Source organism: Caldisericia bacterium (assembly GCA_026414995.1).
GTDB lineage: Bacteria > Caldisericota > Caldisericia > B22-G15 > B22-G15 > JAAYUH01.
Map to the genome: position 1 here is coordinate 1 of JAOAHY010000006.1, position 57,671 is coordinate 57,671.

Consider the following 57,671-nt stretch of genomic DNA (forward strand, 5'->3'; position numbering starts at 1 on the left):
GTTTCAAAACTTATTGAGTAGGTGAAAGAATGAGAATAATTATATCTCTTGAATGCACTGAATGTAAAAGAAGAAATTATACAACAACAAAAAATAAAAATAATGATCCTAATAGATTAGAATTAAAAAAGTATTGTCCATGGTGTAAAAAACATACTCTTCATAGGGAGGTGAAATAGGCCCGTAGCTCAACTGGCAGAGCACCGGTCTCCAAAACCGGTTGTTGGGGGTTCAAGTCCCTCCGGGCCTGCCATTTTTATCATGAGTGAGAAAAAAAGTATTATTCAAAGAATTAAAAATTTTTTAAAAGAAGTAAGGGTTGAATTTATAACAAGAACTACTTGGCCTTCTAGAGATAGGTTGTTAAATTCTTTTGTAACTATTTTGATTTTTATAATATTCTGGGCTATATTAATTGGAATTTTTGATATAGTATTTGCGGAATTTCTAAGTTTTATTACTTCAATATAGTTTAATATGAAAAAAGAAGATATCGTAGAAGAAAAAGAAAAAAAACAAAAAAGATGGTATATTGTTCATACTTATTCAGGTATGGAAGAAAAGGTTAAAAAAAACCTTGAACAAAGTATTGATGCTCACAATATGCATGATAGAATATTTAGAGTTGAAGTACCTGTAGATTGGAAAGTTAAGTTAAAAGATGGCAAGAGACAAATTGTTCCTGAAAAGGTTTATCCAGGTTATGTTCTTGTCGAAATGATAATGGATGATGATACATGGTATGTTGTAAGAAATACTCCAGGAGTACTTGGTTTTGTTGGAGGTGGGGGAAAACCAACCCCACTTACAGAAGATGAAGTTAGAGTTATAATGAATAGAATTGGAATTGAAGAAGCAAAAGCTCAACTGACCTTTTCAATTGGTGATACAGTTAGAGTTATAGGAGGACCTTTTGACCAAATGATTGGAAAAGTTGAAGAAATTTATGAAGAAAAAGAAAAAGCAAAAGTTAGACTCTCAATATTTGGTAGAGATATACCAGTTGAGATTGATTTTATACACTTAGAAAAAATATAAGGAGGTTTATATATGGCAAAAGAGGTTGAGGCAATAATAAAACTTCAAATACCTGCTGGCAAAGCAACTCCAGCACCACCAATAGGTCCAGCTCTAGGTCAAAAAGGAATTAATATTATGCAATTTTGTAATGAATTCAATCAGAAAACTAAAGATCAAGATGGAATTATTTTACCTGTTATAATAACAGTTTATAAAGATAAAAGTTTTACATTTGAAATTAAAACTCCTCCTGTTTCAGAACTTATAAAAAGAACATTAAAAATTGAAAAAGGTTCAGGAGAACCAAATAAAAATAAAGTTGGAAGATTAACTAAAAAACAGATTAGAGAAATTGCAGAAAAAAAATTAAAAGATCTGAATACAGATGATATTGAAGCAGCAATGAGAATTGTTGAAGGCACAGCAAGAAGTATGGGAGTTGAAGTAGAAAGGTAGGTGATATAGAATGAGTAAGAGATATGAGGCGCTTCTTTCAAAAATTGAAAAAGGTAAAACTTATGATCCAAACGAAGCATTTAAACTTATTAAAGAATTAGGAACTGCAAAATTTGATGAAAGTGTAGAGGTTCATATTAAATTAAATATTGATCCAAAACAAACAGATCAAACTGTTAGAGGTTCTGTTCTTTTACCACATGGTATAGGAAAAACAAAAAGAGTTCTTGCATTTGTTAGAGGTGATAAGATTAAAGAAGCAGAAGAAGCAGGAGCAGATTATATAGGTGACCAAGAAATAATAGAAAAAGTTTTAAATGGATGGTTCGAGTTTGATGCAGTTGTGGCAACTCCTGACATGATGCCTGCAATTTCAAAACTTGGAAAAGTTTTAGGACCAAGAGGTTTAATGCCAAATGCAAAAGCAGGAACTGTAACACAAGATATTGGAAGAGTTATAAAAGAGATTAAAATGGGAAAAATTGAATTTAAAACTGATAAACTTGGAAATATTCATTCTGTAATTGGTAAAGTAAGTTTTGAGGAAGATAAACTTAAAGAAAATTTTATTGCTTTAATTGATGCTATATTAAAAGCAAGACCTCCATCTGTGAAGGGCCAATATATTAAATCTATTTATATAACTACTACAATGGGCCCTTCTATTAAATTAGATACTCTTAAAGTTTTAAATTTAATTGGAAAGTAAGCCTAAGATAGTGGGTGCCTTTTGGCTTAATGTTTATCGCCCACCGAGGCAGGGAAAACTAAAAAGATTTTCTTGTCCTTCGGTGGAAGGACTTTTTAATTTTTAGGAGGATAAGAGATGATAACAAAAGAAAAGAAACTTGAACTCTTAAATGAAATAGAGAAAAAAATTGATGAGACAAAAATTATAGTTTTTACTACTTTTAATGAACTACCTGTTTCTGAAATTTTACCTTTAAGAAGAGATATAAGATCTAAAAAAGGTGAATTAAAAGTATATAAAAACACTTTACTGAAAAAAGTTTTAGAGAAAAAAGATATAAAACTTAATGATTCTATTTTTACAGGAACTACAGCAGTTGTATTTGCATATGAAGATCCATTTCAGATATTAAAAAGTGTAAATGAATATTTAAGAACCCATAGAAAAAATTTCGATATTAAGGGAGGAATTTTTGGGAGAACAATATTATCAAAAGATGACATTAACTCTCTTTCAACTATTTCATCAATTAATGAAGTATATGGAAAATTAGTTTATTCACTAAAATCTCCATTGATGAGAATTTCATTAACTCTTAAATCTCCAATAATAAGGCTTATAAATGCCTTAAATGAGATAAAAAGTAAAAAAGAATAAAGGAGGAATTAACAATGACAAAAGAGGAACTTTTAGAAGCAATTGAAAAAATGAGTGTAGTTGAACTTGTTGAATTTGTTAAAGCACTCGAAGAAAAATTTGGTGTCTCTGGAATGCCTATGGCAGTTCCTATGGCAGGAATGCCTCAAGCGCAGCAACAAGCAGCAGCACAAGAAGTTGAAAAAACAACATTTGATGTAGTTTTAACTAGTGTAGGTCAAGCAAAAATACAAGTTATTAAAGTTCTAAGAGAAGCATTAAATGTTTCACTAAAAGAAGCAAATGACCTAGTTTCAACTACACCTCAAGTTATAAAGAAAGGGTTAAGTAAAGAAGAGGCAGAGGATCTTAAAAACAAACTCTCCGCTGTTGGCGCAACAGTGGAAATTAAATAATTTGAACCCCGAAATTTTTCGGGGTTCTTTTATATTAAATTGGAGAAATTATGGAGATAAAAGAAGTTATTAACTTCAATAAATTTATTTTTTCTAATTTTGAAATACCTGATTTATTACAATTTCAAAAAGATTCATTTTATAATTTTATTAATAAAAAAATACCAAAATTACTTGATGAAATATCACCAGTTGATACACCAAAAGCTATGGTTGAATTTTTTGATCCAAAAGTATTTCCTCCTGAACTTTCAGTTGATGAATGTAAAGAAAGAAAATTAACATATGCAGGAACTTTAAAAGCAAAAGTTAGAATAACAAACAAAAGAACAGGAGAAATAAAAGAACAAGATGTTTTTTTGGGAGAGATTCCTTATATAACTCCTCACGGATCTTTTGTTTTTAATGGTGCTGAAAGAACAGTTGTATCACAATTGATTAGAGCACCAGGTGTTTATTTCACAAAACCATCATCTGCTCATTCAGGAAGAGTTATTTTTGAAGCAAGATTAATACCAGAAAGAGGTACATGGTTTATATTTGAAGTTGAATCTACAAATACTTTAGTTATTAGATTAAATAAAGGCTCAAGAAAGCTTTACTTTCCAACTATATTAAGAGTTTTTAAAGAATTGAGCGATGAAGAGATAATGGATCTATTTAGAGAAAAAAGAAAAATAAAAGTAAATATTTCTGAGCTTGAAAAAAATCTCCCATGTACATTAGCAGAAAATATTTATGACCCAGCTACTGGAGAGATAGTTTATTATGATGGAGAAGAAGTAACAAAAGAAAAAATTTCTACACTATACGATTTAGGCATAAATAATTTAGAGATTTATAAAGATGTTGTTGATATAATTATTAAAAAAACACTTGAAAAAGATAATAATAAAACACAAGAAGATGCCATATTAGATATTTATAGAAAATTAAGACCTGGAGAAAGAGTTCTTTTAGAGTCAGCTAAAAATTTAATTTATGTAACATTTTTTGATACAAAAAGAAATTATCTTTCTGATGTTGGAAGGCATAAAATAAATCAAAAATTTGGATTAAACCTTAAAGACAATATTGTTACATTTGATGATATAGTCGCAATTATAAAGCATGCAATTAAAATTAAAAATGGATTTGAAAAATTAGATGATATAGACCATCTTGGTAATAGATATGTAAGAGGAGTAGGTGAATTAATGGAAGTCAACATGAGATATGGACTTTTAAGAATGGTAAAAGTTATGAAAGGTAGAATAAGCACCTACTCTGAAGATATGTTTACAGCACAACATCTTGTTAATTCAAAGCCGATTACAGCATCACTACAAAGTTTCTTTGGAACTGGACAACTCTCACAATTTATGGAGCAAACGAATCCTCTTTCATCTTTAACACATAAAAGAAGACTCTCTTCTATGGGGCCAGGGGGATTAACTCGTGAAACTGCTGGACTTGAAGTAAGAGACATACATTCATCTCATTATGGAAGGATTTGCCCGATAGAAACACCAGAAGGTCAAAATATCGGTCTAATCAATTCATTAACAGTTTATGCAAGAATAAACGAGTATGGATTTATAACAACTCCATATAGAAAAGTAATAAATGGTAAATTAACAGATGAGATTGTATATCTTGAAGCACTTGAGGAAGAAAATTATTATATTGCACAGGCAAATACTCCAGTTAATAAAAAAGGAGAGCTATTAAAGGATAATAAGGGAAATATTTTAAATGATGGTTATGCAACAGGAAGATATAAAGGTGAAGTTATTGAAAAAATTCCATTAGAAAAAATTCAATTCATGGAAATTTCACCGCTTCAAGTTTTTTCTGTATCAGCATCATTAATTCCATTTTTAGAACATGATGATGCAAACAGAGCTCTTATGGGTTGCAATATGCAAAGACAGGCAGTTCCTCTTCTTTTTCCTGAACCACCAATTGTTGGTACTGGAATGGAAAAAATTGTTTCAAGGCATGATCCAAGTATTGTTATTTCAGAAATTGATGGAAATGTAAAAGAAGTATCTGGAGATAAAATAGTAATAAAAAATAAAAAAGAAGAAAGGATTTATGAATTAAAGAAATTCGCTAGATCCAATCAAGATACATGTATAAATTCAAGACCAATTGTAAAAAAAGGTGATTATGTTAAAAAGGGTGATGTAATAGCCGATGGTCAAGCAATAAAAGATGGCATTTTATCTTTAGGAAGAAATCTTCTTATAGCTTATCTTCCATGGAGAGGTTATAATTATCAAGATGCTATATTGATTAGTGAAAGATTAGTAAAGGATGATGTTTATACATCAATCCATATAAAAGAATATATTACTACAGTAAGAGAAACAAAAGCAGGACCAGAAATTTTAACAAAAGATATACCTAATGTTGATGAATCTGAACTAAGAAATCTCACTGAGGAAGGTATTGTAAGAATAGGAGCAGAAGTTAAACCTGGTGATATTCTTGTAGGTAAACTTGCTCCAAAAGCTGAAGTAGATACATCTCCAGAATCTAAAATTTGGAGAGCAATGTTTGGTGAAAAAGGAAAAGATGTTGTTGATAATTCTTTAAGACTTCCACCTGGTGAATTTGGAACCGTAATTTTAACTAAAGTTTATTCAAAGGAAAAAGGAGATGAACTGCCAGTAGGAATTGAAAAACTTGTTAAAGTCTTAGTTGCTCAAAAGAGAAAGATAATGGTTGGAGATAAAATGGCTGGAAGACATGGAAACAAAGGAGTTGTAGCTGCAATACTTCCTGAAGAAGATATGCCTTTTAGAGAAGATGGAACACCAATTGATTTAGTTTTATCACCACTATCTGTTCCATCAAGGATGAATATTGGACAGACACTCGAAACTATGTTAGGATATGCTGCATATAAATTAGGATTAAGAGTTGAGATTCCAATTTTTTCATCTCCAACAGAAGAAGAAGTTCAAGAATGGTTAAAGAAAGTTGGTTTAGATATTTATAGTAAAGAAACATTATATGATGGATATACTGGTGAACCATTTAAAACAAAAGCCCTTGTTGGATATGCATATATAATGAAACTCAACCATCTTGTTCTTGATAAAGTTCACGCAAGATCAACAGGAACTTATTCGCTTGTAACTCAACAACCTCTTGGTGGTAAATCTCAATTTGGTGGTCAGAGATTAGGAGAGATGGAAGTTTGGGCTCTTGAGGCATATGGTGCAGCGAATTTGCTTCAAGAGATGTTAACTGTAAAATCTGATGATATTGAAGGAAGAAGAAAAGCATATGAAAGCATAGTTAAAGGTAAAGATATTGAAGAAGTTGGAATACCTGAATCATTTAAAGTTTTAGTAAGAGAACTAAGAGGCTTAGGTATTAATATAAAGACAATACCTGATTTTGAAAAGAAAGAAGAAAAAAAAGAAGTTAAATTTTTCCTACCAACCAGGAAAAGAAAAAATAAAAAGAAAGAGGTGAGTCAATGATGGTTGAAAGATCTAAAATAAGAAATGTTTCATTAGTTGCCCATAGTGGCGCAGGAAAAACTTCTTTAGTTGAATCAATGCTTTATCTTTCAAAATTTATACAAAAAAAAGGAAGTGTTGACAAAGGGAATACTGTTTCAGATTTTGAACCTGAAGAGATAAAAAGACATATAAGTTTATCAACATCAGTTATTCCTATTAATTGGAAAGGTTATAAAATAAACATACTAGATACACCTGGTTATGTTGAATTTTTATCAGAAGTTAAAGGTGCGCTACTTGTTTCTGAGGCAAGTCTGATTCTTGTTGATGCTACTTCCCATGTAGAAGTTGGAACTGAAAGAGTATGGGAATTTGTAAAAGAGGAAAATTTACCAACTGCTTTTGTTGTAAGTAGAATGGATAGAGAAAATGCTAATTTTAAAGAGGCAGTTGTTAGTATCAAAAAATTTTTTGGTAATGATGCAGTTCCAATTATGATTCCAATAGGTGAAGGTTTAAATTTTAAAGGATACATTAATATAATTACTCAAAAAGGTAAAATTTTTGATAATGGAACATACAAAGAAATTGAAATACCTCAAGAATTAAAAAATGATTTTGAAACATATAAGAATGAATTAATTGAAAAAATTGCTGAAGTTGATGAAGAATTTTTAAATAAATATTTAAGCGAAGGAACTTTACAGGAAAAGGATTTGGTGAGAGGTCTTCTCTTAGGGGTAAAAAGTAGAACCCTATTTCCAATACTTTTATCATCAAGTATTAATGATATTGGTACTGAAGAAATACTTGACTTTATAATTAATGAATTCCCAGAGCCATATCTAAATGAAAAGAGGTTTGGTTTTGATGTTAAAACAAATGAGGCTGTTGTTAGAAATTTTGATGAGAATCTTCCATTTTCAGGTCTTGTTTTTAAAACAATAATTGACCCATTTGTTGGAAGAATAAATTATATAAAAGTAATAACTGGTAAAATTATTCCTGATTCTAAAGTATATAATGTGAATAAAGATCAAGAAGAAAGAGTATCTTCAATAGGATTTATTATAGGTAAAAATCAAGAAAAAGCTCAAGAAATTAGAGCAGGTGATATTGGAATTATAACTAAATTAAATGTTACTTCAACAGGAGATACATTAACTCAACCAGGTTTTAATGTAAAATATAATTATTTTGAAATACCATACCCTATTATTTCATATGCTGTTGAACCAAAGAGAAAAGAAGATGAAGATAGATTAACATCTGCACTTTTTAAAATGGCAGAGGAAGATCCAACCTTTATTGTAGAGAGAAATGATATAACTAAACAGTTAATAATTAGAGGTACTGGAGCAACCCATATTCAGGTTATACTTGAAAGAATTTCAAGAAAATTTGGAGTTGAAGTTAATTTAAAGAAACCTGAAATCGCTTATAAAGAAACAATAAAAGGAACTGCAAAAGCTGAAGGCAAATACAAAAAACAGACTGGTGGACACGGTCAATATGGGCATTGTTTTATAGAAATTAATCCTCTTGAAAGAGGAAAAGAGTTTGAATTTGTAGACAAAATATTCGGTGGAGCTATTCCAAAACAATACATACCTGCAGTTGAAAAAGGTATAAGAGAAACAATGAAAGAGGGAATAATAGCAGGCTATCCAGTAGTTGATGTTCAAGTGATACTATATGATGGTTCATATCACCCAGTAGACTCCTCTGAACTCGCTTTTAAAATTGCTGCTTCAATGGCTTTCAAAAAAGCTTTTGTTGATGCTAACCCTATTCTTTTAGAACCTATATTAGAAGTTGAAATTAAAGTTCCTGAAAACTTTTTAGGAGATGTAATATCTGATTTAAACACAAGAAGAGGAAAAATACTGGGCATGGATTCTGATAAAGGAATTTCAATTGTAAAAGCATTGGTTCCTGAATCAGAAATGTTAACTTATGGATTAGATCTTGCTTCAATAACTCAAGGCAGAGGATATTTTACTGCAAAATTTTATAAATATGATGAAGTTCCTCAAAAGTTAGCAGAAGAAATTATAAAGAAAAGGAAAGAAGAGTTAGAAAAACAATAGGAGGTGAATATATTTGATTCAAAAGAAATTTGATGCAATTGAAATATCATTAGCATCACCTGAAGATATATTATCCTGGTCTCATGGTGAAGTAAAAAAAGCAGAAACTATTAATTACAGAAATTTTAGACCAGAAATGGAAGGACTTTTTTGTGAAAGGATTTTTGGTCCAGTAAAAGATTATGAATGCCATTGTGGAAAACTTAAAGGTGTTAGATATAGAGGCCTTGTCTGTGAAAGATGTGGAGTTGAGGTTACTACGTCAAAAGTTAGAAGAGAAAGATTTGGACATATCACACTTGCTTCTCCAGTAGTTCATATTTGGTATTTCAGATCAACAAATATAATTCCAGTATTACTTGATATGTCAAAGAATGATGTAGAAAAAATAGTTTATTATGCTTCTTATGTTGTTTTAGATCCAGGAAATTCTCCTTTAAAATATAAACAAGTAATTAATGAAGAAGAGTATAGAGAATATAAAGAGAGGGGATATAACTTTATAGCAAAAAGAGGTTCAGATGCAATTTTAGAGTTATTAAAATCCATTGACCTTGAAAGTTTAAGAGAAGAGTTAATGGAAGAGATAAAGAGATCTTCAACTAAGCAGAAAAAGACTTCAGCAATGAAAAGACTTGATTATGTAGAAGCATTTTTGAAATCTGGAAATAAGCCCGAATATATGGTTTTAACAGTTCTTCCCGTTATACCTCCTGATTTACGACCTCTTTTGCCTCTTGATGGTGGAAGATTTGCATCTGTTGACTTAAATGATTTATATAGAAGAGTCATTAATAGAAACAATAGGTTAAAAAAGTTAATCGATGTTAATGCTCCAGAAATAATGTTACAGAACGAAAAGAGAATGCTTCAGGAAGCAGTAGATGCATTACTTGATAATACTCATAAAATACATCCAATTATTGGTTCACATAATAGACCTCTTCATTCATTATCTGATATTTTAAGAGGTAAACAAGGAAGATTTAGACAGAATCTTTTAGGAAAAAGGGTTGATTATTCTGGTAGAAGTGTAATAGTTGTAGGACCAAAATTAAAACTTGATGAATGTGGTTTACCAAGAAATATGGCACTTGAACTCTTTAAACCATTCTTAATGCACAACCTTGAAGAGACAGGTATAGCACTAAACTTAAGAAGCGCAAAATGGATGATTGAACAAGCTGTTAAAGATCAAAATAGTCCTGTATGGAAAGTACTTGCTGATACAGTAAAAGATTATGTCGTACTTTTAAATAGAGCACCAACGCTTCATAGAATGAGCATTCAATCATTTAAACCTGTCCTTGTAGATGGTGAAGCAATTCATATTTCTCCTTTGGTTTGTCCCCCATATAATGCAGATTTTGATGGTGATCAAATGGCAGTTCATCTTCCTCTATCTATTGCTGCACAAACTGAAGCAAAATATTTACTTTTATCGAAATATAACATTATCTCTCCTGCACATGGTAAACCAATAACTCTACCTGTACAAGATGTAGTTGCTGGTTGTTATTATTTAACGAAAGAGAAAAAAGGTGAAAAAGGAGAAGGTTTAAAGTTTTATACAATAGAAGATCTCAACGCAGCATTAGATGAAGGAAAAGTAACATACCATACTATCATTGATTTTTATTGGAATAAAAGATGGATAAATAATACAACTGTTGGTAGAGTCATATTCAATAATCTGGTTAAAGAAACACTTGAAGATGAAAACTTTGAATTTTTTGATAGGGTAATAGATCAAAAAACAGTAAACGATCTTTTCTTCCAAGTATTTAAAAAATATGGATTTGAAAAAACAGCAAAACTTTTAGATGAAGTTCAAAAACTTGGTTTTGAAATTGTTACTCTTTCAGGATTAACAATTGGAATGGATGATATGGTTATACCCAAAAGAAGAGACGAAATAATTAAACAAGCAGAAGAAAAAGAGAAAAAATTAAGAGAATTTTATGAAAAAGGTTTAATGTCTGAAAATGAAAGGTATAAAAAAACAATTGATGTTTGGTTGAAAGCAGGAGAAGAACTTGTTAATGAAATATTTGATACCTACAATCCATTCAATTTCTTACTCCTTATGGCAATTTCAGGTGCAAGAGGAAAACCAGAGCAAATTTTACAAATGGTTGGAATGAGAGGGCTTATGTCTGATCCATCTGGTAGAATTATTGAGTTTCCAATTAAATCAAATTTAAAAGAAGGTTTGTCTGTTCTTGAATACTTTATATCAACACATGGAGCAAGAAAAGGTTTAGCCGATACAGCTTTAAAAACTTCTGATGCAGGGTATTTAACAAGAAGACTTGCTGATGTTGCCCATAAGGTTTTTGTAAAATATGAGGATTGTGAAGTTGTTCCTGTTAAACCAATAGTTATAGGTGAAAAGGTTATAAAGAGTTTATACAGACAAATTGTAGGAAAAGTTGCAGCAAAAGATGTTATTGATCCAAATACTGGAGAGATAATTGTTCATGAAAATGAGGAAATAACAAGAGATAAAGCTCTTGAAATTGAAAATAAAAATATTGAAATTGTTTGGGTAAGGAATTTTACAGATGGAATTGAAGTTGAAGAGATAAAAGAAGGTCAAAGAATTATTGAAACTCTCGAAGAGAGGATTCTTGGAAGATATGCAGCAGAAGATATTTATTCACCGAGTGAAAAGATTGTGAAATATAATATTGAAACTGAAAAACCAGAAGAAGGATTTATAGCAAAAGATATTGTAGACGAAAAACTAAATATAATTGCAAGAGAAGGCGAAAAAATAACAACTGAATTATTAAAGAAACTAATTGATAACAATATTAAAGAGATATTAATTAAGATACCATCTAAAAGAGAGTTAATCGTTAAAAGAGGAGAAGAAATTGATGAAGTTGCAGTAAACAAAATTAAAGAATATGGTATTAAGAAAGTCAAAATAAGATCAGTTCTTACATGTTCTTCACCAAATGGAGTTTGTGCTAAATGTTATGGAAGAGATCTTTCAACCGGAAAACTTGTAAATTTAGGTGAAGCAGTAGGAATTATTGCATCTCAATCAATCGGTGAACCAGGAACTCAATTAACATTAAGAACTTTCCATACTGGTGGAATTGCAGCTAAAGATATCACTTCTGGTTTACCCAGAGTTGAAGAATTGTTTGAAGTAAGAAAACCAAAAGGAAGTGCAATAATTTCAGAAGTTACAGGATATGTAACAGTTAGAGATGAAGAGGATGCAAGAAAAATTATAATAACACCAAGAACAAGAGAAATAGCTGTTAATATTTATGAAAAATTAATTGAAAAATTAAATAATTTAATGTCAGTTGACTCAAATTTAACAATAACAGATCTAGATTTAGATAGAGAAACATTAGAAGTTTTAACTGAAGCTAAAATAGAAAAGGTTAAAGATATTTTAAATTTAGAAAAAGAAGAGTTAATTAAAAAATTAATTGGAAGAGAAACTATCTACATAGTTCCCTATGGTAAGACATTAAGAGTTCAAAATGGAGATTATGTTAATGTGGGTGATAGATTAACAGAAGGACCTCTTGATCCTCATAAAATTTTCCAAATTAAAGGTTTAAGAGAAACAGAACAATATCTATTACAGGAAATCCAGAAAGTTTATAAAAGTCAAGGTGTTACAATAAATGACAAACACATAGAAATAATATTAAGAGAATTAACAAGAAAAGCCATAATAATTAATCCAGGGGATACTAAATTTTATCCTGGTCAAGAAGTTGAAAGAAGTGAAGTTGAAGAAGAAAATAGAGTTGCTAAAGCAGAAAGTAAAAATCCTGCAACCTATAAAATTTTATTACTAAGATTAACCAAAGCAGCTCTTTCTGCAGATTCTTTCTTATCAGCATCTTCTTTCCAAGAAACTACTAAAGTACTTGCTGAAGCAGCAATCAGTGGAAAGATAGATACATTAGAAGGACTAAAAGAAGCAATTATTGTAGGAAGTATGATACCTGTTGGAACTGGTTTTTCAGAGTATGATGGTATAAAAATTATTGAAAAGAAGGAATTAGTTGAAGAAAGGGAGAGTGTTTAAAACTCTCCCTTTTAATTTTAAAAAATGAAGGGTACACTTTTTAATATTTTTACTGTAATCTTAGGGAGTATTCTTGGAATTTTAATTGGTAGTAAATTTCCAGAAAGAATTAAAAAAATTGCATTTGATGGTGTAGGGCTTTCATCATTGACTCTTGGAATTATGCTCTCATTAAAAACAGATAACATAATAATAATGGTATTCTCGATTCTTTTAGGTGGAATTATAGGCGAACTAATAAAAATTGAAGAATTTTTAAATGCAATTGGTGATAAGATTAAAACTAAAATAAAATCAGACTCTCCATTTACTGAAGGATTTATAACTTCAACTCTTGTTTTTTGTGTAGGTTCTATGGCAATAATTGGTTCAATTAATGAAGGTTTAACAGGTGATGCTACAATTTTATATACAAAATCTATTTTAGATGGGGTAACTTCAATTGCTTTATCTTCAACTTTAGGAATAGGTGTAATGTTTTCTGTATTTCCTATATTGATATATCAAGGGGGTATAACTGTTTTATCAACGTTAATTAAAGAACTGTTTACAGAACATACTATAAATATGATTACAGGAGTTGGTGGAGTTTTGATAATTGGTATAGGATTAAATTTACTAGGATTAAAAAAGATAAAATTATCAAATTTTTTACCATCTCTAATAATTGCATTTATTTTATCTCTTATTATCAAATAAACCTCTTGAATTTTTTAAAAATTCTAATATACTTTTAATTTGATGTCGGGGCGTGGCGCAATTTGGCTAGCGCGCATGTTTTGGGTACATGAGGTTGGAGGTTCGAATCCTCTCGCCCCGACCATTTCGCGCCCATAGCTCAGTAGGATAGAGCAACGGACTTCTAATCCGTAGGTCGCAGGTTCGAATCCTGCTGGGCGCACCATGGTGGACGTAGCTCAATTGGTTAGAGCGTCGGACTGTGGATCCGATGGTTGCGAGTTCGAGTCTCGTCGTCCACCCCATTAGCGCCTATAGCTCAATAGGATAGAGCAGCGGAGTCCTAATCCGCAGGTTGCAGGTTCGATTCCTGCTAGGCGCACCATAAGTAAGTCATGATTATTATGAGGTGGGTCGTTAGCTCAAATGGTAGAGCACCTGACTCTTAATCAGGGTGTTACAGGTTCGAGTCCTGTACGACCCACCAAATTACGCGAGGGTGGCGGAATTGGTAGACGCACTGGACTTAGGATCCAGTGGGCAATAGCCCATGCGGGTTCGAGTCCCGCCCTTCGCACCAATATAGATGAAAAAGAGATTTGATATAAAGAATAAAAAAAAGAAAATATTAAAATTTCTTATTTTTTTTATTGTTATACTAATTATTTTTATAATAGGATATTTTAAATTTATTAATTGGTGGCGAAAAGAATCACAAATTGCCGCTAGAGTTGGTAATGATATTATAACATATGAAGATCTTGAAAATAGAGTATTATTGAATCTTGGTTTAGAAAATATATACTCATCTGCATTTCAAGATAGATATCTTACAATAAGAAAACAAATTCTCGAAGAAATTATTGAAGATTCTCTTGTTATGAAATATGCAATTGAAAAAGGGTATTCCGCACCTCAAAAAATAGAGGGTTTTGATGAATATACAGAAAATGATAAGATTAGAAAATTTTATGTTTCTATGATTGAAAATGAAATAATGAATGAAATATCTAAAAAATTAAAAGAAGAAGAACTTTTAAAATATTATAATGATAATAAAATAGAATTTATAAAATTAAAAGCTCAAGTAATATACATTAGTTCAAATAAAGGAGATCCTGATTATTCAGAAAAAGAAAAGAAAATCAATGAAGCTTACACCAAGATTTTAAGAGGAGTACCATTTGAAAAAGTTGTACAAGAATATTCTGATGAAAAAGAAAACAATGGAATAACAGAATATTTTGATGTATTTAAATATATAGGACCAGTAAATGAAGTTATTTTTAATTTAAAAATTGGCGAAATTTCAAAACCAATTATAACTATAAAAGGTTTTTATATTTTTAAAATATTAGATAGAATTGAAGGATATGAGAAATTTAAAGATGTTATTAAAGAAAGGTATTTAAAATATAAAACAAACATTGAACTTGCTAATTTAAAGGAAAATTTAAAATATGAAAATGAATCAATAATACAATATGGTAATAAAGTTGAAAAATTAATTAATTGGTATAATAAAGTTTTATTAGGAAAAGGAGGATAATTTGAACATTACAATTAAAAACTCGGAAAAGAACAAAGTTAATTATGAGGTATCATTTGAGAGAGAGGAAATAGAAAATGAATATAGAAATATATTAAATTATTATTCAAATAAAGTAAAAATTCCTGGTTTTAGACCTGGTAAAGCACCACATAATCTAATTAAGAATATTATAGGAGAAGATATTATTCTTGATGAGATTAAAAAAAGATTAAGAGATAAAGCTCTTGAAAAAATATTTAATGATATTAAAAATTTATTTCCATCAGTAGATATAAATTTTAGTGATTTTAAAATAGAAAATCCAGTTTTTTTTCTAACAACCTATTTAATACCTGATATTAAAACTATAAATTTAAAAGAAATTATTGATGAATTAAAAAATGTAACAGAGGAAGAAATTGAAAAAAGAATTAATATTATAAAAGAGGAAATGAAAGAATTTATTCCCAAAGAAGGTTTAATTGAAAAAGGAGACTATGTAATATTAAAATATAAATTTCAAGATACCAATGAAGATAAAGAAATTTCCTTTATTGTTGGTGAACATAAAAATTTGATCGAAGATTATATTTATGGAATGAGAATTGGTGATAAAAAAGAGATTGATATTCAAGGTAGTAAAATGATTATTGAAATTATAGAGATAAAAACTCCTAAATATCCTGAATTAGATGAAAAGTTTTTTAAGGATTTTGAAGTATCTAATTTCGAAGAATTTAAAGAAAAAGTTAAAAATAATATTATAAGAGAAAGGTTTAATGATGAATTTCTTGAATCTTTTATAAATAATAAATTAATTGAATTAAACGACTTTTATGTTCCTAAAACATATATTGACGATGAGACAAATCATAAAATAGAACATTTTAAAGAAGACTTATTGAAAAGCGGTTTAACTCTTGAAGAATTTCTTAAGGCCAGAAATGAAACTTTGGAAGATTTGAAAAGTAGTTTTGATAAAAGCTCAGAAAATCAGATAAAACTTGATATTATTTTAAGTTTACTTTCAAAAGATTTAAATGTTTCAGATGAAGATATCAAAAATTATTTTCCAGATAATTATCAATATATCATACAGGATAATGAACAAAAAGAAAGAGTTGAATCATATATTAAAAAAGTTAAATTAATTAAAAATTTAATTGATGAAATAAAGAAAATTGGTGGAGCAGACGGGATTTGAACCCGCGACCTCATCCTTGCGAAGGATGCGCTCTCCCTCTGAGCCACTGCCCCTAAATTATTTATATGATTGTTAATTTCTTTTAAAATAGTGGCGGAGAGAGCGGGATTCGAACCCGCGAGGCGGGTTTTAACCCACCTACCCGCTTTCCAGGCGGGTGCCTTCGGCCACTCAGCCATCTCTCCTAAAGTTTATTATATTAAAAAATTAATTTATGTAAATATTTTACTTTTTATGCTTATTTTTAAATAAAGTTTCACTATTTTTAACCTCATGATTTGGTATACCCTCTATGTACTCTTTAATAACTTTAAAAAATCTTTTATGGAATAGTATAAGATTTATTAGAATCCATATTAAAATTATAACCCTTAAATCTTCATAATAAATTATTGCAATTATGAAGGGAGAAAAGGTAACAGGCGCTTGTAGTGTCATTAGAAAAGTTTTATTGTAATAGAAAATTAATATAAATACAAAGATAATGTTATATATGATAAATATTTTTTCATTAATATAATTTGCTTTAAACAAATAAAAGAAAAATGACCATTCAAAAAATAGATCAATTTGAAAATCAAATTTACCAAGTTTACCTTCTATATTAAATATTCTAGCTAGAAATCCATCTAAAATATCAGTTGTCCATCCAAATAAAATAGAGTAAAAATAAAGATGAAAATTAAATATATCAAAAACACCAAGATATATAATAAATAATCCACTTAAAATTCTCAAAAATGTAAATATATCAGGTAACATCTTTAACATCATTTTTATTGTATAATAAATAAAAGATTTTTAAAGGAGGTATTATGATTAGAGTTAGATTTCCTCCATCACCAACTGGTTTTATGCATATAGGAAATGTAAGAACAGCTCTTTTTAATTTTCTTTTCGCAAGAAAAAACAATGGAAAATTTATTTTAAGAATAGAAGATACTGATAAGGAGAGATCCAAAAAAGAATATGAAGATGATATAATTGAGGGTTTAAAATGGTTAAACTTAAACTGGGATGAGGGCCCAGATATAGGTGGTCCTTTTGGACCATATAGACAATCAGAAAGATTAGAAATTTATAAATTTTATATAGATAAACTTTTGGAGGAAGGTAAAGCATACTTATGTTTTTGTAGCGAAGAGGATATTGAGAGAGATAGGGAAGATATGCTTAAAAAAGGTCTTATGCCTAAATATTCAAGAAGGTGCAGAAATTTAAATAAAGATGAAATAGAAAAAAAATTAAAAGATAATTCTAGTCCAGTTGTAAGATTTAAAACACCATTAGATGGGGAAGTTGTTGTAGAAGATGAATTGAGAGGAAGACTTACTTTTCCAATTGAAAATTTAGATGATTTTGTGATTTTGCGTTCAGATGGTATGCCAACATATAATTTTGCTGTTGTTATTGATGATGCATTAATGAAGATCAATTATGTAATTCGAGGAGAAGATCATCTTCATGGAAACACACCAAGACAAATTTTGCTCTATAAAGCACTAAATTTCCCATTACCAAAATTCGTTCACTTACCAATGATACTCGGTGAAGATCATACCAAACTTTCAAAAAGACATGGCTCTGTTTCGTTAAGAGATTATAAAAATGAAGGTTATCTACCTGAAGCTCTCGTAAACTATATGGCACTACTTGGATTTTCGCCTAAGACAAAAGAAAAAGAAATATTCTCTCTTCAAGAATTAATAGATGAGTTTAGTATTGAGAACCTTTCAAAAAGTAATGCCATATTTTCTCCTTCAAAAATAAGATGGATGAATCATAAATATATTGAGATGTTATCTATAGATGAACTTTTGAAAAGAATTAAAGATTTTTATAAAGATAGTGATTTAGAGATTAAAAATGATGATTGGTATAAAGAATTTTTAAGACTTATGAGAGATCATATATTTGTTCTTAGTGATATAAAAAAGTTAGTAAAAGAAATATTTGAACCTGAAAAATTATCAGATGAGAAAATTTCTTATTTAAGAGAAAATAAGAATTTAATTCTAGAGTTTTATGATGCTATTGAAAAATTTGAAAAATGGAATGAAAATAATATTTTAAATTTGATCAAAGATATAGGGAAAAAGCTTTCTCTCAAAGGAAAAGACCTTTATCATCCATTAAGAGTACTTATAACTCATCAAGATCAAGGACCAGAAATTTATATTTATATTTATCTTCTTGGTAAAGATAAAACACTAAATAGAATTGAGGAGGTATTAACTATTTTATGATAAAAGTTTATAATACTATATCAAGAACAAAAGAAGAATTCATAACAAGAGAGAAAAATAAAGTTTATATGTATGTTTGTGGATTAACTCCTGATAATTATCCACATATTGGTCATGCAAGACCACTTGTTATTTACGATACAATAAAAAGATATTTAAAATTCAAAGGTTATAATGTGAAATATGTTCAAAATTATACTGATATAGATGATAAAATAATCAAAAGAAGTTTAGATTGGGGGCTTTCTCCAAAAGAAATTGCAGAAACATTTATTAATATGTATGAAAAATATATTGAATTATTAAATATAGACACTGAAGGCAATATATATCCGAGAGTTACTGAGCACATAGATGATATTATAAAAATGGTAAAAGACCTTCAGGATAAAGGATATGCTTATGAAACAGATACTGGTGTTTATTTTGAAGTTAATAAATTTAAAGAATATGGAAAACTATCAAATAGAAAAATTGAAGAATTACTTAAAGGCGTAAGAATTGAAGTAGATGAAACAAAAAGAAATCCTCTTGATTTTGCCTTATGGAAAAAGGCAAAAGAAAATGAGATTTCATGGAATTCACCATGGGGAAAAGGTAGACCTGGATGGCATATTGAATGTTCTGTAATGTCAATTAAATATCTTGATTTTAGTTTTGATATACATGGGGGAGGCATAGATCTAATTTTTCCACATCATGAAAACGAAATTGCACAAGGAGAAGCATGGAAAGGAGATAAGCCTGTTGTTAGATACTGGTTACATAATGGATTAATTACAATTAATAAGGAAAAAATGTCTAAATCACTTGGAAATATCTTAACAATAGAGGATATTTTAAAAAAGTATGAGCCAGAAGTTCTAAGAATGTTTCTTTTATCATCTGATTATCATTCACCAATTGACTATTCTGAAGAAAAAATGGAGAAAACAAGAAATGAATATTATAAGATAAGAGAATTTTATTCAATTGTACAAAATTTTGAAAAAGAAAAAGATTTGGAAGACGAATATTCTAAAAATATAATTAATTCTACTTTTAACGAGTTTATAGAATTTATGGATGATGATTTTAATACTCAAGGAGCAATTGGTACAATATTTAAATTAATTAATAAATTTAATTCCAATGAAATAAAAGGAGAATATAAACTTTTAAAAGAAACATTAGATAAAATGTTAAATATTCTCGGAATTAAAATTTCGTATAAAGTTGTTGAAAATTTAAAGGAAGAATTGATAAAAATATTGAAACAATTCAATTTTTATACACTAGATGACGAAAATTTAGAAGAAAATGAGTTAATAAAAAAAATAATAGATGAAAGAAAAAAATTAAGAGAGAATAAAGAGTTCAAAAAATCTGATGAAATTAGAGATAAATTGAATCAATTAGGTTATGAGATAAGGGATGGAAGAAGAGAAACAATTGTTTTTAAAAGATAATTATATAGTTTTTAACAAAAACGAAATATTAGAAGCAATTAAAGAAAATAAGCTTCTAAAAGTAATTTTTAAATATGGCTATAAAAATAGCGAACTTGAAAATACATTAAAAAAATATGGAATTCCAATATCTATTAAAGATAAAGATTTTTTTAAAAAATTTTCAAAAAATGTTAATTTTATAGGTTATGTTTCACCTATTCAAATAAATTCAATAAATGAAATAGAAATAAGTAATGATTCTTTTTATGTATTACCTTTAAATATAGAAGATCCACATAATCTTGGTGCAATTATCAGAAGCGCTGAAATTTTTGGAGCCAAAGGGATTATTTTACCTAAAAGAAGAGGCTCACTGATAACTCCAACTGTAATTAAATCTTCAACTGGTGCAATTTTTCATTTAAAGATTTTTGAAGTAAGTGGAATTGTTAATTCTATAAAAGAGTTAAAAAAAAGAGGTTTTTGGATTATTTCCCTTGATATGAAAGGAAATATTGAACTTCATAAGTTTAGTTCCCCTAAACCATTTATTTTAATTACTGGTGGTGAAGATAAAGGTATCAATCAAAAAGTTTTGGAAGAAAGTGATTATATAATAAAAATTAAAACATATGGAAAAACTGAAAGTTTAAATTCATCTGTTGCATTAGGTATTGCTCTTTATGAATTGACAAAATCTTAATCAATAAAATTCTTAATATGATTTATTTTAAAATTATTTTCTGATTTATATTCAATGCCAATAAAATCAAATTTTATATTCTTATATTTCTTTTGTGTTGATAAAAGATATTCAAGTGCTAATTTTTTATAGTTATATATTTTCTTTTTTGTTATACTTTCTTCTGGTAAAAGTAAATTTGATGAACTTTTGGTTCTAACTTCAATAAAAATTATTTCGTTATCTTTTTCAGAGATTAAATCTATTTCTCCAAATCTAGTTCTGTAATTTTTACAAATTATTTTGTACCCTTTATTCTTTAAATATTCTGATGCAATCTCTTCGCCTAGATTTCCTAAAATTTTCCTCTTCATAAAAAAAGAGCCCCTCCTTTATGGAGGGGCTTAAAATTTTCTTAATTTAATCCTTTGGATAAGTAATTGTCACTGTTTTTGTATTTGGATCCCAGTCAACTTTACATCCAAGATTTTCAGCAACAAATCTTACAGGGAGCATTGTTCTTCCTTGAATAATCATTGGAACAACCTTTGGGTTATTCGGATCAATTGGAGTATTTACTCCATTTACTCTTGCTATATTTTTTCCAATCCATAGTTCAATTGTGGTTAATTTTAATGAAACAGTTACTTTCTTTTCGTTTGCATCCCATCCTACATTTGCTCCAAGTGGTTCAGCAACCCATCTTATTGGAAGTAAAGTTCTACCTTCAATGATTTGTGGTGGTACATCTATTTCTTGTTCTTTATCATTTACAAGCATTATTTTATTGCCAATTTGGAGTTTTAATATTATTTTCCTAATATTTATTTCACCAATTTCTATATTTGCTTTTATTTCATTTAAGTCTGGATCTTTTAAGACAAGATTTGATAATTTAAGTTGTGTCTTTCCTAATTTTAATGCCTTAAATTTAAATTTTATGATTGTTCCTTCTCCACTTATTCCTTGAACTTTTCCTGTTCTTGAAACTCCTATAATTATTTCCCCTTTATCTTTATTTATATTCTTTAAAAATAAAGTCGAGGCACCATCTTTTTTGAGAAATTCACCTTCGATTATATCTTCTAAATCTAAATATTCCTTATCATATGTTAAAGTAAAACCAAATCCGTATAAATTATCAACTTCTTTAATAATTATTGGAACATCGAATGATGAGTTAAGATCTGCATTTATCCCATTAACTAAAATTTTAGTTCTTGTTGCAAGAACAACTTTTAATGAAATAATCTTAATTAAATTAGGGTCTCCCTTAGATTTAATTTCAAGATCAATTTTCATCTCTTCTCCAATTTTAGCTGTTATCGGAGGAGTTACTTTTAATTCGAAACTCTTTTTTTCTTTTGAGTTTAAATTTAATTCTTTTGGATAGATTACCTTCCAATCATAAACATTTGATACTAAATTTATTTCATAAATATCATCTTTTGCACCTTTATTAGAAATAGTTAAATTAAATATTATTTCAACCCCAGGTTTAGTAATTTTCTCAATTGAATCAGAAGTTAAAGAAAATGCAAAATCTTGTAGTTTTTCACCAAAAGGAGAAATAATTCTAACAACATTATGAAATAGATCTGCTGCATAAATCATACCATCCTGTCCTATAAATAAATGAGCAAGTTCATAATATCCTCTTGGTGTTGAGCCTAAAAAAGTTCCATCAATCTTAAACATTTGAATTCTTCCATTTTCAGTATCTGCTACATAAACAACTCCTTCTTTGTCAACAGCAACTCCTGTAGGAAACCAGAATTTTTCTAATGCTCTTCCTCCTCCTTTTCCAATTTTTAATAGTAATTTACCATTTTCATCATAAACATCTACATAATGATCAAAAGTTGCGACATAGATGTTATTATTTGAATCTACTGCAATAGCATTAGCTTCACCTTTAATCTGAAATTCTTTTAAAATTGTTCCGTCATTTGGAGATATTGCATAAACCATAAAATTTCTTGTTACAACCCAAATTCTACCTTTATTATCAAATGCCATCTGATATGGTTGTAATATTGTATCCTTACAATTTTCTAATACTTTTTTAAAATTACCCTGTAAATCAAATACTGAAATTGGTGCGCCTTCAATTCCAGATGAAACATAAACCTCATTTTTACCACATAAAACGCCACCAATTGCTGCAAAAGGTTTATCATCTGAAATTCCTTTTATTTTTTTCAAAAATTTTCCCTCACTATTGAATATCGCAATTTCGCCTGTGTCAGAAAAGTTTGCCCAATGTGCTACCCAAATATTTCCAGAAGAGTCAACAGAGGCAGAAATTGGATTTATTAATCTCCCTTCTAATTCATAATCATAATCAATTTTATTTTTAAAGTTTCCATTTTTATCAAAAACTGTTAATCTTGTTGTTCTTGGCCAACCAAATGGATTTCCTGGTCCATAGAAATATCCTGCATCAAATGTGTAAACATTTTCTTCTTCATCAACTGCAACACCTGCTGGTGTTAAAAACTCACCTGGTTGAAGTGGAATTCTTGTTCCTCTTTTACCAAACTTCAAAATAAAGTTACCATTTTTGTCAAATTTTTTAATACAAGGATTTAAAGGTGTTCCTAAACCTCTATCTACGATATATATGAAATTACCTTTAACTTCAATATCAAATGGGTAAATAAATTGAGTATCTCCTGCGCCTTTTCCACCAAAAGAGAAGAGCACATTTCCATTTTGATCAAGTTTAAATATTTTGCAACTTTTAGCATCCACAACCCATAAATTGTTTTCTTCATCAAAACACATACCTTCTGGATTTTCTATTTCTACAACTTTTATTACTTTTAAAAGCTCTCCTTTGTTTGTAAAAATTTGAATTCTAGAATTTAATTGATCTGAAACAAATATTTTTCCATCTTTTGAGACCGCAATACCAGAAGGTCCGTTAAATTTTCCTTCAGCTGTTCCTTCTTCGCCAAATACAAGTAACACATCTCCAAGTGGTGAAAATTTTACAATATAGTTATTAAAGAAATCAGCAACATAAACATTCCCATTATCATCAACATCTAAATCAGCAGGATATTGAAGTTTTCCATCACCAAATCCAAGTTCTCCAAATACTTTGATATGTTTCAAATTTTTATCAAGAATATGTATTCTACCATATGATGTGTCTGAAACATATAGTAATCCCTTTTTAAATTTCATTCCTTGCATTGGAAAAGAAAGTTCAGATTTAAAATCGCTTTCAACAGTGTTTGCCCATAATAGTGTAAAAGAACCAATATAATCTTCTGGCATAATGCCAATAACACCAATTTGAACAATATCCCTTTGTTGTGAAAAAGTTGTTTTAATAGTGGTATACCCAAATAGAATTACTAAAATCAATATTAAATTTAGTAACCTTTTAAATAATTGCATCTACTCCTCCTTTCTAAAAATTTTTTATTTCTTTTAAAATTATAAATTAAACTTGACATAGTTTCAAATAAAAAATATAATGATTAAGATTGTATGGGGCAGTAGCTCAGTTGGGAGAGCGTCTCTATGGCATGGAGAAGGTCGCGGGTTCGAGTCCCGTCTGCTCCACCATGTTCCATGGAGGAATACTAATGGCATTTTATAATTTTCGAGAAGTAGAGGATAAATGGATAAAAAGATGGGAAAAAGAAAGATTATATTCAAAATATAATTATGATAAACCTAAATATTATGTTTTAGAAATGTTTCCTTACCCATCTGGTCCTCTTCATATGGGACATGTAAGAAACTATACACTTGGTGATGTTGTAGCAAGATATAAGAGAATGAGAGGTTTTAATGTGCTACATCCTATGGGTTGGGATGCTTTTGGACTACCAGCAGAGAACGCTGCAATTCAAAGAGGAATTTCACCGAAAGAGTGGACTTATAATAATATAAATATAATGAAATCTCAACTAATAAAACAAGGAATTTCATATGATTGGGATAGAGAAATTGCAACATGTGATCCAAATTATTATAAATTTACCCAATGGTTTTTCCTCGAACTTTATAATTCTGGACTTGCATATAAAGATAAGGCACTTGTAAATTATTGTCCAAAATGTAAAACAGTTCTTGCAAATGAACAAGTAGTAGGTGGAAGATGTTGGAGATGCGATTCTTTAGTAGAAAAAAGAGAATTGGAACAATGGTTTTTTAAGATAACTCATTTTGCAGAAGAATTATTAAATGATCTTGATTTGCTTGAAAATTGGCCAGAGAAAGTAAAAATAATGCAAAAAAATTGGATAGGAAAAAGTGAAGGAGTTGATGTTTCTTTCCCAGTATTAAACTCTGATGAATATATTGAAATTTTTACTACAAGACCTGATACTATATATGGAACTACTTTTATGGCATTAGCGCCAGAACATCCTCTATCTGAAAAACTTGCTTTAAAAAATGGTTTATTTGATGATTATAAAAAATTTAAGAATAAGGTTTTAAAATTAAGTGAAATAGATAGAATTTCTACTGAGTTATCTAAAGAAGGTCTGTTTTTAAATAGTTATGCAATTAATCCTTTAACAAATGAGAAGCTTCCAATTTTTGTAGCTAATTATGTTGTTTATCAATATGGAAAAGGAGCAATAATGGGAGTTCCTGCACATGATTCGAGAGATTTTGATTTTGCAAAAAAATATGGTCTTCCAATTAAAATAGTTATTCAGAATAAAGATTATAGTTTAGATGAAAAATCACTAGACAAAGCATATGAAGATGAGGGAATTATAGTTAATTCAGATTTTTTTTCAGGATTACCTTCTGAGGAAGGAAAATTGAAAATTAGTATATATATAGAAGAAAAAGGATTTGGGAAGAGGGTAATAAGGTATAGATTAAGAGATTGGCTAATATCAAGACAAAGATATTGGGGAGCACCAATTCCGATAATTTATTGCAAAGAATGTGGTATTGTACCTGTCCCTTATGAAGATTTACCTGTTTTGTTACCAAATGAAAATGAGGTCAATTTTGGAGTTGAAGGAAAAAATCCGCTAGAGACTGTTGAGTCATGGATAAATACTACTTGTCCTAAATGTGGTGGTAATGCAAGAAGAGAGACAGAAACAATGGATACATTTGTTTGTTCTTCTTGGTATTTTTTAAGATATACATCACCAAAAAGTTTAATAAATCCCAAAGATTTTCCTTTTGATAAGGAAAATGTTAATTATTGGATGCCAGTTGATCAATATATAGGTGGAGTTGAACATGCTATTTTGCATTTGCTTTATTCAAGATTTTTTACAAAATTTTTATACCAAAAAGGTTATATTAATTTTAAAGAACCATTTAAAAATTTATTTACACAAGGAATGGTCCTTTATAATGGAAGTGCAATGTCTAAATCAAAAGGAAATGTTGTATCACCAGATGAAATTATAAATAAATATGGTGTTGATGCTGAAAGATTATTTATTCTTTTTATTGCACCTCCAGAGCTTGATGCAGATTGGACTGATAAAGGAATTGAAGGCATGAGTAGATATGTAAATAGAATTTGGAGATTATTTAACAAATTCATAGATTATAAAAATTCAAATAAAACTTTTAAAATTGATTTAAACAAAGACAAAGAACTTGAAATAAAACTTAATGAGACTATTAAAAAAGTTACAGATAGTATTGAAAATAATTTTAGATTTAATACATCAATAGCATCTTTGATGGAGTTAACAAATTTAGTTCAAGAATATATGAATGATGAAGAGAAAATTAATATAAATCTTTTAGAAAAGATATTTAAAAATTTCATACTTATATTATCACCCTTTGCACCATTCATAACAGAAGAAATGTGGGAGAAGTTAGGAAATACAACAAGTGTTCATCTAGAAAGTTGGCCTTCTTATGATGAAGAAATTCTTAAAAGAGACATTATTGAAATAGTAATTGAAGTTAATGGTAAAGTTAGAGGTAGAATAAATGTAAATAGACATAGCGATGAGAAAGAAATAGAAAAAATTATTTTAGAAGATCCAAAAATCAAGAAATATATTGAAAATAAAAAAATTAAAAATATTATTCATGTAAAAAATAAAATAATAAATATTGTGGTTGAATAATGAAAAAAATAATAATTTTTATATTACTTTTAACTACATTTAATTTGTCATTTAACTTTCAAGAAACTATTATCTCTTTTGGCAATTCAAATATAGAAATTTTATCTAATGAAGAAGTAATAATTCCAATTAAAGTAGATAATATAAAAAATTTATATGGCTATTCAATATATATAGAATTTGAGCCTGAAAATTTGAAGATAATAGAAATAAAAGAAGGTGATTTTTTAAAAAAAGATTCTCAAACCTTTTTTTTATCAAAAGTTGATTTAGAAAGGAGAGAGATTATAGTAGGTTGTGCAAGGAGAGGAAATGTTCAAGGTGTCAGTGGATCAGGAGTTCTTTTTAATATTAAAATTTTATTAAAAGAGAAAAATAAAACTTTTTTAAAATTTAAAGAAATAACTCTTAAAGATAACAACTTGAATGATTTAATATTTAAATCTATAGATTTAAATATCTCACCTAAACTACAAGATATACCTATCTTAAAATTTGAACCCACAGTGCTTGTTTTTAAAAGTTTAGATGAGATTCTAGAAATTAAAATTTCAAATATTGGTAAAGGGGTGCTTAAAGGAACAGTTTATACAAAAGATGACTGGGTAGTACTAAATAAAACAAATTTTGAAGGTAATAACAATATTATATATGTAGCAATCAAAAAACAGAGTATTGAAGAAGGCACAATTTTTATTGAAAGTAATGGTGGAAATGGTGTAATAAAAGTAAAATTTGAAAAATTATCAACAACAAAAATAGTCCTTCAAATTGGAAATCAGATAGCATATGTAAATGATAAATCTTATCTTTTACCATTTCCTCCTTTTCTTGAAAAAGGAAGAACTATGGTGCCTTTAAGATTTATTTCAGAAAATAGAGGTGCACAAGTTTTGTGGGTTAAAGAAGAAAATAAAGCAATAATAATATTTAATGAAGTTTATATAGAATTGTGGGTTGACCAGAATAAAAATTATGTTAGAATGAATGGTGTTTTTTATACTATTGATGTTGCTCCTTATACTTTAAAAGGAAGAACCGTAGTTCCAGTTAGATTTGTATCTGAATTTTTAGGAGGAAAGGTATTTTGGAATCAAGATACAAAAACAGTAACTATATATTTTGAATCATAACTTAAAACTTAAGGAGGTAATTTATGGGAGTTCCAAAGAAAAAAAAGAGTAAATCAAGAGTTAGAATGAGGAGAGCATATTTTTATAAACCACCAAATGTTAATCTTGTTGAGTGTCCTCATTGTCATGAATTAATAGTTCCTCATAGAGTTTGTCCATATTGTGGATATTATAAAGGAAGAGAAATTATAGCTAAAGAGGTAGAAAGTTGAAAATAATTCTAGATGCTATGGGGGGTGATTATGCCCCCCATGAAATTATTGAAGGAGCAAAACTAGCAAAAAAAGAGTTAAATATAGATATAACCCTTGTGGGAAGAGAAGATGAAATTAGAAAATATTTAACAAATGAAGATAATAAACTTTTTGAAATTATACATGCTGAAGAGATAGTGACAATGGAAGATAAGCCAGTTATGGCTTTTAGAAGAAAAAAAGATTCATCAATTAATAAAGGTTTAAATCTTTTAAAAGATGGATTAGGTGATGCATTTGTTTCTGCTGGTAATACTGGTGCAATTTTAACATCTTCTTATTTTATATTAGGAAAAATTAAAGATTACATTAGACCTACACAATCTGCAATAATCCCAACTCTTAAAGGTTTTTTAATACTTGTTGATGCTGGAGCAAATATTGAGGCAAATACTATAAATCTATTACATTGGGCACAAATGGGTAAAGTTTTTTCAAAAATTTTAACAAATAAAGAAAAAATTAAAATTGGTTTATTAAATATTGGAGAAGAGGAAGAAAAAGGAAACGATTTAACAAAAGAAGTTTATAAGCTTTTTAAACAACATTTTGTTGATGAATTTGCTGGAAATATGGAAGGTAAAGATTTTCTATACGGAGATTTTGATTTATGTGTGACTGATGGATTTACAGGTAATATTGCTTTAAAAACACTTGAGGGAGAGGCATCACTATTTCTTTTACTAATAAAAAACATTTTTAAGAAAAATATATTAACAAATATAGCATATTTATTAGTAAAAAATGAGTTTAAGAAGAATTTTGAAAAATTTAATTATGAAAAGTATGGGGGAAGTCCTATTTTAGGGGTTAATGGAACTGTTATTGTTTGTCATGGAAGATCCAAAAGAGTTGCAATTAAAAATGCAATTAAAATGGCTAAACATTTAGTTGAACTTAAGCTTGTTGATAGTCTAAAAAGTGAATTCGATTGATAAATTCATTTCTTTTATTGAGAAAAATTTTAACATTAAAATTAAAGATAAAAAGTTAATTGAGTTATCCTTAACTCACACTTCAAAAGGAATTTTTGACCCTCCCATAAATTTTGAAAGATTGGAATTTTTAGGTGATTCAATCATTAATTTTTTAATTACAGAAAAGGTTTTTAAAAAATATAAAAATTTATCTGAGGGGTTTCTTGCTAAATATAAAGCAATACTTATAAGCAAAAAAACTCTCTCAAATTTTGCAAAAAGTTTAAAAATAAATGAATATCTAATTCTTGGAAAAGGGGAAGAGAAAAATAGTGGAAGAGAGAAAGAAAATATTTTATGTGATGCTTTTGAATCTTTTATTGGAGCAATTTATCTTGATTCGGGAATTAGATCTGTAAGGAAGATTTTAAATAAATTAATAAAAGAGGTTAAAATTGAAAAAATATATGATAGTAAAACTTATCTTCAAGAAATAACACAAAGTAAATTTGAGACATTACCAAAATATTCAGTACTTGAAATAAAAGGTCTTGAGCATGATAGAACCTATATTATAGGAGTTTTTGTTAATAATAAGATAGTTGGAATTGGTGAAGGTAAAAGTAAAAAGGAAGCAGAAAAAGAAGCAGCAAAAGAAGCAATAAAGAATTTAACAAAGAATGAATAGAATCCTTTTTTTAATACTTATAATTTCTATATTAATTTCAAATATTTCTTTTTCTCAAAATAAATTAATAAAAGACAGAAATTTTGAAGAAGATATTGGGAATGGTATATGGATTCACATTAATACTTTTAATAATAGTTCTAATCAAGAAATAATAGATTTATGTAAATTTTTTTTAAAGAAAAATATTAAAAATGTTTTTATACTTGCTAAAGATATAAATGGAGAACTTCTTTATAAAAAATATGAGAAAACACTTCTTAATATTATCGATATATTCAAAAAATTCCAAATAAAGATTCATTATTATATTCCAATTGGTTATGATCCAAAATTTTTAAAAGAAAACCCTCAGGAAGTATCTTTTTGTGCACCAGATAAAAGTAATTATAATGTTTACCCAGATAAAGAAATGAAAGTTCCAAATTTAAATAGTAAAAAATATTTAAATTATATAAAAACAGTTGTAAAAGAATTGATTTATTATTATAATGCTGAAGGTATTCAACTTGATTATATTAGATATCCAAATGTTAATTATGGTTATGATGAAAATGTAAAAAATATTTTTATATCAAGAGGTGGTAATTGGGATAAAATTCTTGAGATTTTTAGAAAAAATGTTGATATCTTTTCACTTTATGACAACAAAGATAAAGATGTTGTTCTTCTAGGAGATGTTAGAAGTGAAATTGTCACAAATTTTGCTAATGAAATAAAAGGGTTCATATCGTCAATATCAAAAGATATTATTTTTTCTGTTACTTTAATACAGAGTGGCTCATCTTTTTTATCATATAAAGAAGGAGGAAAAGATTCTTTTCCTTATGGTTTTCTACATTTTGGACAAAATTATAGAAAGTTATCTGAAATATCAGATTTTGTGTCTCCCCTTGCTTATCATAAAAATTATGATAAAAATCTTGAGTGGGTTAGAGAAATAATAATAAATACGAAAAAGAAAGTTGTTTCAAAAATATTGTGTGGAATACAAGGGAATGATACACATGAAAACATAGAAAAATTGATAAATATATGCAAAGAAGAGAAAGTAAACTTTTCATTGTTTAGATTAGGTACATTTCTTCCAGTTCAAATTAATTTAAAAAATATAGATAGTTTAAAGTATGAAATAAATTTTTCAGTTCTAGATAAGTTTTATGAATATACAAAAATTTATAACTTTGAAATTAAAATTAAAGAACTAAATCTTTCAGAGAAAATTAATATAAAAGAGAAATTCGTAATTAATACTGAAAAAAATTTAATAAGTATATACCTAATAGGTATTCCTCTTTTAACAGATACAGTAAAATTAACTCTTTTTAATACAATAAAGTTTAAAATAGGTGCAAATATATATTATTTAGATGGAGTAAAAAAGACAATGGATGCTATGCCTTTTTTGTTTAACGGAAGAACAATGATACCTGTAAGAGTTATAGCTGAGACTCTTGGATATACAGTTTTATGGAAAGATGGTGAAGTGGTTTTAAACAAAAAAAATTTAACTATCAATTTATTCATTAATAAAAATAAATTAAAAATAAATGGTATAGAATATTTTATTGACTCATTTCCTATAATTAAAGAGGGTAGAACATATTTACCAATAAGATATCTTAGTGAAGTTTTAAATTTAATCGTTTCATGGAATGAAAAAGAAAATGAAGTTTTAATTGAAGGTTATATTGATGATGAACAAGAAGTAATAATTTTATATAAAAATAATTTAAATAACAATATCATAAGAGATTTAGTTTTTAATAAATCTAATAAAATTATTTTTAAAAATATAGATATTAGTTCTTTGATAAAATTAGACAGAGAATTTACATTAAGGGGAATAAAGATTTATCTTTACAATACAGATGATTTAATTTTAAACAAAGACAAATTATTCTCATTTGATGGAATATTTATTGAAGAAGAAAATTATTACTATATTTTGAAAGATAGTAAAAAATACAATATTTTTGATACTAAAGAATTTTTACCAAAAGAAGCCCTTTTAAATTTTGCCAATTTTAGATTTAAAGAAAAATCTAACTATTATATACTTGTTTATGAGAAATTTTTTATTGATTTATTTAAACCTTATATTGAAAAGGATACAAATTTTTCAGGTTTTATTTTAAAAGAAAATAGTTGAGCAAGAAAAGAATTAAAAAAAGAATAGTCAGTAATCTGTCTATTTTGCCACTGCTTTTTATTAACCTTAAAGAATATTTTCCTCTATAAGGCCATAGCAATGGTAATGGCGTGTATGTTAAATAATCTAAAAAAATATGAGATAAATAGGGAATGAATATAAAGTTATTTTTAAATAAAACTAAAATTAGAAATGAAAATAAAAACGAATGTGTCAAATTTCTATGATCTTTTATCTTTATGTCTATATCTGGAAGTAAAGAAACAATTGAATATAAAAAAATATAAGGTTCCTTTTTTATTAAAGAAAGAAGAAAAAGCGAAAATGTATAATGAGTAGATAAAGTCATAAAAATTATTATACAATATTTATGATATAATTTATAAATTATGAATATAAGAAACTTTTCTGTGATTGCTCATATTGATCATGGTAAATCAACATTATGTGATAGATTTCTAGAATTATGCGGATTAACATCGCCTCTTTTAAAAGAAGGTCAAGCTTTAGATCAAATGTCTTTAGAAAGAGAGAGAGGTATTACTATAAAAGCACATCCAGTAAGGCTTATTTATAAAAAAAATAATGAAAATTATATTCTTAATTTAATAGATACTCCAGGTCATGTTGATTTTACATATGAAGTTTCAAGAAGCCTTGCTGCATGTGAAGGTGCAATTTTACTTGTTGATGCAACTCAAGGAGTTGAAGCTCAAACTCTCTCACACTATTATTTAGCAAAAGAAAACAATTTAAAAATAATTCCTGTAATAAATAAAATAGATTTACCAAATGCAAGAATTGAAGAAGTAAAAAATGAAATAATTAATTTAACAAAAGATGACAAAATTACACTTATTAGTGCTAAAAGTGGAATTGGAGTAGAAGATTTGCTTGATAGAATTATTAATGAAATACCTCCCCCTAATATTGAAATAGATTCTCCTCTAAAAGCTTTAATTTTTGATTCTCATTATGATAAATACAAAGGAGTTATAGTTCATATTAGGGTTTTTGAAGGAAAAATAAAAAAAGGAATGAAAATAATGTTATATTCAAACAAAAAAGTTTTTGAAGTAATAGAAGTAGGAGTATTTGAATTAGAACTAAAAGAAACAGATGAATTAAAATCTGGTGAGGTTGGATATTTTGCTGCTTTAATTAGGGATCCTAGGGATATTAGAGTTGGTGATACTGTTATAGATATTAAACATCAAGATGTTGAGCCTTTGCCTGGTTTTAAAGTTTTAAAACCTGTTGTTTTTGCTTCTATTTATCCAACTTTTCCACAAGGATTTGAATCTTTAAGAAAATCCATTGAAAGATTATATTTAAATGACCCTGGCTTTGTTTTTGAACCAGAAGATTCATCTCAATTAGGTCCTGGTTTCAGATGTGGTTTTCTTGGTTCTCTTCACTTAGAAATAGTTGAGGAAAGATTAGAAAGAGAATTTGAGGAAAATATAGTTATAACTTATCCATCAACAAAATATAGAGTTATATTAACAAATGGAGAAGAGATAGAGATTACTAATCCATCTAAATTTCCAGATGAATCAAAAATTAAAGATATTTTAGAACCTATTGCTTTTTTAAAGATAATAACTCCATCTATCTATATTGGAGAAGTTTTAAAATTAATTGAGGTTAGAAAAGGAAGATTCCTAAATATGATTTACATTGATCCCAATAGAGTTATTATTGAAGCAAAAATTCCTTTTTCAAAAATAATAACTAAATTTTTTGATGATTTAAAATCAATAACGAAAGGATTTGGAACTTTTGATTATACAATTTCTGATTGGGAAAAAGGAGATTTAATTAAAGTTGATATATTGGTTAATGGTAAAATTGTTGATGCTCTTTCTTTTATTACATATAGAGATGAAGCATATAGAAAAGCAAAAGATATATTAATAAAAATGAGAAATTTTATCCCAAGACAACTTTTTGAAGTTGTATTGCAAGCAAAAGTTCAAGGAAAGATAATTGCAAGAGAGTCGATAGCTCCATTAAGAAAAGATGTATTACAAAAGTGTTATGGTGGAGATGTAACGAGAAAGAAGAAATTACTTGAAAAACAAAAAGAAGGCAAAAAAAGAATGAAAATGGTAGGAAATGTTGAGATCCCACAGGAAGCATTTCTTTCAATCATGGAAGTTGAATGAAAGAGATATCTTTATATTTTCATATTCCTTTTTGTCTTAAAAAATGTAATTATTGTAGTTTCTATTCTGTTATATTTAATAGAGAAATAAAAAATTTATTTGTAAAATATCTTTTAAAAGAAATTTCTTTAAAAGAAGATATACTTAAAAATTATTATATAAAAACGATATATTTTGGTGGAGGCACTCCATCTCTTCTCAACGAAGAAGATTTTGAATTAATTTTTAATTATTTATATAAAAAATTTAGATTTAACAATACAAAAGAAACAACTTTGGAAATTAATCCAGAAACTGTAAATTTAGAAAAATTTAAAAATTTAATAAAATTTGGAATAAATAGGATTAGTTTAGGAGTTCAAACTTTTAATGATTGTTCTTTAAAATTATTAGGTAGAGTTCACGGAAAAGATAAGATTTTTAATTCATTCAAAATTTTAAGAAAACTAGGATTTGATAACATAAATTTTGACCTAATTTTAGGAATACCTAAAGAAAGTTTAAAGGATGTAGAAAATTCAATAATGGAAACTATGTCTCTAAACCCTGAACATATTTCAATATATTCATTAGAGTATCATGAAGATACGAAAATTTATTTTGATATTATAAATAATAAATTACATCCATGGGATAAGAAAAAAGAAAAAGAAGGTTTTATTTTAATTAAAAATATTTTATTAGATTATGGATATAAACATTATGAATTTTCAAATTTTTCAAAAATTGGTTTTGAGTCAAAACATAACTTAAATTATTGGAGTGGTGGAGAATATATAGGTTTTGGCCCTATGTCATTTAGTTTTATAAATAATATATATACTCAAAACGGAAATTTATTTTATTATTTTAACAAAATTGAAAAAAACAAAAATCCAATTTTAAAAATTTTTTATATCAATTACGAAAAGCTTAAAAAAATTTTTTTAATTTTATCATTAAGGAGAATTAATGGTTTAAATTTAAAAAAATTTGAAGAAAAATTTGGAAAAATAGAAAATTTAGATAATAAATTAATTGATTTAGAAAAAAATGGTTTTATAGAAAAAAATAAACAGAAAATAAAATTAACAGATTCAGGAATCATAATCAGTAACCAGATTTTTTCAAATTTGATATAATTAAAATGATGAGAGATTTAAAGGAGAGGCCAATTAAAGATAAAAAAGAAACAATATTATTTCTTACAGTAAAAGAATATCTAGACACAGGGTTACCTGTAGGTTCAAAGACCCTTGTTGATAAATATATGCTTGATGTATCGCCTGCAACAGTAAGAAATTATATGAGTGAATTTGAAGAGGAAGGTTATTTAATACATATTCATACATCTTCGGGCAGAATTCCTACAGAAAAGGGTATTAAATTTTATATTGATAAAATAATAGAAAAAATGAATGTTATGACAAATCTTAAAATTGAGAAGGATATACAAAAATCATTTGCTATATTAGGAGAAGAATTTATTGATTTATTTTTAAATAAACTTTCAAATTTAACAAGTTCTGTATCATTCTTTTTTTACTCAGTTCCAAAAGAGGATAAAATTTTAAATTTACATTTAATGAACTGCTCTTTTGGTAAAATTTTATTTATACTAGTTCTTGAAGATAAAGTTGAAGAGTATATAATTAAAACAGATAAAGAAATTTCAGATGAAGAACTTTTTAAAATAAAAGTTGAAGTTTTAAAATCATTAAAAGAAAATAACTATATATATCTATTTAAACTAAAAAAAATCTATCCTGAATTAATTATAGAAATTGAAAAAATTTTAAATGAAAGGTTAAAAAAGAGAGAAATTGGAGACATTTATATTAACGGATTAAAATATATTTTATCTTATGAAGATATAAAAAAATCTAAAGATCTTGAAACTTTGATCACATTTATTGAAGAAAAGGAGAAAGCATTATCTTTGATTGATTTTTTAACTGAATTTAAAAATCTTCTCATAATAATTGGTAATGAAATTGATAATTTAACTCTAGAAAAAACAGTACTAATTGATCTTCCATATTTGAAAGAAGACAATGTTGAGGCAGGTCTTGGATTTATTACACCCGAAAGGTTTGATTTTGAATATCTTTTTAAAATATTGAAACAACACGCACTTGAAATAAAGGAGAAATTGGAGAATATATAGTGCATGAATTTTTCATTCCAAAAGATTCTGTTAAGGGTAATATTGCAAAAATTGAAAAAGAAGATTTTCATCATCTAATTCATGTATTAAGAGCAAAAATTGGAGATAAGGTTATAATTGTTATAAATAGAGGAGAAAAATATATTTCAAAAATAGTAGATATAAAAGAAAAAGATCGAATTGTAAAATTAGAAATAGAGGAAAAAATTAATGAAAGTTTTGAACCCAAAGTTAATATTTATCTTGCTCAATCAATTGTTAAAGGAAAAAAATTTGAAGAAATTTTAAAAACTGGAACAGAATTAGGTGTTAAATATTTCTATCCATTAATTACAGAAAGAACAGAAGTTAATTTAAAAATTGAAAAAATTGAGAGGTTTAAAAAATTAGTTAAAGAGGAGGCTCAAGTTTCAAAAAGAAATATAATACCTGAAGTTTATAAGCCTATAAAATTTGAAGAATTTTTAAATTTAGATATAAACACAAAAAATAAATTTATATTTTGGGAATTAGAAAATAAAAATAGTATTTATGATATAGATTTGAAAGATAATGAGGATATTGTTTTGATTGTTGGAAACGAAGGCGGTTTTAGCATTAAAGAAGTTAATATGGCAAGAGATAAAGGTTTTATATCATTAACACTTGGAAAAAGAATTTTAAGAGCAGAAGTAGCACCAGTTGTTATTTTGAGTATATTTCTTTATAAACTTTTTGAATTTAAAAAATGAGTATAAAATTTTACATTAAAACATTTGGATGTAAAGTAAATCAATATGATTCTCAACTTATAAAGGAAAATTTAATTCAGGATGATAATTTTGTTTCTACATCAGATTATAAGAATGCTGATTTAGTAATAGTAAATAGTTGTGTTGTTACAGAGAATGCAGAGGAAGAAGTTATTAAAAACATTAAGAAATTTAAAAATTATGCTACAGTAATAGTAACAGGTTGTTTTTTGGAAAATATGAAAATAGATGGAATATATTATTTACCATTAAAAAATGAATTAAACATAAAAAATTATATTTATGAAATTTTAAATAATAAGAATAAAGAAAGTGAAGTAAAAAATAAGGTTACATTTTTTGAAGGAAGAACAAGAGCATTTCTAAAAATTGAAGAAGGTTGTAATAAATATTGTTCATATTGTATTGTTCCGTATTTAAGAGGTGCTGCAAAATCAAAAGAAATTAAAGTTATAAAAGAAGAATTTATAAATTTATTAAAAAATGGATATAAAGAAATTGTTTTAACCGGAACTGAGCTTGGTTTTTATGGTATTGATTTAAAAATAAATTTAATTGAACTTCTAAAAGAACTTATTAAATTACCTTATGATTTTAGAATAAGACTTTCTTCTATTGATCCTGAGTTTTTTAGTGATGATTTAATTAAATTTATAGGTGAAAATGAAAAAATATGTCCACATATACATTTACCTCTTCAAAGTGGAAGTGATAAAATTCTAACTTTGATGAGAAGAAGATATACTAAAAATTTTTATATTGAAAGAGTATTAAAGTTTAAAGAGTTTGTCAAAAATGGAACTATCACAACTGACATAATTGTAGGTTTCCCTGATGAAAATGATGATGATTTTTATGAAACATTAGACATTATAAATAAAGTTCAATTTTTAAAATGTCATATTTTTCCTTACTCAGAGAGAGATGGGACTTTCGCATCAAAATATTTAAATAATAAAAGATTAGATGAAAAAATAATAAAAGAGAGGTTAAAGTTAATAAACAAAATAGCACAAGAGACAACAAATAAAGTTTTAAGTAATTTTTTAAATAAAGAATTAATTTTCTTAGGAGAAACCAAAAAAGAAAATTTCCTTTTTGGTTTCACAGAAAATTATATTAGAGTTTTTATTAGTGGAATTCATGATAAAAATAAATTTTACAAAGTGTATTTACAAAATAAAAAAAATTTTGTAGAATATGGAATAGTTATTTCTGAATTCCATTATGGAGTTCCAATAAAGAAGGAGGTGAGAATTTGCAATGCCAGCAGTATATAGACGTGAAGGCGAAGATCTCGATAGTCTAATAAAAAGATTTAAAAAAGAATGTGAAAGAGAAGCAATACTTTCTGAAATAAAAAAAAGAGAATTTTTTGTTCCTCCATCTGTTGAAAGAAGAAAAAGAAAAGGAAAAAAGAAATAAATATAGGAGGTGTTAACTTATAGAATCTTCTGAATTAAAAGAAAGATTTTTTTATCCATTCGTTAATGAAGAAGAAGCTGTAACCTTTTTAGGTTATTATAATGATTTAATTAAAGAATTAGAAAAAAATTTTAATTTAAGAATAAAAATAACAAGAGAGGGTTTAAAATTTTATTCTTCAGAAGATATACCAGAGGAACTAGATCAATTTATAAAAGATTTATTTGAGATTAAAAGAAATAAAAATATACTTTTGACAAAAGATGAATTAAAAAGAAGCATAATTTCTATCAAAGAAAAAAATTATAAAATAACAAGAGAATTTTTTGTTGATGTAGTTTTTGTATCAAGTAAAGGTAAAAAAATTAAACCTAAAAGTGAGAATCAGAAAAAATATATTGAAATGATTAGAAAAAAAGACCTTGTTTTTTGTATAGGTCCTGCAGGTTCTGGTAAAACTTATCTTGCCATTGCCTCAGCTCTTAGTTATTTATTCGATAAAAGAGTTGAAAGAATTATATTGACAAAACCTGTTGTTGAAGCAGGCGAGAAACTTGGGTTTCTTCCTGGAACTTTTCTTGAAAAGGTTGATCCTCATTTTAGACCCTTATATGATGCTCTTTATGATTTAGTTGAAGTTGAAAAAATTACAAGATTAATTGAGAACAATATAATCGAAATTGCACCACTTGCATATATGAGAGGAAGAACATTGAATGATTCATTTATAATTCTTGATGAAGCACAAAACACTACTTATTCCCAAATGAAAATGTTTTTAACAAGAATGGGATTTAATTCTAAAGTTGTAATTACAGGCGATATTACTCAAATAGATATAGATAATCCAAAAGATTCAGGACTTGTTAAGGCAATTAAAATACTTAAAAATTTAGATGAAATTGGAATTGTTGAATTAGAAAAAATCGATATTGTTAGAAATCCAATCGTTCAGAAAATAGTTGAAGCATATGAAAATTTTGAAAATTATAAGAAAAAAAATAAATTTGAAGATTAATAAAGAAAAAATAATTATCAAATCTATACTAACTTTAATATTCTTTTCCTTTTTATTTTATGCATTTTCACCTCCGTATATTTTTGTTCGAAAAGGAACTAAATTAAATAAAAATTTAATTTCACCAAAAAATTTAGAAGTTATTGATATAGAGAAGACTCAGAAAGAAATTGAAAAAGCTTTAGAAAATGTGCCAATTTATTATGAATATATGCCAGAAATTGATAAAGAAGTAATGAACAATATTAATAAAATTTTAGAAATTATTGAGAGCTATAGAGAAAATCAAGGAAATACACTAGAAATACTTTTTGAAAGTTATGGAATAACATTTGATTTAGAATTATTAAAAGAAATTAAATCTAAGTCTAATTCAAATTTTATTAGATTTAAAAATAAGATTTTAGAGATAACTTCCAATTTACTTCAAAGTGGTGTTAAAGAAAGCGATTTAATAAATCTTAATGATAAGTTAAATTTAATCATAAAAGATAATGATTTTAATGACAATGAAAAGAAGATAACTTATATTATTTTAGAAAAAATATTAAAACCGAATTTAATAATAAACGAAGATTTAACTAATAAAAAAAGAGAAGAGATTGTTAAGAGTATTAAGCCAATTATAAAAATTATTAAAAAAGGTGAAATTATATTTCCGAAAGGTACAATAATTACTGACAATGAAATAAAAATTTTAAAAGAATACAATTTGCTTTTTGCTTCAAAGGACCTATTCAATATTATTTTTATATTAATTTTATCATTAACAATATCTTTTATTTTATATAATGTAATAAAAATAAATAACAATTATAGATTAAAAGAAAAGATTTTTATAATTTTAATCCTATTTATATCTATACTTCTAGGAAAATTTATTAAAAATGTCACATTATTACCTATTTTTCTAATATCTAATTTAACAATTTTATTTTTTGATATTATAACCTCAATAATAATTTTATTAATAGTAAATATTTTTTATACCCTATATTTTAATGATAAATTCATTTTAATTTTTTTGATTTTGTTCATATCAATCATATTTTCTTTAAAAACTAAAAAGATAATAAATATATCAGATTTTTTAAAAATTGGGTCTTTTGTTAGTTTAATGTATTTAATAGTTTATATTTCAATAGAATTTATTCAAAGAAATTTTGATTTTTCAACATATTTATTAAACTCAATTTATATAGCATTAAATCCTATAATTTCAATTCTAATACTTTTAGTATTTGTACCTTATTTAGAAAAAATTCTTTCGATTACCACACCTATTGGTTTAGTTGAACTTTTAAATATAAATAATCCAATTTTAAAGGAATTTATAACAAGGGCACCAGGTAGTTATCAACATTCATTAAATGTAAGTACACTTGCTCAAGTTGCAGCAGATGCAATTGGAGAGGATCCTCTTCTTGCGAAAGTTTGTGCTTATTACCACGATATAGGAAAACTTGAAAGACCCGATTTTTTTATTGAAAATAATCCTCAATTTAACCCTCACGATTCGCTTTCTCCTTCATTATCAGCACTTATTATTATATCTCATGTTAAAGAGGGTGTTGAACTTGCTAAAAAACATAATTTACCAAAAATTATTGTTGATACAATCAAAGAACATCATGGTACAACATTTGTTACTTACTTTTATTCAAAAGCAAAACAAATTGACCCTCAAATTGATGAATCAACCTTTAGATATCCTGGACCAATTCCCTCTTCAAAAATATCTGGAATTATAATGTTAGCAGATTCTGTAGAAGCATCAGTTAGAGGTGAGAAAATTGAATTTGAAAGTTTTTCTGATTTTGTCAATGATGTTATAGATTCAAAAATTTCTGATGGTCAGCTAAATAATTCAAATTTATCCTTTAAAGATATTTTAAAAATAAAAGATTCATTTATTAAAACACTTACATCGATGTATCATGAGAGGATTAGTTATGTATTCAAAAATAGAGATTTACGAGAAAGAAAGAAAAGTCCCTATTAATAAGAAATTTTTAAAGAAAATAACAGATGAAATTCTTAAAAATGAAGGTTTTAATAAATATGAAATTTCTATTGCTTATTTAAATAAAGATGATTTAAGAGATTTAAACAAAAAGTTTAGGAAACTTGATAGAACGACAAATGTTTTATCATTTATTTATGAAACAACGCCAGTACTAGTAGGTGAAATTGTCATTTCAAATTATAGTGTTGAGATAAAGAAAGAAAATTTTTTAAAACTATATATACATGGTCTGCTACATATTTTGGGTTTCGATCATATAAAAAAGAAAGATAGAGAAATTATGAGAAAAAAAGAGGAAAATTATTTTAAATACTACAATGAAAAGCAGAAATTTAATTGATAGTTTCAAAAATGCCTTTAGAGGTTTAAAAATTACTTATTTAAGAGAAAGAAATTTTAGAATTCAAATATCATTTGCAATACTTGCAATATATTTTTCAATCAAATTTAATATAGAAAAAATTTATTTTATATTTGTGCTTTTAGCAATCTTTCTTGTTCTTTATTCAGAACTTATCAATAGTGCACTTGAAATATTATGTGATAAATTAGAAAAAAAATATGATGAAAATATCAAGAATATAAAGGATGCAATTGCAGGTGGAGTTTTGCTTTTTTCAATTTTTTCAATAATTTTAGGTTTAATTATATTTTTCAGATATATAAAAAAACTTGATTTATTTTCAATAATTTTTTCAGTAATAATTATTATTATTCCTTTTTTAATCAAAAATAAGAATGATATAATTAAAAAAAGAGGTGATGTTTAGTTGGGTAGTATAGAATTAATAAATAATATTATTGTTATTTTAATTTTGTTGGTTATTTCTTATATTTTTTCAGCTTCAGAAATTTCGTTCATAGGTTCTAATGAAATCAAATTAAGAAAAAAAGCAAATGAAGGTGATAAAAAGGCAAAGAGTATTTTAAAGTTTAAAGAAAAGCCAGAAGAGTTTATAAGTACTATTATTATAGGTAATAATTTTGTAAATATTTTTGCTGCATCAATAGCAAATACAATTTTCTTAAAATATATCAAATATGGAAGTACAATTTTATCTTCTATTATTATGACAATAATAATTGTAATTTTTGCAGAACTTCTTCCAAAAACAATTTCAACTTATAACCCAGAATCATATATATTAAAGGTTCAACCATTTTTATCATTAATTTCTTATATATTAAAACCTTTTTCATATATAACGAACTATTTAATTTCACTCTCATTGAAATTTTTTGGCAAAAACCTTAAAAAAACTAGAAGTTTTGATGAGGAAGAATTACGTATATTTTTATCTATGAGTAGTGAAAACGGAACAATAGAAGAAGAGGAAAAAGAATTAATTGAAAGTATAATTGAATTTCATGATAAACCAGTTTATGAAGTAATGATTCCCAGAGTTGATGTTACAATATTACCAGTTGATTCTAAGATTGAAAGTATTATAGAAACAATAAATAAAACTGGACATTCAAGGATACCAATATATGAAGCAAATATTGATAATATAATAGGTATATTGCATGCAAAAGACTTATTAAAAATTGCTTTTAATAATAAGAATATTAATATAAGAGATTTATTACACCCAACTATATATGTGCCTGATACTAAAAAAACTTCAGAACTTTTTAAAGAGATGCAAAAGAAAAAAATACATATGGCTATAGTTATTGATGAATTTGGTGGATTCGAAGGAATTGTTACAATGGAAGATTTGTTAGAAGAGATTGTTGGTGAAATTCAAGATGAATATGATCTTGAGGAGGTTCCATTCAAAAAACTTAGTAATAAAGAAATTATTTTTGATGCTAAAATTTCTATTGAAGATGCTGAAGAAATTATTGGAGTTGAACTTCCTCACGAAGATTATGAAACTTTAGGAGGGCTTTTTCTAGATTTATTAGGCCATATACCAACAAAAGGTGAATCAATAGAATATAAATCTTTGAAATTTATTGCAATTGAGGTAAAAGGTAATAGAATTGTTAAGATTAAAGTGGAGAAAAAAGATGATACAAGAGAAGAAAAAGATTCAAAAATTGATTGAGCTCGCAAAAGAAGCGAGTTTTAAAGCATATTCTCCTTATTCTAAATATAGAGTAGGTGCTTCCCTTTTAACAAAAAGCGGTAAAATATATACTGGTTGTAACATTGAAAATGCAAGTTTTGGTGCAACTGTTTGTGCTGAAAGAGTTGCTATTTTCAAAGCAATTTCTGAAGGAGAAAATGATTTTGAAATGATAGCAATCTATATCAATGATAAAAATCAAATACCCTCTCCATGTGGTATTTGTAGACAGGTAATGATGGAGTTTTCACCTAATCTAATATTAATTCTTGCAAATGAAAATGAACATAAAATATACAAATTAGAAGAACTTTTACCTTATCCTTTTTCAAAAAACTTTCTTTAATTCTATAGGAGGTATTTTTATGCGTAGAGGATGGATTGGTGGTAATTGGAAAATGAACAAACTCATGAGTGATGCAAAAGAAACAATTGTTTCTTTAAACAAAAGTGTTTCGCTTTTAAGGGGGAGTGATATTGTAATTTTTCCTCCGTTTACATTAATTTATTTTTTAAAAGATTTTTTTGAATTACCTCATATGTATATGGGAGCACAAAATATGCATTGGGAAGAAAGCGGTGCTTATACTGGTGAAATTTCACCTGTAATGCTAAAAGAACTCGGCATTGAATATGTAATAATAGGCCATTCTGAGAGAAGGAAAATTTTTGGTGAAACTGATGAAATGATAAATAAAAAGATTATATCAGCAATAAAATATGGCCTAAAACCAGTTCTTTGTTTAGGAGAAACCCTTGAAGAGAGAAAAAAAGGTATTGAAAAAGAGATAATAGAGAATCAATTTAAATTAGATCTTAAAAAAATACCTCTTAATTCTCTTGAGAATATTATTATTGCATATGAGCCAGTTTGGGCTATTGGTACGGGAGTTAATGCTACGCCAAAAGAAGCAAGTGATATGCATAAATTTATAAGAGAATTAATTGAAAAGTATGGGGGAGGAGAAGTTGCAGAAAAAACCAGAATTGTATATGGAGGAAGTGTTAGAATTGAAAATGTTGAAGAATTAGCAAATGAAGATGAAATAGATGGATTCCTTGTTGGTGGAGCATCTCTCAGAGCAGATACATTTTCTAAAATAATTGAAATATTTAATGAAGTGAAAGGATTTTAAATATGACAAAAAAAGAAATAGTTAAATTTATAGATCATACTATTTTAAAACCTGACGCAACAATTTCAGATATTAAAAAATTATGTGATGAAGCTATTAAATACAAATTTTATGCAGTTTGTATTGCACCTTGTTTTGTTAATTATGTAAAAGAGTATCTCAATGAAATTGATATTAGAATAGCAACAGTTATTGGATTTCCATTAGGCAACTCTACAACAAAAACAAAAATTTTTGAAGCAAAAGAAGCTATAAAAAATGGTGCGCATGAAATTGATATGGTTATTAATATTGGCATTCTAAAATCCAGAAATTATAAATATATTCATGATGAAATAAGTGCAGTTAAAAATGAAATAGGAGATAAAATTTTGAAAGTAATAATTGAGACATCATTATTATCTTTAGATGAAAAAATAGTTGCTTCCACAATAGTAAAATCTGCAGGAGCAGATTTTGTAAAAACATCAACTGGTTTTTCTCAAAGTGGCGCAACAAAAGAAGATGTTGAATTAATCAGGAGAATAGTTGGAGAAAATTTTGGTATCAAAGCATCTGGTGGAATTAAAACATTTGAACAAGCAGTTGAATTAATAAAATCAGGTGCAAATAGAATTGGAACTTCTTCATCAGTTAAAATTGTTGAAGAATAATGGAAATAGTTAGAGTTAAATCATTTATTCTCAAAAAGTTACCAATAAAAGAATATGATGCATTAGTTTTTTTATACTGTGACTCATTAGGAAAAATAATTGCTAGAGCAAAAAGTTGTTTCAAAAAAGATACAAAATGGACATCTATTATAGAAACAATGAATTTAATTGATACATCGCTTTACAAAAAAAGAGAATATTTTTATCTTACTGAAACTAAAGTATTAGATTCTTATATTAATATTAAATTGAATCTTAAAAAATCTATTATTGCTCTCGAAATATTAAATTTAATTGATAAAACTCAAGTTGAAAGCAACCCAAATATTATTCTATTTAATACTCTTATTAATTTTTTTGAAAACCTTAAAACAACTACCAATGAAGATTCATTGTTCATTAATTTAATTTTTAATTTTATAAAAATTGAAGGAATACAATTTCCTTTAGAAAAATGTATAAAATGTAGTAGTCCTCTTAAAACTAGTTTAATTTACGATTTTAATTATAACGGATTTGTTTGTGATTTACATACAACAAAAAATTTTGTAAAAATAGATCAAAAATTATATTATAAGATACTTAAAATAATTTCAGAATTTGATAAAAATATCATATTTGAAAAAGATGAGTTAGAGATAATTCATAATATTCTTTCTTCTTTTCTAGAATCAAATTTTTCATATAGATTAAGATTTCCAATGAATGAGATTTTAGTATAATTTAAATTATAATTTTTTATTTCAAAGGAGGAGATATGATACCTATTTCAGATATAAATCCTAGAAGAAAATTTCCAATTGTAGTCATATCTTTAATTATAATCAATGTAATAATTTTTTTATACCAGATTTTTCTAAGTAACCCAATACCATTTATTTATAGATGGTCCCTTATCCCAAGGAATTTATTTAAATTTGGAATATATGAATATATAAAACTTTTAACTTCTACTTTTTTACACGGAAATTTTGCTCATATAATAGGAAATATGTTATATCTATGGGTTTTTGGTGATAACGTAGAAAATGAACTTGGTTCTATAAAATTTGTAATATTTTATTTTTTGTGTGGAATTTTTGCTGGTCTAACTCATGCACTAATTTACTCTAACTCTTCTATTCCAACAATAGGTGCTTCTGGTGCTATTGCAGGAGTATTAGGTGCATATTTTTATCTGTTTCCTAATGCAAAAGTTCTAGCACTTGTACCTCTTTTCTGGTATTTTTCAGTAATTCCTGTTCCTGCGGTTATATTTCTAGGTTTTTGGTTTATTCTCCAATTAATCCCTGGTTTTGCAAGTCTAGGAAATGTTGCATCAGGTGTTGCTTATTGGGCTCATATAGGTGGTTTTATATCTGGAATTATTTTAATTATTTTATTCGGTGGAAAGAGGAGATCTAGATATAGATATTATGAATTTTAAAAAGACAAAAATCATAGCAACACTTGGGCCTTCATCTCAAGATGAAAAAATAATAAAACAATTATATCTTAATGGAGTTGATATTTTTAGATTAAACTTGTCTCACGGAGACCATATTTATCATAGAGAATTTATTAACAAAGTAAGAAAAATTGATAAATTCATACCAATTCTATTAGATTTGCAGGGTCCAAAATTGAGAATTGGAAAATTTAAAAACAAAAGAATATTTTTAAAAAATGGTAAAACATTTTACCTTACAACTGAGAATATTTTAGGAGATGATAATCAAGTTTCTATATCATATAAAAATTTACCTAAATATCTCACAAAAGGAGATTTAATTCTTCTTGATGACGGAAGAATTAAACTCAAAGTTATCTCTATAAGCGATAATTATATTGAAACAAAAGTAATGTTAGGAGGAGAATTAAGTGATAATAAAGGAATAAATATACCAAAAGAGAATTTAGATATACCATCATTAACAGAAAAAGATAAAGAAGATATAAAATTTGGTATTAAAGAGAGTGTAGATTATATTGCTCTCTCATTTGTTAAAAATGAAAACGATATTATATATTTAAAAAATTTTCTTTCAAAAAATGGATACTCTATTCCAGTTATAGCGAAAATTGAAAAGAAAGATGCAATAAAAAATATAGATAAAATAATTGATGTTTCTGATGGTGTTATGGTTGCAAGAGGTGATCTTGGAATCGAAGTTAATCTTGAAGAAATAGCAATATTACAGAAAAAAATTTTAAATAAAACCTTATTTTCAGAAAAATTCTCAATAACAGCTACTCAAATTCTTGACTCAATGGTTGAAAGGATGTATCCAACAAGAGCTGAAGTTTCAGATATAACTAATGCGATTTTTGATGGTACCGATGCTCTTATGCTTTCACAAGAAACTGCTGTTGGAAAATATCCAGTTCAAGCAGTAAAATTTTTAAATAAAGTTTCACAAAAAGTAGAAAAATGGCTTCCATATGAAAACTGGTTAATATCCATGGAATTTTATATAAAAGATAATCCACTTTTATCAATTTGTTATTCTGCTGTTCTATTAGCTCTTAAAGTAAGGGCAAAAGCGATAATTGTAACAACAGAAACAGGTAAAACCGCAATAAATATTTCAAGATTTAGACCAAATGTACCTGTTGTTGCCTTAACACCTAATGAAAAAGTTTTGAAACAGTTAAAAGTCTATTGGGGTATAGTACCAATTCTTGTTAATAAATTTAGAAATGAAAGTGATATAATTGAAACAATAGAGAGTGAAGCAAAGAAATTAGATATATTGAAAAAGGGTGATTTCTATGTTTCAGTTTCTGGTATTATACCTGGTGTCCCTGGTGGAACAAATATGATAAAACTTAATAAGGTTTGAAATGGAAAATAAATTAATTTATAAAAGAAAAGAACTTGAAAAAACAATTGTTATTTTATTTATATTGCTATTTATCTACATTTTTTCATTTCCTTTATATAGATTTTATAAATTAAATCATGAGATAAAAAGTTTACAAAATGACATTTTGGTTTATAAAAATAAAATAGATGAAATGAAACACAATATTGAATTTATAAAAAGTAATGAAGGTATTGAAATTTGGGTTAAAGAAAATTTTAAATTAACGAAAGATGGAGAGAAGATATACATATTCAAAGAAAAAAAGGTTGACTGAAATTTAAAAAATTAATATAATATTCAAAATGATTATGAAAAAGATTTATTTAATTGATGGAAGTTCTCTTCTATTTCGAACATACTTTGCTTTACCTCCTCTTATAAATTCTAAAGGTGAACCAACTGGTGCAACATATGGTTTTGTAAGAATTATTCTTAATTTAATAGAAAATGAAAATCCTCAATATATTGCAGTTTCCTTTGATAAAGGAGCTCCAACTTTTAGAATTGATGTTTTACCACAATACAAAGAAAATAGACCAAAAGCACCACCAGATATTAAAATACAAAAAGAAAGAGTAAAAGAAATTTTAGAAAATTTAGGAATAAAAACTATTGAAATAGAAGGATATGAAGGTGATGATATTATTGGTACTTTAAAAAATAATGCAGAAAGAGAAGGTTTTTATTCAGTTATTATAACAGCAGATAAAGATTTATTACAACTTTTATCTGAGAATAGTGAAGTTAGGTTAACAAAGAAAGGTATAACAGATATTGAGATTTATACAAAAGACAAATTTATTAATGAATTTGGAATAAAACCAGAAAGATTACCTGAATTAAAGGCACTAATTGGTGATCCTTCTGATAATATTCCTCAAATACCTTCAATAGGTGAAAAGAGTGGTATTAAAATTTTAAAAGAATATAATTCTTTATTTGAGTTAATTAATAACCCTCCAGCCAATAAATTTGGAGAAATAATAAAAATTTATAAAGATCAGATTATCAAATCATATGAAGTTGCAAAAATAAAAACTGATTTAAACCTAAAAATCTCAATTTCTAATTTAAAAAGAAGCAATGAAAATATCAATAATATAATAAAAATATTTTCTGAATTAGAATTTCATTCACTTATGGATAAATTTAAAGTTGAAATAAAAAAAATTGAATCAGATTATATTTCAAAAAGTGATTTATTTGAAGAGAAAGAAATTTCTTTTTTAAAAAGCGATAATGAAATTTTATTTTATTGCAATAAAGGATTTTATAAAGGAAGAATAGAAGATTTAATTGAATTAAATAATAAAAAAATTTTATTTACTCATAGTTTTAAAAATTTTATATCTACCTTTTATCCTTTAAATTTTAAACAAAACATTTTTGACACAGAACTTGCTAGTTATATATTAAATACAAACAAAAAAAATTATGATTTAAAATCACTTGTTCCATTATATCTTGGTGAAAATATTTATGACGAAAATCCTGAAAATCTATTACCAAAAATTTTAAAAATAGGTCAAATTTTATTAAATGAAATTAATGAATGTAATTTATCAAAACTACTTTTTGACATTGAACTTCCAATTTCTTATATACTCTCAGAAATGGAGTATTATGGAGTAAAAATAGACAAAGAAAAATTATTGAAAATAAGAGAAGAAATAAAGAAAAAAATTGAAAAATTAACAATAGAAATTTCAGAAATCAGTGGATCAAGTATAAATCCACAATCCCCAAAGCAAGTAAGTTTTCTATTATATGAAAAATTAGGCCTAAAGGCCTTTTTAAAAAACAAAAAAAATTTATCAACAGATCAAGAAACTTTAATAGAATTACTTCCAATACATCCAGTTATTGAAAAAATAATTGAATTTAGAGAATTAAATAAACTTTTAACAACATATTTTAATATTTTACCTGAACTCGTAGATAAGAATAATCGATTACATACAACATTTATACAAACAGGGACAGCAACTGGAAGAATTATTTCAAAAGAACCAAATTTACAAAATATTCCAATAAGAACAGAATTTGGAAAAAAAGTAAGAGAAGCATTTATTTCAGATGAAGATTATTTTCTTGCTTCCTTTGATTATTCTCAAATTGAATTAAGAATTCTTGCTCATTTTTCATCAGATGAAAATTTAATTGAAGCGTTTAATAAAGGAGTTGATATTCATACAGAAACAGCATCACAACTTTTTTCAATACCAAAGGAGAGTATAACTGAAGAACAAAGAAGAAAAGCTAAAACTATAAATTATGGAATAATATATGGAATGAGCCCTCATGGTTTAGCAAGAGAATTAAGAATTTCTGATGAAGAGGCACAAATTTATATTGATTTATATTTTAATAAATTTAGAGGAGTTAAAAAGTTTATTGATAGTGTTATAAGTGAAGCAAAAGAAAAGGGTTATGTTGAAACTATTCTTGGAAGAAAAAGGTATATTCCTGAATTAAAATCAAAAAATTCAAATTTAATTAAACTTGGAGAAAGAATTGCTATTAACACACCAATTCAGGGGTCAGGTGCAGATATAATAAAAGCCAGTATGGTCAATGTATGGAAAAATTTAAAAAATAGAAAATCTAGAATTGTATTGCAAATTCATGATGAACTTCTATTAGAAATACACAGAGATGAGGTTGACGAAATTATTGATATGGTAAAAAATGAAATGGAAAATACAATAAAACTTTCTGTACCTATTAAAGTTGATTATGGAATTGGAAAAAATTGGCTTGAGTGTAAAAAATGAGATTAATTGGACTTACAGGTAATATTGCCTCTGGTAAATCTAAAATAAGTGAATATTTAAAATCAAAGGGTTTTAAAATAATAGATGCTGATTCATTAGGTAAAACTGTTTTAAATATAGATAGTATAAAAAATAAAATAATAAGAACATTTGGTAAAAACATATTAAATGATGATGGTTCTATAAATAGAAGAGAGCTTGGAAGAATTGTTTTTTCTTCAAAAGAAAATCTTAAAAAATTAAATAGAATTACACTTCCTATATTAACAAAGTTGGTCAAAAGGAAAATATATGAATTTAAAAAGAAAAAAGTCAAATATGCTGTTCTTGATGCTGCAATTTTAATTGAAGCTGGTTGGCATAAATTTGTTGATGAAGTATGGGTCGTTTATACTGATTCTGAAACACAACTTGAAAGATTGATTAAAAGAGAAAATTATAGTGTTGAAGAAGCAAAAAGTAGAATAGAAGCACAATTAAATATCGAAGAAAAATTAAAATATGCAGATAAAGTAGTTAATAATTCTTATGATTGGGAAAACACAAAAAAACAAATTGATACAATTTTAGAAGATTTATTTAGAAATGAAACTCAGTTTTTCAAAGATTAAAACCTATCTTGAATGTCCTTTAAAATACTACTTTTTATATGAATTAAAACTTCAAGAAAAACCGAAACCTTATAAATCTTTTGGGAAGTCACTTCATCTTACACTTTCAAAGTTTCATTCACTTCCAAAATATCCTTCCTTTGATAATTTAAAGGAAATCTATCAAAAAAATTGGATTAATGAAGGATTTAGAAATGAAGAAGAAGAAAAAAAAGAATTTCTAAGAGGCCTTGAATTACTTAAAAAATATTATTATAAAAATATTTTTCATTATGATAAAGCATACAAAGTTGAAAAATATATAAATTTTAAAATTAATGAATTTGAAATATATGGTTTTGTCGATAGAATTGATAAGATAAATGATGATTTTGAATTAATTGAATATAAGACAGGAAAATACAGTATCGATTTTAATTCTATTGGACTTATTGATGAAAGCGAAATACTTCAAATGTCAATTTATTATTTTGCATTTGAAAGAGAATTTAATAAACCTCCTAAATTTTTATCAATTTATTATTTAACTCTTGATTTTGATTATAAAAAGAGAATTTATTTAAAAGAAGAAAACTTAAATAAATCATTAGATTTAATACTAAATGTAGGAAAAAAAATCAAAAGTGGAGATTTTTTTAAAAAAGAAAATAATTTTTGTAAATTTTGCGATTTTAAAAAGGAGTGTTCGGAATGGAAAAAATAAGAGTTAGATTTGCTCCATCCCCAACGGGATTGTTACATATTGGAAGCGTAAGAACAGCTTTTATAAATTATCTATTTGCAAAAAAGGAAAACGGTACATATATTTTAAGAATAGAAGATACAGATGTTGAAAGGTCAAAAAAAGAATCTGTTGAAGCAATTTTAAGTGGTTTAAAATGGCTTAAGATAAATTGGGATGAGGGTCCATATTTTCAAAGCGAAAGATTAGAGATTTACAAAAATTATCTAGGAGTTCTTCTTAATAAGGGATACGCTTATCCTTGTTTCTGTAAAAAAGAAGAAATAGAAAAAGAGAAAGAAAATGCGATAAAAAATGGCAAAATATATAAGTATAGTGGAAAATGTAAAAATTTAGATAAAAAAGAAGTTTATAGAAAGTTAAGTTTAAATGAAGAACATGTTTATAGATTTAATGTAACAAAAGGCAAAGTTATATTTAATGATTTAATAAAAGAAAGAGTTGAGTTTGATAATGAGATATTAGATGATTTTATAATTGTAAGAAGCGATGGAATGCCAGTATATAATTTTTCATGTGTTGTAGATGATATTGAGATGAAGATTACTCATGTTATTAGAGGTGAGGATCATCTTTCTAATACACATAAGCAAATACTTTTATATGATGCATTTGGAGTAAAACATCCAAAATTTGGACATCTCCCATTAATACTTGGAAAAGATAGAGAAAAATTGTCAAAAAGACATGGTTCTGTCTCAATTGAAGAGTTTATGAAGGAAGGCTACCTTCCTGAAGCTATATTAAACTATATTTTTTTAATCGGATTTTCATTAAGAGAAACAAAAGAAATATTTAATATTGATGAAATGATTAATATTTTCTCAATTGAGAAGATATCAAAAAATTCACCAGTTTTTGATCATGATAAGTTAAAATGGATAAATTCATATTATATTAGAAATTTAGATGATGAAACAATTCTAACATTATCAGATAAATTTTTACCACCTCAATTGAAATTAAAAGGAGTTCATTTTTTAAAAAAATTATTCAAAGAAATAAAAGGAAATATAAAAGTTTTAAATATAGAAAACCTTACAGAATATTTTTATAAAGAGCCTCTATATGACAAAGATATAATAAGTGATTTAAAGAAAAGTAAAATTTTTATAGATTTTTTAAAGATTTTATATAAAAGAATCATAGAAATAGAAAAATTTGATAGTATTAATATTGAAAAAGAAATAAAAATGATTTTAATTGAATTAAATATAACATTAAAAGAAATTGCACAACCTTTAAGGTATATATTAACAGGAAGATTTGCCTCACCAGGTTTATTTATATTAATGGAACTTTTAGGAAAAGAAATTGTTTTAAAAAGAATAGAAAATCTTATATGTTAAAATGAATTTAGAGGTTAAAGATGTATTGTGATATATGTAAAAAAAGAGAAGCATCTATTTTTATTACAGAGATTATAAATGGAGAAAAAAAATCACTTCATTTATGTTTTGAGTGTGCAACTAATATTGGAATAAAAGGCATACTCAAGGAACTCAATATTCCTTATGATGAAAATATAATAAAGAAATTTTTAAGTTTAATGCCTGGATTTATTGAAGAAAAAGAAAAAGAGAAAATATGCAATACTTGTGGAACAAAATTTGATGAATTTAAAAAGAGTGGTTTCTTGGGATGTAATGAATGCTATGAAATATTTAAAGATGAGTTAAGACCAATAATTTTAAATCTTCATGGTAGCATGAAGCATACAGGAAAAAGAAAAGGAGAAAAATTCACTCCAAAAACTACAATTGATGAGAAAATCAAAAATTTAAAGAGAGAACTTGAGTATGCAATAGAAGAAGAAAGATATGAGGATGCGGCTAAAATAAGAGACAAAATAAAAGAGCTTTTAAATAATGTTAAAAACAATTCTTAAAAATTTACCTAATTGGATTAAAACTTATGGTATAAATGGAGATGTAACTATTAGCAGTAGAATCAGAATAGCTAGAAATATAGAAGGATTTAAATTTCCTTTTAAATGTTCAGTTGCTGAAAAAAATAAAATTGTTGAAAAATTAAAATATAAAATTGAAAATTCAAGTTTTTATAAAAAATATAATTTATTTGGACTAAATATAATTGATTTGAAGGATGTTGAGAGATTAGCTCTTGTTGAAATGCACATAGTTTCGCCATTATTCATTGAAAATCCTTATGGAAAGTACCTTTATTTGAGTGAAGACGGTTCTATTAGTATAATGATTAATGAAGAGGATCATATTAGATTACAAATAATAAAAGAGGGTTTTTCTCTTGATGAAATTATTATAAATGCATTTGAAATAATCGATGAAATTGAAGATAAAATTGAATTATCTTATTCAAACACACTGGGTTTCATTACTTCTTGTCCAACAAATTTAGGCACAGGTTTAAGAGCATCTTTACTTATGCATCTACCAATATTAACTTTAATTGGTAAAATGAATGAAATAATAGAAAATTCGACTAAATTTTCAATTACGATTAGAGGAACATTCGGTGAAGGTAGTGAAATTATTTCATCGCTTTTTCAAATTTCAAATACAACTACACTTGGGAAAAGCGAAGAAAATATTATTGATAGTGTTAAAAAGATAGGAATAGAAATTCTTAAAATTGAAAGAAATGAAAGAGACAAATATTTTATTAATAAAAAAAATTTTTTATTAGATGAAATAAGAAAAGCAAAAAGTAAATTAAAATACTCATATAAAATTTCATATAAAGAAGCAAGTGAAATTCTATCGATTTTGAGATTAGGTTCTATATTAAAAGTTATTGATATACCAATTGAATTATTAAATGAACTTTTGATGAAAATTAGGTCTAATATTATGAAAGTTGAGTTCGATACACCTTTGGAAAGTTTCATTGATAATTTAAGAGCAGAATATTTAAAGAATATATTAATGGGTTATATATGAGCAAAGAAAATAAAAAATTTGTTTGTAAAGAATGTGGATATGAATCTTATATTAAACTTGGAAAATGCCCCTTTTGTGGTTCGTGGGATTCATTTCAAGAGAAAGATGAAAAAGAAAAAATAAATTTAGATAGTGTATCATTAAAATTATATGAATCAGATAAAAATGAAATTATAAGGCTAAAAACTGGTTTTTCTGAAATAGATGAATTACTTGGAGGTGGTTTTCTATCTGGCTCTTTTGTTTTAATATCTGGAGAACCAGGTATTGGTAAATCAACTTTATTGCTACAAATTTGTTTAAATGTATCTAAAACTGAAAAGGTTCTTTATATTTCAGGTGAGGAGTCAAGTTTACAAATATTAAATAGAATAAAAAGGTTAACACAAGTTATTCCGGAAAATTTTTATTTAATATATGAAATAGATATTGATAAAATAATTGATGCTTTAGAAAAAATAAAACCTTCACTTTTCATTTTAGATTCGATCCAAGTTATAAGAGATGAAGAAATAGATTCACTATCAGGTTCACCATCCCAAGTAAGAAATGTTGCAGAAAAAATTGGAGAGTTTATAAAAAGAAATATGACTGTTGGTGTTGTTGTAGGCCATATAACAAAAGAAGGAGAAATTGCTGGTCCAAAACTTCTTGAACATATTGTTGATACAGTTCTTTATTTAGAAGGAGAAAAATATCAATATTATAGATTATTAAGATGCAAAAAAAATAGATTTGGCTCAACTCAGGATATTGTTGTTTTATCAATGGAAGAAGAAGGTTTAAAAGAAATAAAAAATCCATCCTCTCTTTTTTTAACAAAAAGAGAAAAAGAGGTTCCAGGAAGCACAATTGTACCAGTAATTGAGACAGGACAAAAACCAATTCTTGTTGAACTTCAAACTTTATCAGTTCCAACTTACTATACACAACCCAGAAGAATCTGTTTAGGTATTGATTTAACAAGAGTTTCAATAATGATTGCTCTTATAGAGAAATTTTTCAAATTAAATCTTTCAAAATTTGATATTTTTGTTAATGTAACAGGAGGGATTAAAATTGAAGAAAGATCGTCAGACTTACCTTTAATTATTTCAATATACTCATCCCTCATGAATTTACCAACATCAAATATTGTTTCATTTGGAGAAGTAGGATTGAGCGGAGAAATAAGACCTGTTTCATTTATAAAAAGGAGAATTTTAGAAAGTATAAAACTTGGTTTCAAAAATTTTATAGTACCTAATTTTTCAAAAAATGATATAAAATTAAGTAAGGAGGTTAATTTAATAGAAATATGTAACATTAACGAATTAAAAGATGTATTAAAAAAAGGAGTTTAATAATGAAGAAATTTTGGATTTTTTTTAGGTATTTTTTTTCATTTTTAGGTGGGATTATAGGAGTTTTCATATCATATAAATTTTTGTTTTTTTTAACTAACTTAATAAATCTTAATTTTTTAATAATTTACTTTATTTTCTTTTTACTTTTTTTCTTTATATTTTTCCTTCTTTCACCACCTTTTACAAAATTATTAATTTTTATAGGAAAAAAAATTAACACTTTTTTTTCTTCTCTATCTCTTCCAGAATTATTTCTTGGATTATTTTCTGTTTTAATAGCACTAATAATTTCTTTTCTTTTATACTCTTTAATTTCAAAAATTCCATTAATTGGTATTTATCTTGGAGTAGCAGTTGGTCTATTTGTATTTGGAATTGTTGTTTGGGCAATACTTTCAAGAAAAACAGAAATTATTGATTCTATAAAAAGTTTAGGAAGAGGTGGAGAGGATAAATTACAAAAAGAAAAAAAGTTTTTTAATAAATATATATTAGATACATCAGCAATAATTGATGGAAGAATTTTAGAACTTATACAATTAAATTTTATAGATGGTAGAGTTTATATTCCAATTTTTATCTTAGAAGAATTACATCTTGTTGCTGATTCTGAGGATCAATCAAAAAGAATAAGAGGAAGAAGAGGTCTTGAAATTCTTGATAGACTAAAAGATGAATATCCAGATAAAGTTAAAATTCTTGAAGAAAGAGGTGAAATATTACCAATTGATACAAAATTAATAGATCTTGCTAAGAAATTAAAGGCAAAATTAATAACAACTGATTATAATTTAACACAGGTTTGCAGAACAAGAGATGTGCCAGTTTTAAATATTAACGAATTAGCCTTTTCACTAAGAAAGGTTGTTTTACCTGGTGAAAGATTAGAGATTAAAATAATTAAAGAAGGGAAAGAAAGAAATCAAGGAGTTGGTTATCTCGACGATGGTACAATGGTAGTGGTTGAAGAGGGTAAATATTATATTGGAAAAAAAGTTTTAATCGAAGTTACATCCTTTTTGCAAGGCCCAACTGGTACTATGATTTTTGGAGATTTATTGAAAGATGATAGGGACAGTAATAGTTGGAGGAGGTAAAAGTAAAAGGTTCAATGATGATAAAATTTTCTATAAAATTAATGATTTACCATTAATATATTACACATTAATTCCCTTTATAAAATGTGACAAAATAGATAAAATTG

The 57,671-nt window shown here is 26.4% G+C and carries 52 protein-coding genes, 10 tRNA genes and 1 other annotated feature (1 of these 63 running past the window's edge); of the genes, 57 read left to right on the top strand and 5 right to left on the bottom strand.

From position 1 onward, the window contains the following. Positions 1-29: 29 nt before the first annotated feature. The 20 genes from rpmG to N3D74_03405 all read left to right on the top strand — a co-directional run bounded on the left by rpmG (position 30) and on the right by N3D74_03405 (position 16,243). Positions 30-179, top strand: coding sequence for a 50S ribosomal protein L33 (gene rpmG / locus N3D74_03310; protein ID MCX8095202.1), 150 nt, complete (start codon positions 30-32; stop codon positions 177-179). Continuing rightward, positions 178-253: transfer RNA gene (locus tag N3D74_03315), tRNA-Trp, on the top strand. The genes rpmG and N3D74_03315 overlap by 2 nt, the downstream gene beginning before the upstream one ends. An 8-nt stretch (positions 254-261) precedes the next feature. Next, positions 262-471, top strand: a complete 210-nt coding sequence (secE, locus tag N3D74_03320) for a preprotein translocase subunit SecE (GenBank protein MCX8095203.1) — start codon at positions 262-264, stop codon at positions 469-471. 6 nt (positions 472-477) lie between these two features. Then, positions 478-1,038: a transcription termination/antitermination protein NusG gene (gene nusG / locus N3D74_03325; GenBank protein ID MCX8095204.1), complete on the top strand. Its 561-nt coding sequence runs from the start codon at positions 478-480 to the stop codon at positions 1,036-1,038. A gap of 12 nt (positions 1,039-1,050) precedes the next feature. Further along, positions 1,051-1,476, top strand: coding sequence for a 50S ribosomal protein L11 (gene rplK / locus N3D74_03330; GenBank protein MCX8095205.1), 426 nt, complete (start codon positions 1,051-1,053; stop codon positions 1,474-1,476). A 10-nt stretch (positions 1,477-1,486) separates the two neighbouring features. Continuing rightward, positions 1,487-2,185, top strand: a complete 699-nt coding sequence (rplA, locus tag N3D74_03335) for a 50S ribosomal protein L1 (GenBank protein MCX8095206.1) — start codon at positions 1,487-1,489, stop codon at positions 2,183-2,185. After that, positions 2,169-2,292 (top strand) — a sequence feature (ribosomal protein L10 leader region). It overlaps the preceding gene by 17 nt. A gap of 10 nt (positions 2,293-2,302) precedes the next feature. Then, positions 2,303-2,824 carry a 50S ribosomal protein L10 gene (gene rplJ / locus N3D74_03340; GenBank protein MCX8095207.1) on the top strand — a complete coding sequence of 174 codons (522 nt, stop codon included), beginning with the start codon at positions 2,303-2,305 and terminating at the stop codon, positions 2,822-2,824. A gap of 14 nt (positions 2,825-2,838) precedes the next feature. Further along, positions 2,839-3,219, top strand: coding sequence for a 50S ribosomal protein L7/L12 (rplL, locus tag N3D74_03345; protein ID MCX8095208.1), 381 nt, complete (start codon positions 2,839-2,841; stop codon positions 3,217-3,219). A gap of 50 nt (positions 3,220-3,269) precedes the next feature. Continuing rightward, positions 3,270-6,695 (top strand): DNA-directed RNA polymerase subunit beta, encoded by a 3,426-nt coding sequence (locus tag N3D74_03350; GenBank protein MCX8095209.1) that lies wholly within the window; start codon positions 3,270-3,272, stop codon positions 6,693-6,695. Beyond that, positions 6,692-8,767 (top strand): elongation factor G, encoded by a 2,076-nt coding sequence (fusA, locus tag N3D74_03355; GenBank protein ID MCX8095210.1) that lies wholly within the window; start codon positions 6,692-6,694, stop codon positions 8,765-8,767. Before N3D74_03350 ends, fusA begins: the two co-directional genes overlap by 4 nt. 13 nt (positions 8,768-8,780) lie before the next feature. Further along, the gene (rpoC, locus tag N3D74_03360; GenBank protein ID MCX8095211.1) at positions 8,781-12,830 is read left to right on the top strand and encodes a DNA-directed RNA polymerase subunit beta'; all 4,050 of its coding nucleotides are present in this window, start codon (positions 8,781-8,783) and stop codon (positions 12,828-12,830) included. 24 nt (positions 12,831-12,854) lie between these two features. Next, a complete protein-coding gene (locus N3D74_03365) occupies positions 12,855-13,529 on the top strand; it encodes a DUF554 domain-containing protein (protein MCX8095212.1) in 675 nt (224 codons plus the stop codon). A 46-nt stretch (positions 13,530-13,575) separates the two neighbouring features. Then, positions 13,576-13,653: transfer RNA gene (locus tag N3D74_03370), tRNA-Pro, on the top strand. Between the two features lie 4 nt (positions 13,654-13,657). After that, positions 13,658-13,734, top strand: a tRNA-Arg gene (locus N3D74_03375). Positions 13,735-13,736: 2 nt separating this feature from the next. Then, positions 13,737-13,813, top strand: a tRNA-His gene (locus N3D74_03380). 3 nt (positions 13,814-13,816) lie between these two features. Beyond that, a tRNA-Arg gene (locus N3D74_03385) sits at positions 13,817-13,893 on the top strand. Between the two features lie 26 nt (positions 13,894-13,919). Beyond that, positions 13,920-13,995: transfer RNA gene (locus N3D74_03390), tRNA-Lys, on the top strand. Between the two features lie 6 nt (positions 13,996-14,001). Beyond that, positions 14,002-14,088 (top strand) — tRNA-Leu (locus N3D74_03395). A 6-nt stretch (positions 14,089-14,094) separates the two neighbouring features. Beyond that, positions 14,095-15,057 carry a peptidylprolyl isomerase gene (locus tag N3D74_03400; GenBank protein ID MCX8095213.1) on the top strand — a complete coding sequence of 321 codons (963 nt, stop codon included), beginning with the start codon at positions 14,095-14,097 and terminating at the stop codon, positions 15,055-15,057. 1 nt (position 15,058) lies between these two features. Next, on the top strand, positions 15,059-16,243 hold the full coding sequence (locus N3D74_03405; GenBank protein MCX8095214.1) for a trigger factor: 1,185 nt from the start codon (positions 15,059-15,061) through the stop codon (positions 16,241-16,243). Here the strand turns inward: N3D74_03405 and N3D74_03410 are convergent. The 3 genes from N3D74_03410 to N3D74_03420 all read right to left on the bottom strand — a co-directional run bounded on the left by N3D74_03410 (position 16,222) and on the right by N3D74_03420 (position 17,005). Continuing rightward, positions 16,222-16,296 (bottom strand) — tRNA-Ala (locus N3D74_03410). The two genes, N3D74_03405 and N3D74_03410, sit on opposite strands and share 22 nt — an antisense overlap. 38 nt (positions 16,297-16,334) lie before the next feature. After that, positions 16,335-16,428, bottom strand: a tRNA-Ser gene (locus N3D74_03415). A 40-nt stretch (positions 16,429-16,468) separates the two neighbouring features. Next, a complete protein-coding gene (locus N3D74_03420) occupies positions 16,469-17,005 on the bottom strand; it encodes a CDP-alcohol phosphatidyltransferase family protein (GenBank protein MCX8095215.1) in 537 nt (178 codons plus the stop codon). 53 nt (positions 17,006-17,058) lie between these two features. On the opposite strand from N3D74_03420, the gene gltX (N3D74_03425) reads away from it, so the two are divergent. Genes gltX (N3D74_03425) through rlmB form a run of 3 tightly spaced genes read left to right on the top strand, consistent with a single transcriptional unit; the run spans position 17,059 to position 20,622 of the window. Then, on the top strand, positions 17,059-18,489 hold the full coding sequence (gene gltX / locus N3D74_03425) for a glutamate--tRNA ligase (protein MCX8095216.1): 1,431 nt from the start codon (positions 17,059-17,061) through the stop codon (positions 18,487-18,489). After that, positions 18,486-19,937, top strand: coding sequence for a cysteine--tRNA ligase (gene cysS, locus N3D74_03430; GenBank protein MCX8095217.1), 1,452 nt, complete (start codon positions 18,486-18,488; stop codon positions 19,935-19,937). Before gltX (N3D74_03425) ends, cysS begins: the two co-directional genes overlap by 4 nt. After that, entirely contained in the window at positions 19,903-20,622 is a 720-nt protein-coding gene (gene rlmB, locus N3D74_03435; GenBank protein MCX8095218.1) for a 23S rRNA (guanosine(2251)-2'-O)-methyltransferase RlmB, read from the top strand. The genes cysS and rlmB overlap by 35 nt, the downstream gene beginning before the upstream one ends. Here rlmB and N3D74_03440 read toward each other — a convergent pair. Both N3D74_03440 and N3D74_03445 read right to left on the bottom strand, forming a co-directional pair. After that, a complete protein-coding gene (locus N3D74_03440) occupies positions 20,619-20,975 on the bottom strand; it encodes a YraN family protein (protein MCX8095219.1) in 357 nt (118 codons plus the stop codon). The two genes, rlmB and N3D74_03440, sit on opposite strands and share 4 nt — an antisense overlap. 46 nt (positions 20,976-21,021) lie before the next feature. Continuing rightward, entirely contained in the window at positions 21,022-24,009 is a 2,988-nt protein-coding gene (locus tag N3D74_03445) for a stalk domain-containing protein (protein MCX8095220.1), read from the bottom strand. 95 nt (positions 24,010-24,104) lie between these two features. Between N3D74_03445 and N3D74_03450 the strand changes: the two genes are divergently transcribed. The 34 genes from N3D74_03450 to N3D74_03615 all read left to right on the top strand — a co-directional run. Next, a tRNA-Ala gene (locus tag N3D74_03450) sits at positions 24,105-24,180 on the top strand. 20 nt (positions 24,181-24,200) lie between these two features. Beyond that, a complete protein-coding gene (gene leuS, locus N3D74_03455) occupies positions 24,201-26,684 on the top strand; it encodes a leucine--tRNA ligase (GenBank protein MCX8095221.1) in 2,484 nt (827 codons plus the stop codon). Continuing rightward, the gene (locus N3D74_03460) at positions 26,684-27,817 is read left to right on the top strand and encodes a stalk domain-containing protein (GenBank protein MCX8095222.1); all 1,134 of its coding nucleotides are present in this window, start codon (positions 26,684-26,686) and stop codon (positions 27,815-27,817) included. The genes leuS and N3D74_03460 overlap by 1 nt, the downstream gene beginning before the upstream one ends. Positions 27,818-27,840: 23 nt before the next feature. Then, entirely contained in the window at positions 27,841-28,029 is a 189-nt protein-coding gene (rpmF, locus tag N3D74_03465; GenBank protein MCX8095223.1) for a 50S ribosomal protein L32, read from the top strand. Beyond that, on the top strand, positions 28,026-29,006 hold the full coding sequence (gene plsX, locus N3D74_03470) for a phosphate acyltransferase PlsX (protein ID MCX8095224.1): 981 nt from the start codon (positions 28,026-28,028) through the stop codon (positions 29,004-29,006). Before rpmF ends, plsX begins: the two co-directional genes overlap by 4 nt. Continuing rightward, positions 28,993-29,676 (top strand): ribonuclease III, encoded by a 684-nt coding sequence (rnc, locus tag N3D74_03475; protein ID MCX8095225.1) that lies wholly within the window; start codon positions 28,993-28,995, stop codon positions 29,674-29,676. Before plsX ends, rnc begins: the two co-directional genes overlap by 14 nt. Then, positions 29,669-31,828, top strand: a complete 2,160-nt coding sequence (locus tag N3D74_03480; protein ID MCX8095226.1) for a copper amine oxidase N-terminal domain-containing protein — start codon at positions 29,669-29,671, stop codon at positions 31,826-31,828. The genes rnc and N3D74_03480 overlap by 8 nt, the downstream gene beginning before the upstream one ends. 389 nt (positions 31,829-32,217) lie before the next feature. Further along, on the top strand, positions 32,218-33,996 hold the full coding sequence (gene lepA, locus N3D74_03485; GenBank protein MCX8095227.1) for a translation elongation factor 4: 1,779 nt from the start codon (positions 32,218-32,220) through the stop codon (positions 33,994-33,996). After that, complete coding sequence (hemW, locus tag N3D74_03490) at positions 33,993-35,117, top strand: radical SAM family heme chaperone HemW (protein MCX8095228.1); 1,125 nt, start codon at positions 33,993-33,995, stop codon at positions 35,115-35,117. Before lepA ends, hemW begins: the two co-directional genes overlap by 4 nt. Positions 35,118-35,125: 8 nt before the next feature. Continuing rightward, the gene (gene hrcA / locus N3D74_03495) at positions 35,126-36,142 is read left to right on the top strand and encodes a heat-inducible transcriptional repressor HrcA (GenBank protein MCX8095229.1); all 1,017 of its coding nucleotides are present in this window, start codon (positions 35,126-35,128) and stop codon (positions 36,140-36,142) included. Further along, positions 36,142-36,873 (top strand): 16S rRNA (uracil(1498)-N(3))-methyltransferase, encoded by a 732-nt coding sequence (locus N3D74_03500; GenBank protein ID MCX8095230.1) that lies wholly within the window; start codon positions 36,142-36,144, stop codon positions 36,871-36,873. Before hrcA ends, N3D74_03500 begins: the two co-directional genes overlap by 1 nt. Further along, positions 36,870-38,174: a tRNA (N(6)-L-threonylcarbamoyladenosine(37)-C(2))-methylthiotransferase MtaB gene (mtaB, locus tag N3D74_03505; GenBank protein ID MCX8095231.1), complete on the top strand. Its 1,305-nt coding sequence runs from the start codon at positions 36,870-36,872 to the stop codon at positions 38,172-38,174. Before N3D74_03500 ends, mtaB begins: the two co-directional genes overlap by 4 nt. Further along, complete coding sequence (gene rpsU, locus N3D74_03510; protein MCX8095232.1) at positions 38,158-38,319, top strand: 30S ribosomal protein S21; 162 nt, start codon at positions 38,158-38,160, stop codon at positions 38,317-38,319. Before mtaB ends, rpsU begins: the two co-directional genes overlap by 17 nt. 253 nt (positions 38,320-38,572) lie before the next feature. Then, a complete protein-coding gene (locus tag N3D74_03515) occupies positions 38,573-39,337 on the top strand; it encodes a PhoH family protein (GenBank protein MCX8095233.1) in 765 nt (254 codons plus the stop codon). Next, the gene (locus N3D74_03520; protein ID MCX8095234.1) at positions 39,291-41,339 is read left to right on the top strand and encodes an HDIG domain-containing protein; all 2,049 of its coding nucleotides are present in this window, start codon (positions 39,291-39,293) and stop codon (positions 41,337-41,339) included. Before N3D74_03515 ends, N3D74_03520 begins: the two co-directional genes overlap by 47 nt. Further along, positions 41,290-41,703, top strand: a complete 414-nt coding sequence (ybeY, locus tag N3D74_03525; protein ID MCX8095235.1) for an rRNA maturation RNase YbeY — start codon at positions 41,290-41,292, stop codon at positions 41,701-41,703. Before N3D74_03520 ends, ybeY begins: the two co-directional genes overlap by 50 nt. Beyond that, complete coding sequence (locus tag N3D74_03530) at positions 41,681-42,133, top strand: diacylglycerol kinase family protein (protein MCX8095236.1); 453 nt, start codon at positions 41,681-41,683, stop codon at positions 42,131-42,133. The genes ybeY and N3D74_03530 overlap by 23 nt, the downstream gene beginning before the upstream one ends. Then, positions 42,134-43,417 (top strand): hemolysin family protein, encoded by a 1,284-nt coding sequence (locus N3D74_03535; protein ID MCX8095237.1) that lies wholly within the window; start codon positions 42,134-42,136, stop codon positions 43,415-43,417. After that, a complete protein-coding gene (locus N3D74_03540) occupies positions 43,380-43,784 on the top strand; it encodes a cytidine deaminase (protein MCX8095238.1) in 405 nt (134 codons plus the stop codon). The genes N3D74_03535 and N3D74_03540 overlap by 38 nt, the downstream gene beginning before the upstream one ends. Before the next feature lie 19 nt (positions 43,785-43,803). Further along, complete coding sequence (gene tpiA / locus N3D74_03545; protein MCX8095239.1) at positions 43,804-44,574, top strand: triose-phosphate isomerase; 771 nt, start codon at positions 43,804-43,806, stop codon at positions 44,572-44,574. Between the two features lie 2 nt (positions 44,575-44,576). Further along, positions 44,577-45,227 (top strand): deoxyribose-phosphate aldolase, encoded by a 651-nt coding sequence (gene deoC, locus N3D74_03550; protein MCX8095240.1) that lies wholly within the window; start codon positions 44,577-44,579, stop codon positions 45,225-45,227. Continuing rightward, positions 45,227-45,949, top strand: a complete 723-nt coding sequence (gene recO, locus N3D74_03555) for a DNA repair protein RecO (GenBank protein ID MCX8095241.1) — start codon at positions 45,227-45,229, stop codon at positions 45,947-45,949. The genes deoC and recO overlap by 1 nt, the downstream gene beginning before the upstream one ends. 35 nt (positions 45,950-45,984) lie before the next feature. Next, positions 45,985-46,653, top strand: coding sequence for a rhomboid family intramembrane serine protease (locus tag N3D74_03560; GenBank protein MCX8095242.1), 669 nt, complete (start codon positions 45,985-45,987; stop codon positions 46,651-46,653). After that, on the top strand, positions 46,613-48,049 hold the full coding sequence (pyk, locus tag N3D74_03565) for a pyruvate kinase (protein ID MCX8095243.1): 1,437 nt from the start codon (positions 46,613-46,615) through the stop codon (positions 48,047-48,049). Before N3D74_03560 ends, pyk begins: the two co-directional genes overlap by 41 nt. 1 nt (position 48,050) lies before the next feature. Further along, entirely contained in the window at positions 48,051-48,347 is a 297-nt protein-coding gene (locus N3D74_03570; GenBank protein ID MCX8095244.1) for a septum formation initiator family protein, read from the top strand. A 34-nt stretch (positions 48,348-48,381) separates the two neighbouring features. Further along, a complete protein-coding gene (locus N3D74_03575; GenBank protein ID MCX8095245.1) occupies positions 48,382-50,847 on the top strand; it encodes a DNA polymerase I in 2,466 nt (821 codons plus the stop codon). Next, entirely contained in the window at positions 50,844-51,458 is a 615-nt protein-coding gene (gene coaE, locus N3D74_03580) for a dephospho-CoA kinase (GenBank protein ID MCX8095246.1), read from the top strand. Before N3D74_03575 ends, coaE begins: the two co-directional genes overlap by 4 nt. After that, positions 51,433-52,161 carry a PD-(D/E)XK nuclease family protein gene (locus tag N3D74_03585; protein ID MCX8095247.1) on the top strand — a complete coding sequence of 243 codons (729 nt, stop codon included), beginning with the start codon at positions 51,433-51,435 and terminating at the stop codon, positions 52,159-52,161. The genes coaE and N3D74_03585 overlap by 26 nt, the downstream gene beginning before the upstream one ends. Then, a complete protein-coding gene (gltX, locus tag N3D74_03590) occupies positions 52,149-53,549 on the top strand; it encodes a glutamate--tRNA ligase (GenBank protein MCX8095248.1) in 1,401 nt (466 codons plus the stop codon). Before N3D74_03585 ends, gltX (N3D74_03590) begins: the two co-directional genes overlap by 13 nt. A gap of 20 nt (positions 53,550-53,569) precedes the next feature. Further along, positions 53,570-54,088, top strand: a complete 519-nt coding sequence (locus N3D74_03595) for a UvrB/UvrC motif-containing protein (protein MCX8095249.1) — start codon at positions 53,570-53,572, stop codon at positions 54,086-54,088. Continuing rightward, complete coding sequence (locus N3D74_03600; GenBank protein ID MCX8095250.1) at positions 54,069-55,121, top strand: ATP--guanido phosphotransferase; 1,053 nt, start codon at positions 54,069-54,071, stop codon at positions 55,119-55,121. The genes N3D74_03595 and N3D74_03600 overlap by 20 nt, the downstream gene beginning before the upstream one ends. Next, complete coding sequence (gene radA, locus N3D74_03605; protein ID MCX8095251.1) at positions 55,118-56,464, top strand: DNA repair protein RadA; 1,347 nt, start codon at positions 55,118-55,120, stop codon at positions 56,462-56,464. The genes N3D74_03600 and radA overlap by 4 nt, the downstream gene beginning before the upstream one ends. Before the next feature lie 2 nt (positions 56,465-56,466). Continuing rightward, positions 56,467-57,564 carry a PIN domain-containing protein gene (locus N3D74_03610; GenBank protein ID MCX8095252.1) on the top strand — a complete coding sequence of 366 codons (1,098 nt, stop codon included), beginning with the start codon at positions 56,467-56,469 and terminating at the stop codon, positions 57,562-57,564. Next, positions 57,533-57,671: the start of a 2-C-methyl-D-erythritol 4-phosphate cytidylyltransferase gene (locus N3D74_03615; GenBank protein MCX8095253.1), read on the top strand. Its footprint extends 545 nt past the window's final position; 139 of the gene's 684 nt are visible here — the first part of the coding sequence; its start codon is at positions 57,533-57,535; the stop codon falls past the right edge of the window. Before N3D74_03610 ends, N3D74_03615 begins: the two co-directional genes overlap by 32 nt.

Excerpts from the sequence above, each read along its gene's own strand:
- rpmG (MCX8095202.1), top strand. The coding sequence starts at position 30 with ATGAGAATAATTATATCTCTTGAATGCACTGAATGTAAAAGAAGAAAT.
- secE (MCX8095203.1), top strand. The coding sequence starts at position 262 with ATGAGTGAGAAAAAAAGTATTATTCAAAGAATTAAAAATTTTTTAAAA.
- nusG (MCX8095204.1), top strand. The coding sequence starts at position 478 with ATGAAAAAAGAAGATATCGTAGAAGAAAAAGAAAAAAAACAAAAAAGA.
- rplK (MCX8095205.1), top strand. The coding sequence starts at position 1,051 with ATGGCAAAAGAGGTTGAGGCAATAATAAAACTTCAAATACCTGCTGGC.
- rplA (MCX8095206.1), top strand. The coding sequence starts at position 1,487 with ATGAGTAAGAGATATGAGGCGCTTCTTTCAAAAATTGAAAAAGGTAAA.
- rplJ (MCX8095207.1), top strand. The coding sequence starts at position 2,303 with ATGATAACAAAAGAAAAGAAACTTGAACTCTTAAATGAAATAGAGAAA.
- rplL (MCX8095208.1), top strand. The coding sequence starts at position 2,839 with ATGACAAAAGAGGAACTTTTAGAAGCAATTGAAAAAATGAGTGTAGTT.
- N3D74_03350 (MCX8095209.1), top strand. The coding sequence starts at position 3,270 with ATGGAGATAAAAGAAGTTATTAACTTCAATAAATTTATTTTTTCTAAT.
- fusA (MCX8095210.1), top strand. The coding sequence starts at position 6,692 with ATGATGGTTGAAAGATCTAAAATAAGAAATGTTTCATTAGTTGCCCAT.
- N3D74_03365 (MCX8095212.1), top strand. The coding sequence starts at position 12,855 with ATGAAGGGTACACTTTTTAATATTTTTACTGTAATCTTAGGGAGTATT.
- N3D74_03400 (MCX8095213.1), top strand. The coding sequence starts at position 14,095 with ATGAAAAAGAGATTTGATATAAAGAATAAAAAAAAGAAAATATTAAAA.
- N3D74_03420 (MCX8095215.1), bottom strand. The coding sequence starts at position 17,005 with ATGTTACCTGATATATTTACATTTTTGAGAATTTTAAGTGGATTATTT.
- gltX (MCX8095216.1), top strand. The coding sequence starts at position 17,059 with ATGATTAGAGTTAGATTTCCTCCATCACCAACTGGTTTTATGCATATA.
- cysS (MCX8095217.1), top strand. The coding sequence starts at position 18,486 with ATGATAAAAGTTTATAATACTATATCAAGAACAAAAGAAGAATTCATA.
- rlmB (MCX8095218.1), top strand. The coding sequence starts at position 19,903 with ATGGAAGAAGAGAAACAATTGTTTTTAAAAGATAATTATATAGTTTTT.
- N3D74_03440 (MCX8095219.1), bottom strand. The coding sequence starts at position 20,975 with ATGAAGAGGAAAATTTTAGGAAATCTAGGCGAAGAGATTGCATCAGAA.
- N3D74_03445 (MCX8095220.1), bottom strand. The coding sequence starts at position 24,009 with ATGCAATTATTTAAAAGGTTACTAAATTTAATATTGATTTTAGTAATT.
- leuS (MCX8095221.1), top strand. The coding sequence starts at position 24,201 with ATGGCATTTTATAATTTTCGAGAAGTAGAGGATAAATGGATAAAAAGA.
- N3D74_03460 (MCX8095222.1), top strand. The coding sequence starts at position 26,684 with ATGAAAAAAATAATAATTTTTATATTACTTTTAACTACATTTAATTTG.
- rpmF (MCX8095223.1), top strand. The coding sequence starts at position 27,841 with ATGGGAGTTCCAAAGAAAAAAAAGAGTAAATCAAGAGTTAGAATGAGG.
- N3D74_03480 (MCX8095226.1), top strand. The coding sequence starts at position 29,669 with ATGAATAGAATCCTTTTTTTAATACTTATAATTTCTATATTAATTTCA.
- lepA (MCX8095227.1), top strand. The coding sequence starts at position 32,218 with ATGAATATAAGAAACTTTTCTGTGATTGCTCATATTGATCATGGTAAA.
- hemW (MCX8095228.1), top strand. The coding sequence starts at position 33,993 with ATGAAAGAGATATCTTTATATTTTCATATTCCTTTTTGTCTTAAAAAA.
- hrcA (MCX8095229.1), top strand. The coding sequence starts at position 35,126 with ATGAGAGATTTAAAGGAGAGGCCAATTAAAGATAAAAAAGAAACAATA.
- mtaB (MCX8095231.1), top strand. The coding sequence starts at position 36,870 with ATGAGTATAAAATTTTACATTAAAACATTTGGATGTAAAGTAAATCAA.
- rpsU (MCX8095232.1), top strand. The coding sequence starts at position 38,158 with ATGCCAGCAGTATATAGACGTGAAGGCGAAGATCTCGATAGTCTAATA.
- N3D74_03520 (MCX8095234.1), top strand. The coding sequence starts at position 39,291 with ATGAAAATTTTGAAAATTATAAGAAAAAAAATAAATTTGAAGATTAAT.
- ybeY (MCX8095235.1), top strand. The coding sequence starts at position 41,290 with ATGTATTCAAAAATAGAGATTTACGAGAAAGAAAGAAAAGTCCCTATT.
- N3D74_03530 (MCX8095236.1), top strand. The coding sequence starts at position 41,681 with ATGAAAAGCAGAAATTTAATTGATAGTTTCAAAAATGCCTTTAGAGGT.
- N3D74_03540 (MCX8095238.1), top strand. The coding sequence starts at position 43,380 with ATGATACAAGAGAAGAAAAAGATTCAAAAATTGATTGAGCTCGCAAAA.
- tpiA (MCX8095239.1), top strand. The coding sequence starts at position 43,804 with ATGCGTAGAGGATGGATTGGTGGTAATTGGAAAATGAACAAACTCATG.
- deoC (MCX8095240.1), top strand. The coding sequence starts at position 44,577 with ATGACAAAAAAAGAAATAGTTAAATTTATAGATCATACTATTTTAAAA.
- recO (MCX8095241.1), top strand. The coding sequence starts at position 45,227 with ATGGAAATAGTTAGAGTTAAATCATTTATTCTCAAAAAGTTACCAATA.
- N3D74_03560 (MCX8095242.1), top strand. The coding sequence starts at position 45,985 with ATGATACCTATTTCAGATATAAATCCTAGAAGAAAATTTCCAATTGTA.
- N3D74_03570 (MCX8095244.1), top strand. The coding sequence starts at position 48,051 with ATGGAAAATAAATTAATTTATAAAAGAAAAGAACTTGAAAAAACAATT.
- N3D74_03575 (MCX8095245.1), top strand. The coding sequence starts at position 48,382 with ATGAAAAAGATTTATTTAATTGATGGAAGTTCTCTTCTATTTCGAACA.
- coaE (MCX8095246.1), top strand. The coding sequence starts at position 50,844 with ATGAGATTAATTGGACTTACAGGTAATATTGCCTCTGGTAAATCTAAA.
- N3D74_03585 (MCX8095247.1), top strand. The coding sequence starts at position 51,433 with ATGAAACTCAGTTTTTCAAAGATTAAAACCTATCTTGAATGTCCTTTA.
- gltX (MCX8095248.1), top strand. The coding sequence starts at position 52,149 with ATGGAAAAAATAAGAGTTAGATTTGCTCCATCCCCAACGGGATTGTTA.
- N3D74_03595 (MCX8095249.1), top strand. The coding sequence starts at position 53,570 with ATGTATTGTGATATATGTAAAAAAAGAGAAGCATCTATTTTTATTACA.
- N3D74_03600 (MCX8095250.1), top strand. The coding sequence starts at position 54,069 with ATGTTAAAAACAATTCTTAAAAATTTACCTAATTGGATTAAAACTTAT.
- radA (MCX8095251.1), top strand. The coding sequence starts at position 55,118 with ATGAGCAAAGAAAATAAAAAATTTGTTTGTAAAGAATGTGGATATGAA.
- N3D74_03610 (MCX8095252.1), top strand. The coding sequence starts at position 56,467 with ATGAAGAAATTTTGGATTTTTTTTAGGTATTTTTTTTCATTTTTAGGT.